Raw genomic sequence first — 57,105 nt, 5'->3', positions numbered from 1 at the left:
GGCGGCCCCCTCTGGGCAGGGCACACGTTGCGCTGACGATCGACAACGCCGACGGCGCCCTGCCGATCGAATACAGCGAAGTCACCATTTCCCGCACACTGTTCCGGACCGGCGGCTCCGAGTACGCCATCAACGGCGCGCCATGCCGCCTCCTGGACATCCAGGAACTTCTCTCCGATTCAGGGCTCGGCAGGGAAATGCATGTGATCGTGGGGCAGGGGCAGCTGGACCGTGTCCTGCACGCCACGCCCGAGGACCGCAGGGGATTCATTGAGGAAGCCGCCGGCATCCTCAAGCACCGGCGCCGCAAGGAAAAGACCGTCCGCAAGCTGGAGGCCATGCAGGCGAACCTGCAGCGCCTTGGCGACCTCACGGCGGAAATCCGCCGTCAACTGACGCCGCTGGGCAAACAGGCCGAAGTCGCCCGCCGCGCCCAGACCGTGCAGTTCGATGTCCGCGACGCAAAATCCAGGCTGTTGGCCGATGATCTTGTCCAGCTCACCCGGGCGCTGGAGAAGGACGTGGCCGACGAAGCTGCGTTGAAAGAGCGCCGCGAGGTAGTCGAATCGGAGCTCGGCGCAGGCCGCCAACGCCAGATCCGCCTTGAGCAACTCGCGGCTGAGGCCACACCCAGGCTCAACGCCGCCAGGGACAACTGGTACCAGCTGTCCGCTGCGAGGGACCGGCTTCGCGCCCTCGGATCACTCGCTACCGAACGCCGCCGCCTCCTCGGTGCCTCCGATGTTGCCCCGGATTCAGGCCGCGACCCGGACCACCTGGACCGGCAGGCAGCCCGGGTCCGGCAGGAACAGTCGGAGCTGGAGCACGACATCCTGGCGAAGCAAGCGGGGCTCCTCGAGGCCACGGCAGCCAAACAGGAAGCCGAGCACCTGGCCGCGGCCGAGGACAAACGCCTGACAGCAGTGCTGCGGGCGGCAGCCGATCGCCGTGAGGGCCTTGCGAAACTCGTCGGCCAGTTGGCTGCAGCACGCTCCCGGGCCGAAGCGGCCGAGGCTGAGCGGGGCAGGCTCAGGGACTCGCTGGCAGCCGGTGAAGAGCGGCGTCGCCACGCGCAAAGCGAGTTCACGGCCCTTGAGTCCCAAGTGGCCGGCGTTGAAGACGGCGAAGAAAGCCTCGACGCCGAATACGAGGACGCAAGCGCCCTTCTTGACGAAATCAACGCCGAGATCGAAGCGTTGAAAGCTGCCGAGCGCGACGAAGTCCGCGAACGCGATGCGCTCACCGCCCGCCGTGATGCATTGCAGCTTGGCCTCAACCGCAAGGATGGCTCTTCGCGTCTTCTGTCCTCGGACCACCCCGGCATCCTGGGTTCGCTTGCTTCCTTCGTGACGGTGGAGCCCGGGTACGAGACCGCCGTTGCCGCAGCGCTTGGCAGTGCTTCGGACGCGGTCGTGGTGGCCGACGGCCCGGGGGCCGTCGCCGCGATGCAGCTGTTGAAGGACGCCGACGCCGGGCGTGCGTCGCTTTTGGTGGCAGGCGCGGTAAGCGCCGCGGATACAGGGTCCGGCCAGCAGGAATTGCCGACGCTGCCCGACGGTGTGCGCTGGGCCGCCGAGCTGGTGGCGACGGACGCTACGGAAGCGGTTGGTGCGCTGACCCTCCTGGCGCGCACCGCCGTCGTCGAGGACTTGCGCGCGGCGGCAAGCCTCATTGCCGGCAACCCGGAGCTTACCGCGGTGACCCTCGAAGGCGACGTCTTCAGGGCCCTGACGGTGGACGGCGGATCGGCCACGGCGCCGTCCCTTCTTGAGGTCCAGGCCGCAGTGGACGACGCCGACACCCGGCTCCTGGAGCTCACCACCCGTCTTGAACGGGGCAGGTTCGCCCTGGCTGGAGCCGAAGCCCGCCGTGCCGATGCCCAGGAACGTGCGAACGCGGCGCTCGACAAACTTCACGATTCGGATGCCCGCCTGGCTGCCGTCGCGGAACGGCTTGGCCATTTGAATTCCCAATTACGCAGCGCCGTCGCGGAACGCGATCGAATGGCCGAGTCCCTGGCCAAGGCCGAACTGAACATCGCCGTGGCAGAGGAATCCCTTGAGCTTGCGGCCGAGCGGCTGGCCGCGGCACAAGAGGCCCCGCAGGAGGAAGAGCCTTCCACGGAGCACCGCGATGCCTTGGCCAGGGCCGCTAGTGATGCCCGGTCCCGGGAGATGGAAGTCAGGCTCGGGTTGCGGAGCGCCGAGGAACAGCTCGCCGCAACCAGCAACCGGGCTGCATCCCTCGAACGGGCTGCAGCGAGCGAACGGCGGGCTCGCGAGGAGGCGGCGCGCCGGGCAATGCGCCGCAAAGCGCAAGCCGAGCGGGCCTCTGCCGTCGCTTCCGCCGTCGAACAGGCCATACGGTTCGTTGACGTTTCAGTGGACCTGGCAGCCCGCGACCGCGATCTCGCCGAGGGCGTCCGGGAGCAGCTCGAAAAGGAACTCGTTGATGTCCGGAGCAGCAACGAGAAATTGGCCCAGGAACTGGCCGGGCTGACGGATTCGGTCCACCGCGACGAACTCGCCCGGGCCCAGCAAAGGCTCCGGATTGAAGCTTTGGAAACGCGCGCCATTGAGGAGCTCGGCCTGTCAGCGGAACAACTCGTGGCCGATTTCGGTCCGGAGCAGCCGGTTCCCGTGCCGGCGGCTTCGGTCGACAAGTGGGCCGAACTCCGGGCGCCCGTTGACGAGGACGGGAACGCCATCGTGGAGGGTGTTCCCTTTGTCCGTGCCGAGCAGGAGAAACGGCTCCGCAGGGCCGAACGGGACCTCGCAGCCCTTGGCAAGGTGAACCCGTTGGCGCTTGAGGAATTTGCGGCACTCGAGGAACGGCACCAATTCCTGAGCACGCAGTTGGAAGACCTCAAGTCGAGCCGCAAAGACCTCCTGGACATCATCAAGGAAGTGGACAACCGCGTCCAGCAGGTCTTCGCCGAGGCCTTCGCCGATACCTCCAAGCAGTTCGACCACGTCTTTGCCCGGCTCTTCCCCGGCGGGGAAGGCAAATTGGTGCTGACGGACCCCGACGACATGCTGACCACCGGCATCGAGGTGGAGGCACGGCCCGCGGGCAAGAAGATCAAGCGATTGTCCCTGCTTTCCGGCGGCGAACGGTCGCTGACAGCCGTCGCCTTGCTCGTGGCGATTTTCAAGGCGCGGCCTTCGCCTTTCTACGTCATGGACGAAGTGGAGGCCGCACTGGACGACACGAACCTGGGCAGGCTCATCACGATTTTCGAAGAGCTGCGGGAGTCCAGCCAGTTGATTGTCATTACGCACCAGAAGCGGACCATGGAAGTCGCGGACGCCCTCTACGGAGTGACAATGCGGGGCGACGGCGTGTCCACCGTCATCAGCCAGAGGCTCGGTGCCGAGGTCTAGCTTTGTGAGAAGCTAGGGGAGTGAACGATCTCCTCCCCATTATTTTGTCCATTGTCGCTGCCATCGTGGTGGTCGGAGGGCTGATTCCTGTCCTGCTCAAGGCGCGGAAGTCCTCCTCGACTTACGCTGGAACGCGCGACGCCAACGACCCCGCTGACAAGGCGGCGGCAGGCGGCGGAACGATCGTCGACGACGCCCCCGGGGCCGCGCCGGACCGCACGGCGCCCGCTCCCGTCGTCGAACCTGCCGACCTTGCCGTACCAGGGACCGACGTTCCGGACGACGCAGCCGGCCTGGAGCTTATCCAGGTGGAGACCCCCGCGCCTGTCGAGGGCCGCCTCAACCGGCTTCGCGCGCGACTGGTCAAATCCAACAGCATTCTCGGCAAGGGTCTCCTGGCCCTGCTTTCGAGCGACAAGATCGACGAAAACGTCTGGGACGAAGTCGAAGAAACACTGCTCCTCGCCGACCTCGGCACCGAGCCCACCATGCAGCTGGTCGATGCCCTCCGTGCACGGGTCAAGGTCCAGGGCACACGCAGCCCGGAGGACGTCAAGGCCCTCCTGCGCGAGGAACTCATCAAGCTGGTGGACCCCACGATGGACCGCAGTTTGAACGTGGAACGCAAGGGAGCCCACCCGGCCATCATGATCGTCGTCGGCGTCAACGGGGTGGGCAAGACCACCACCGTCGGCAAGCTGGCGCGTGTTCTCGTGGCCGAAGACAAGGACGTCCTGCTGGGCGCAGCGGATACCTTCCGCGCCGCGGCCGCGGAGCAGCTCGCCACGTGGGGCCAGCGGGTCGGCGTCGCAACCGTCAGGTCGCACGTCGTCGGCGCGGACCCGGCCTCCGTCGCCTACGAAGCCGTCAAGTCCGGCATCGAGCAGGAAGTCGACGTCGTGATGATCGACACCGCCGGTCGCTTGCAGAACAAGGTCGGCCTCATGGACGAGCTCAGCAAGGTCAAGCGCGTCATCGAGAAGCTGGCCGAAGTGGACGAAGTCCTTCTGGTACTGGACGCGACCACCGGCCAGAACGGACTGAACCAGGCCAAGGTCTTTTCCGAGGTAGTCAACATCACGGGAATCGTGCTCACGAAGCTCGACGGCACCGCGAAGGGCGGGATCGTCGTCGCGATCCAACGGGCCCTCGGCGTTCCGGTCAAGCTGGTCGGCCTCGGCGAGGGCCCGGACGACCTCGCGCCGTTCGAGCCCGAAGCCTTCGTCGACGCGCTGCTCAACTAGCCGCCTCCAGCCCAACTGACTAGCAGTTGATGTCGTTTTCAGGCCTGAAAACGACATCAACTGCTAGTCAGTTGGGTGAGCCGACGGGTTCCGGGGCGCGGGGCATCGGCTCGCGGGCCACGGACCAGCCGACCGCGGCCAGCAGGAGGATGCCGCCGGTGGCGCCGAACGCCCAGCCGTAGCCAAGTCCGTCCGCCAGGAGGCCAACCAGGACGGGGCCCACGATAGCTCCGGCGTCCGAAGCCATCTGGAAGACCGCCAGCACCTTGCCACCGGATCGGCCACGACCGATGATGTCCCCGACGGCGGCCTGCTGGGCCGGGCTTAGCAAGCCGGAGCCGAAGCCGGCCGCGGCAGACGCCGCGAAGAACGCGGGAAGGTTGCCGGTCAACCCGATGGTGGCGGTGGCCAGACCGGTGACCACCAAGCCCAACAGCATCATGGGCTTGCGGCCGAAATTGTCGGCCATACGGCCCGAGAAAGTCAGCGCCAGGGCGTTTCCCCACGCAAACACGGCCAGCGCCCAACCCGCGGAGGCCGATCCTCCGGCCAGCACGACCACCGCGAACAACGGCACCGTGGCCATGCGCACCCCGAGGGTAGCCCAGCCGTTGCCGAAACTGGAGAACAGGGCGGCCCGGTAGGCAGAATCGCCCAAGGCATCCTTCATGCGCATTGCCGGCCCCGCCGCACTGCCTTGCTTCGCTGCCCCTGAACTTCCCGTCAGCTGCGTGCGGACAACCAAAGCCGCCAGGACCAAGGCTGCCGCGTACGCGAGGAACGGTACGCGCAACCCGAACCCGGCCAGCAGTCCGCCGACCACCGGGCCCAGGACGCTGCCGATCAGGAAGGCCGAGGCATACGCGCCGGAGACCCGCCCGCGGCTTTCCGGAGGGGCGAGCCTGATCAACAGGCCCATGGCTGCAACCGTGAACATGACAGAACCGGCTCCGCCAAGTCCCCGGAAGACCAGCAGCTGCCAATAGCTCTGCGCGAAAGCGCACGCCGCCGTCGACGCCGCCACTATCAGCAACCCTGCGATGTACACAGGACGCTCGCCGAAGCGGCCCATCAGGGCGCCCCCGGCGGGAGCGAACACCAAACGCATGAAGGCGAAAATGCTGACGATCACCGCGGCTGCCGTTGCCCCGACGTCGAACGTGGTTGCGAACTGGGGAAGCACGGGCGCCACGAGTCCAAAACCCAGTGCAATCAGGAACGCCGCCGCCAACATCACCTTGATGTCCCGTGGCATTTCAGCCTTGGCGGCCCTCGCCCCTGGTTCGGCGGGGGATTCGGGGCTTGCGGTCATGGTGTCGGGGTCCTCTGGCTAGTCGGAACGCGGGGAAATGGAACTGACGAAACATATCCGTAACAAGGGTGATATGCACCATTTACGTTCGAGAAGTTCTTGTAACAGCCCTGCAATCTAAAACCTTCCCAGGTGAAACACTGCCCCGCAAAACTCTTATGTAGAACGCAAATGCGTTGGGACAGGCGGCTCAGCCCGCATCTAAAGCAGAGAGGACGCAGACATGGACTTCACCGCCGGTCTCGTTTGGCTCCTGGTCGCATCAGCATTCGTGCTGTTCATGACCCCGGGCCTGGCATTCTTCTATGGCGGCATGACCCGTGCCAAGGCCGCCCTGAACATGATGATGATGAGCTTCATCGCCATCGGCACAGTGACCCTCGTGTGGGTCCTCTGGGGCGCCTCGATGTCCACGAGCAACACGGACAACTTCTTCCAGATCTTCGCGAACCCGTTCAGCCACTTCGGCCTGCACAACTTCACCGATCCGGCAGACCTGCTCCACGTAGGGTACGCCGCAACCTTCGCGATCATCACTGTCGCCCTCATCTCCGGTGCCATCGCGGACCGCGCAAAGTTCTCGGCCTGGACGCTGTTCACCCCGATCTGGGCGACTCTCGTCTACGCCCCCTTGGCCTACATGGTCTGGGGCGGCGGTCTCTTCTCGGCAACCGGCTGGTTCGGCCAGACCTTCGCTCCCGTCATCGACTTCGCCGGCGGCACCGTGGTGCACATCAACGCCGGTGTGGCAGGCCTCATCCTCGTCCTGATCATCGGCAACCGCAAAGGCTTCGGCAAGGACCCGAACCACCGCCCGCACAACGTGCCCTTGGTCATGCTTGGCGCAGCTATCCTCTGGTTCGGCTGGTTTGGCTTCAACGCCGGTGCTGCGGCAACCGTGCAGCAGGCCGGACTGATCTGGATCAACACTCTCGTCGCGCCGGCAGCGGCCATGCTCGGCTGGCTTGTCGTGGAGCGCATCCGTGACGGCCACCCCACCTCGCTCGGCGCGGCTTCGGGCGTCGTTGCCGGCCTGGTTGCCATCACCCCGGCTTGTGCCAACGTTTCCCCGCTCGGCGCCATCGCCCTTGGTGTAGCAGCCGGTGTTGCTTCGGCCCTCGCGGTCGGCCTCAAGTTCAAGCTCGGCTACGACGACTCGCTCGACGTCGTCGGCGTGCACCTGGTGTCCGGCATCATCGGGACCGTGGCCATCGGCTTCCTCGCCACCCCCACCCAGGGTCCCGCGGGCCTTTTCTACGGCGGCGGCACCACCCAGTTGGTTGCGCAGTCCCTGGCGGCACTTTGCTCGATCGTCTTCACGGGCGTGATGACCTTCATCATCGCTTACCCGATCCACAAGCTCATGGGCTTCCGCATCTCCGAACGCCAGGAGATCGCCGGTGCAGACCTCAGCCTGCACGCCGAAACGGCATACGAGTTCGGCGTCGGCGGCCACGGCGGAAGCTTCCAGCCCCTTCACGACCTCATCACCGGAAAGTCCTCGGCCGAGCCCGAGGCAGCTGACGAAGCATCCGTATCAGGCAAGGAGAGTGTCCAGGCATGAAACTCATCACGGCGATCGTCCGCCCGGAGAAGCTCGACGCCATCCGCGAGGGGCTCGAAGCATACGGGGTACAGGGACTGACGGTCAGCGCGGCCAGCGGCTACGGCCGGCAGCGCGGTTACACAGAGGTGTACCGCGGAGCCGAGTACAACGTGGACCTGCTTCCCAAGATCCGCGTGGAGGTCCTGGCCACGGATGAGCAGGCAGACGACATCCTCGATGTGCTGATTGCTTCCTCCAACACGGGCCGTGCCGGCGACGGCAAAGTCTGGACAGTGGACGTCTATGAAGCAGTCCGTGTCCGCACGGGCGAGCGGGGCGCAGCGGCCATCTAAGGCACCAACGCAGAAGAGGGGCCGGGTACCTGGAAAGGTACCCGGCCCCACTTGCGTGTCCGCTTCCGCAGGAGCGCGGCCGCCTGCTTAGCCCCCGACGGCGGTGGGCCAGTCCGCGGGACCGGTGCCGCCGGCCTCATACTCTTCGAGCGGAACGGAATCCCTGGCCCAGGCCTTGATCACGGGCTCGATGATCCGCCAGCAGTCGACGGCGGTGTCGCCGCGGACCGAGAGCAGGGGATCGCCGGTAATGACACCCTCCAGCACTTCTCCGTAGGGCAGCAGATCGGACGCATTCAGTTCCGTATTGAGCGTCACGCGATTGAGCATGAAGATGTTTCCGGGACCGTTGACATCGACGTCGAGCTGCAGGGTGTCAGGACCGAAACCGATGCGCAGCTGGTTGGGGGAGTCCACGCCCTCGAATCCGGTCGGCAGGTGGGGGACGGGCCGGAAGGTGATGATCGCCTCTTTCCGGGCGGCACCCAACGCCTTTCCGGAGCGCAGGATGAAGGGGACGCCCTTCCAGCGCCAAGTGTCGATGCCCACTTCGACCTCCGCGAGCGTCTCCGTTTCCCGGGCAGGGTCCACGCCGTCCTCTGCTGCATAGTCCGGCACGTCCCGGTCACCGATCCGGCCGGCGGTGTAGCGCGCCCGTCGGGTGGACTTCTTGTACGGCGCGGCGATGCTGCTCGCACGCAGTACCGTCGAAATCGCGTCGCGGAGATCGCGCTCCCCGATGCTGGAAGGGGCATCGATGGCCAGCAGCGCCATGATGTGGAGCAAGTGGCTCTGGATCATATCCTTGAGGGCGCCTGCTCCGTCGTAGTAGCGAGCACGCCCTTCGAGGGCGAGGTCTTCGTCGAAGACGATCTCCACCTTCTCGATGTGTTCCCGGTTCCACACCGGCTCCAGGAACCTGTTGGCGAAGCGCAGGCCGAGGATGTTGAACACAGTGGCCTTGCCAAGGAAGTGGTCCACGCGGTGGATGTGGTCTTCCGGGACCAAGGCGGAGAGGGTCTTGTTGAGTTCCCGGGCGGATTCCGAACTGGATCCGAAGGGTTTCTCCATCACCAGGCTTGTTCCCGCGGGAAGCTCTTGGGCGGTGAGGACCTCACAGGCCTTCTGGCTGATGTGCGGTGGCAACGCGAAATAGACGGCGATTGGCGCTTCGAGCCCGGCCAGGAGCGTCGCGAGCTGGCCGTCCGCCGTGACATCCACTTGATGGTATTCGGTATTTTTCTCCAGGGCGGCGATTGCCTTCTTGCCTGCGGCACTTGCACCCTTGGCGGCATCTTCGAAGGCTCCGCCCACGCGTTTGGTCCACTGCTGGGACGTCCACGGGTCGGAACCGGCTCCGACAAGCTTCAGGCCGTCCGCGAGTCCGCTGGCCACGAGCCGGGCAAGGCCCGGTAACAGCAATCGGCCCGTCAGATCTCCGGAGGCGCCTAGGATGAGCAACGTATTTACTGTTGTTTTGCTGGTCACTGTGCCAGCATGCCATCTTGCGGGCGCGTCTTGGTACCCTAGATAGTCGAGTCCCTCAGTTGAGTCAGATTTGTTTGGGGCAGGAATCGTCAAGATATTGGTGCGTCGGAACGGCCGCCATTCGTAGACCATTGAAAGAAGTGCACGGCGCGTGTTCAATTCACTCTCTGACCGGTTGACAGCAACCTTCAAGAATCTCCGTGGCAAGGGCCGCCTCACCGAGGCCGACGTCGATGCCACCGTCCGGGAGATCCGGCGTGCCCTCTTGGACGCCGACGTTGCCGTGCCCGTAGTCCGCGAGTTCACAGCCCGCATCCGCGAACGCGCCCTGGGCGCGGAGGTGTCCGCTGCGCTGAACCCGAGCCAGCAGATCGTGAAGATCGTCAACGAGGAACTCCAGGAGATCCTCGGCGGCGAGACCCGTCGTATCCGCTTGGCGAAGACCGGGCCCACCATCATCATGCTCGCCGGCTTGCAGGGTGCTGGTAAGACCACCCTCGCCGGCAAGCTTGCCAAGTGGCTCAAGGCCCAAGGCCACAGCCCCGTACTCGTTGCTGCCGATCTCCAGCGTCCCAACGCCGTGACCCAGCTCCAGATCGTCGGTGAACGCGCCGGCGTTCCCGTCTTTGCGCCGCACCCCGGGACCACCTCGGATCTGGACGTTCCCACCGGCGATCCGGTCGCCGTCGCACGCGCCGGCGTCGACGAAGCCCGCCAGAAGCTGCACGACGTCGTGATCGTCGACACCGCGGGACGCCTCGGCGTCGACGCGGAAATGATGGACCAGGCGCGCCGCATCCGCCAGGCGATCATCCCGAACGAAGTGCTGTTCGTGATCGACTCCATGATCGGCCAGGACGCCGTCAACACGGCGGTTGCCTTCGATGAGGGCGTCAACTTCACGGGTGTCGTGCTGTCGAAGCTCGACGGCGACGCCCGCGGCGGTGCCGCTCTCTCGGTCGCGTCCGTCACCGGAAAGCCGGTCATGTTCGCGTCCACCGGCGAAGGCCTGGACGACTTCGAACTGTTCCACCCGGACCGCATGGCTTCCCGCATCCTCGATATGGGTGACGTTCTTACCCTGATCGAGCAGGCCGAGAAGAACTGGGACAAGGACGAGGCTGCCCGGATGGCGAAGAAGTTCGCCGACCAGGAAGACTTCACGCTGGACGACTTCCTCGCCCAGATGCAGCAGATCCGCAACATGGGCTCCATGAAGAAAATGCTCATGATGATGCCGGGTGCGCAGAACATCCGCCAGCAGCTGGAGCAGTTCGATGAGCGGGAAATCGATCGCGTGGAGGCCATTGTCCGCTCCATGACCCCGCACGAGCGCTTGGCTCCGAAGATCATCAACGGTTCCCGCCGCGCCCGCATCGCCCGTGGTTCCGGTGTGCACGTCTCCGAGGTCAACGGCCTCCTGGAGCGTTTCGCCCAGGCCCAGAAGATGATGAAGAAGCTGGCCCAGGGCGGCGGCATGCCAGGGATGCCCGGCATACCCGGCCTCGGTGGCGGTTCCCGCAAGGCGGGCAAGAACGCGCCCAAGAAGAAGGCCCGTTCCGGAAACCCCGCCAAGGCTGCCCAGGAACTGCGCGACGCCGAGAACAAGCGGGCGAAGGCCGTTCGCACCGGCGCGGCATTCGGTCAGCCTTCCGGCGACTTCGACCCCTCGCAGCTCAACCTGCCCAAGGGCTTCGACAAGTTCCTCGGCGGCAAGTAGCCGTCCCACCCAACTGACTGGCAATACATGTCGTTTTGAGGGCTCGGAACGACAACAAATGCCAGTTAGTTGGGTTGTCGGCCCCGTGCCATAGGCTGGGGGAATGCAAAAGCAGCGCGTTGTGTTCGTCCATGGAGCAGGCACATTCGGCGCTGCCGCGTGGCCGAAACAACATGGCATGGCGCTGCAGTACGATGCGCTCTTCCTGAAACGCCACGGCTTCGATGCGCAGGCCGAGCCTTTGGAATCCGACGTTGCCGCCGATGTGGACATCATCCTCGAGTGCCTTGGAGCGCGGGAGGCCGCGTCAGCCCCCGGGCCGGCGCGCGGCGGCCACGTCGTGGCGCATTCCCAAGGCGCGATTTCCGCGATGTTGGCCGCAGTGGAACGGCCGGACCTGGTCCGGTCGCTCGTGCTCGTGGAACCGGCTTGTCTCTCATTGACGGCCGAATTGCCGGCCACCGCGGCTTACCGGGCACTCATGGAGCCGTTGTTCCGGGTCCGGCACGAACTCAGCGATGACGATTACCAGCGCGAATTCGTCCGCCGCGCGTTTTCCTCGGAGGCGGCGGTTCTCAGCACCCCCGAGGCCCGGCGTACCGCCCGGCGGTTGCGGCTCCAGGCAGCGCCGTGGGAAGCGCCCCTGCACATCGTGCCGGGAGTCCCCACGCTTGTCCTGACAGGTGGTTGGGAGCCCCTGTACGAAGAGATCGCCGGCTACTTGCAGGAAACCGGCGCCCTCCACCGCGTTGCGGCTGGAGGACACCGGCCTCATGATTCAGTTGAAGGAGACCGGATGATCCGGTCCTTCATCGCGGATGTCAGCCGCGCCGGATCAGCGCAGGCTTCCTGACGTCACTCAACGTTTTCCTGCGGGAACCTCGAGCTCGGGCAAGTAGACCTTGCCGCCGGATGCCAGGAATTCCTCGCTCTTTTCCCGCATACCGCTGTACATCTCCGCGATGGCCGCCTGGGAATCCGCCGAGCCGTATTCGTCGCGGATGTCCTGGCTGATGCGCATGGAGCAGAATTTCGGTCCGCACATGGAGCAGAAATGCGCCGTCTTGGCCGGTTCCGCCGGGAGAGTCTCGTCGTGGAACGATTCGGCCGTGACCGGATCCAATGACAGCGCAAACTGGTCACGCCAGCGGAACTCGAAGCGGGCCTTGGACAGGGCATCGTCGCGTTCATGGGCGCCGGGGTGTCCCTTCGCAAGGTCAGCGGCGTGGGCGGCGATTTTGTACGTGATCACGCCGGTCTTGACGTCGTCCTTGTTCGGCAGGCCCAGGTGTTCCTTCGGGGTGACGTAGCAGAGCATCGCGGTTCCGTAGCGCGCGATCTCCGTGGCGCCGATGGCCGAGGTGATGTGGTCGTAGCCCGGGGCAACGTCGGTCACGAGCGGGCCGAGGGTGTAGAACGGTGCGCCGTCGCACAACTCCTGCTGCCGCTCGACGTTCTCGCGGACGAGGTGGAACGGGATGTGGCCGGGGCCTTCCACCATGACCTGCACGTCGTACTTCCACGCCCGCTTCGTGAGCTCTGCGAGCGTGTCAAGCTCGGCGAACTGCGCGGCGTCGTTGGCGTCCGCCGTCGCTCCCGGACGCAAGCCGTCGCCGAGCGAGAACGCGACATCGTACTTGGCAAAGATTTCGCAGAGTTCGTCGAAATGCGTGTAGAGGAAGTTTTCCTCGTGGTGCGCCAGGCACCAGCCCGCCATGATGGAACCGCCGCGGGAAACGATGCCAGTCACGCGGTTCGCCGTCAGCGGCACGTAGCGCAGCAACACGCCGGCGTGGATGGTCATGTAGTCGACGCCCTGCTCGCACTGTTCAATGACGGTGTCGCGGAAGATCTCCCAGGTGAGCTTGTTGGCTTCACCATTGACCTTCTCAAGGGCCTGGTAAATCGGCACGGTGCCGATCGGCACGGGGGAGTTGCGGATGATCCATTCGCGGGTGGTGTGGATGTCGTCGCCCGTGGACAGGTCCATGACGGTGTCGGCGCCCCATTGGGTGGCCCACTGCAACTTGTCCACTTCTTCGGCGATGGAGCTGGTGACGGCCGAGTTGCCGATGTTGGCATTGATCTTCACCAGGAACGCCTTGCCGATGATCATCGGTTCGGATTCGGGGTGGTTGATGTTGTTGGGGATGATGGCCCGGCCGGCGGCGACTTCACTGCGGACCAGTTCCACATCGCAGTTCTCGCGAAGCGCGACGAACTGCATTTCGGGCGTCACGATGCCCTGCTTGGCGTAATGCATCTGCGTGACGGTCTTGCCCTCGACGGCGCGGCGGGGCACCGGCTGTGCGCCCTTCCACTCCGCGGAGGCGGCGCCGCGGCGCACGGCAGACTTGCCGTCGTCGAGCAGGTTCCGTTCGCGGCCGCTGTAGGCCTCGGTGTCGCCGCGGGCTTCGATCCACTCGCTGCGGAACGGCTCGAGGCCAACCACGGGATCACTTCCCGGCCCCGCGGTGCGGTACACCTGGAAAGGCGCGTTGGCCTCGCCGTTGGGGGATGGCTCCAGGGCGATTTCCGTGACCGGAACCCGGATTCCCGTCTCAGTGTCTTCCAGGAACACGAGGGAATGCGACTTGAGGGACTGGGTCACTTCTTGAGCCGATTCGTTTTGGGTAGGGCTCAGCTGTGTTTCTTTGGTGCTCAAAGGATTACTCACTTCCTTCGCCGGCATTACCCGGACAGGTTCAACGGTCGCAGGCTGCGTCAGCCCGATCTCAGCCCTTGCAAGGGCCCCCGTGTGGTCGTAGACGAAGCTACCACAGCCGGGAGTCCTTGAGACAGATGTGACCAAGGACAGACGTCACTGCCCCGGCGACGGCGCCTGAGTCTAGGGTGGAATCATGGCGGAAATCATCGAATTCAGCGGCGCCGTCCTCAGCGGGCCGGACGAGGATCTGCGCGGCCTCTGGTCGGTCGACGGACGGCTGACCTTTGTCCGACCCCTCGCGAAGCCGGACGTCGTGCTGGACGGATGGGTGGTGCCCGGCTTGGTCGACGCGCATTGCCATGTTGGCTTGGGCAAGGGCGGAGCCGTCGACGAGGAGACTGCCCGCTTGCAGGCGACGGCGGACCGGAATGCCGGGACACTCTTGATCCGCGACGCCGGTACCGCGAGTGACACACGCTGGCTGCAGCGCCGGACGGACATGCCGAGGATCATCCGGGCAGGCAGGCACATCGCGAGGCATCGGCGGTACCTTCCCGGCCTGGCCGAGGAAGTCGAACCGGAGGATCTGGTGGAGGCGGTGCGCAAGCAGGCACGGTCCGGAGACGGCTGGGTCAAGATCGTCGGGGACTGGATCGACCGCTCCGCCGGGGATCTCGGCCCGTCTTTTCCGGCGGCCATCGTCAAGGACGCCGTCGCGGCGGCGCACGACGAGGGGGCCCGGGTGACCGCCCATTGCTTCGCCGAAGGGACGATCGACGACATGCTCGACGCCGGCATCGACTGTATCGAGCACGCGACTGGTCTCCTCCCGCACCATATTCCCCGGCTGCTGGACCAAGGCGTACCGATCGTCCCCACCCTCATCAACATTGCGACGTTCCCGGACATCGCGAAGCAGGCGGAAGCGAAGTTCCCCCGTTACGCCGCCCACATGATCGCGCTCTGGGAGCGTCGGCATGAGCGGGTCCTCGAGGCGTTCGACGCCGGAGTGCGGGTATATGCCGGAACCGACGCCGGCAGCGTCATCAAGCACGGCCGGATCGGCGAGGAGATCCTGGAACTGCACCAGGCGGGCCTGCCGCCGGCCGCCGCGCTCGACGCCGCCTGCTGGTCCGCCCGCGAGTGGCTGGGTGCCGACGGCATCAGCGAAGGCGCCAGTGCCGACGTCGTGCTCTACGCAAACGATCCCCGCGCGTCCCTTGAGGCGGTGCTGAAGCCGCAATGCACCGTGTTGCGGGGACACCTTTCCGGAAGTGCCGGGCATTAGGAATAAATTGAAGCTTCAAGTAATTTAGATGTATAGAGGTTGCCGAAGGGCGGCGCCACAAAAGCCGGGAGTTACACATGACCATCACCTCCAGCCAGGATCTCCTTCCTGCCGAACTCGCCATGGGCACCGTCATGCTCAAAGTGGGGGACATGAAGCTCATGGGCGACTACTACCAACGGGCGCTCGGCCTGGACATCGTCGCCGAGCAAGACGGCGGACTCTACTTCGGCCGGCTCGGCAAGCCGTTGGTGCACCTCGCTCCCGCCCCCGGGCTCCAGATCCCTGGCCGCGGAGAGGCCGGACTCTTCCACACGGCTCTGCTCTTCGCGGACCAGTCCTCGCTCGCCGCAACTGTTGCCTCCGCAGCGCAGTACGAGCCCCACGCCTTTGTCGGCAGCGCAGACCACCTGGTCAGCGAGGCCTTCTACTTCACAGACCCCGAGGGCAACGGAATCGAGCTCTACTACGACAAGCCCCGCGAAGGCTGGGAGTGGAACGGCGGTTCGGTCGTCATGGACAGCCTGCCGCTCCCGCCGCAGCGCTACCTCCAGCAGTACCTGAGCGAAACGGCGGTGGCCGGCCAGCATGAGGCGGGCGCCGGCGTCGGGCATGTCCACCTCCAAGTGGGGGACGTCAAGACCGCCCATGACTTCTACGTCGACACCTTGGGCTTCGAGCAGACGGCCGGCTGGCACGGGCAGGCACTGTTCGTCTCCGCCGGGGGCTACCACCACCACATGGCCATGAACGTCTGGAACAGCCGCGGCGCAGGTCCGCGCAAGGACACGCTCGGTCTCGGCGAGGTGGTCATTGAAGTGCCGTCAGGCGACGACGTCGGCGCGCTCGCCGACCGCCTCAAGGTTGCCGGCATCGCCTCCCACCACGCCGGCCAGGAGCTGCGCTTCGAGGACCCGTGGCGCAACCGGCTGCGCGTCGCCGTCCGCTACGCTTGATCCGACGGTGTGGCGCATTTCGGCCGCCGCGCCGCAGCTCCGTCGCCACGAATGAATGAGAGTAGTTTCCATGGGCTTTGCTGAAATCTTTGTTGCCACCCACGATGAAGCACTCAAGAGGGCCGCTGCCCTGGAGAAGGGCAGTGACGTATCCGGCGCCGCGGTCCGGATCCCCGGAATCAGCGATTTCGAAGTAGAACAACTTGGCGACCTCGCTGGCACGGCCGTACATGCGGCTGGCGCCGACTATGAGCTCGCTTTGGTGGACGTCACCAGTGACGCCTTGCTCGGCGTCCCCGAAGCCATGGTGCGTGCCCTGTCCGAGCTGCTCAGCTACGAGACCGAGGGAGAAGGAAGCATCCTCGACGACGTCGCCGAACGCTGGGCGGCCCAAGAGGACATGCCCTTCGATGCCCAACAGTCCCGGCTGTACGTCCAGCAATTGGCGGCGCTCGCGAGCGACGTCGAAAAGGCCGAACGTGCCGGCCTCTACGTCTGGTCCGCCGAGCAGTAGAGCCGCGTTAAACCCGCCGCACGGACCGCGCGTTCGAAATACTGTCTGCCATCTGGCACAATGGACAGGTACTCGATCTGCGCGGCCCCTCTCTCCGTGTGTGCATCTTGTCCTTTGGAACCCTCAAGTATGGCCCGCCCCACGGGTGCAGAACGACGGGCTCAACCCCGTTTCAGAAACAGGAGTGACCACAAAAGTGGCCGTAAAGATTCGCCTTAAGCGCTTCGGTAAGATGCGCGCACCGTACTACCGCATCGTCGTCATGGACTCCCGCGCCAAGCGCGATGGCCGTGCGATTGAAGAAATCGGCAAGTACCACCCCACCGAAGAGCCCTCGTACATCGAGGTTGTCTCCGAGCGTGCACAGTACTGGCTGTCCGTCGGCGCCCAGCCGACCGAGCAGGTCGCTGCGATCCTCAAGATCACCGGTGACTGGCAGAAGTTCAAGGGCCTCCCGGGCCAGGAAGGCACGCTGAAGACCAAGGTCGCCAAGCCTGCTTTCGTTGCACCGGAGAAGGGTTCCGTCATCATCCCGGAAGCCATCACCAAGAAGGCCAAGCAGTCGGAAGCAACTGAAGCTCCCGCTGACGCTGAAGCAGAGACCACCGAGGCTGAGTAAATTGCTGGCAGAAGCGCTCGAGCACTTGGTCCGCGGGATCGTTGACAGCCCTGAGGACGTCAAGGTCAGTGCCAAGAACAACCGCCGCGGGGAATCCCTCGAGGTGCGTGTTCACCAGGATGACCTCGGACGGGTGATCGGTCGCCAGGGTCGCACCGCACGCGCTTTGCGCACGGTGATTGCGGCACTGGCAGGCGGCGAGCAGGTCAGGGTCGACGTCGTCGACACCGACCGCCGCCGGTAACGCGCTCAGCAATACTTGTCTTAGATCCGGCCCCTTCACCAGATTATGGTGGAGGGGCCGGCTTGTTTTACGAGCAAATCCCCAGTCCTGGTCCACGTCGGCCCAGCGAAGAAACCAGAGGAACACATGCAGCTCCAGGTCGCCCGAATCGGCAAGCCCCACGGAATCCGCGGCGAAGTCACCGTCCAGGTGCTCACTGACGCCCCCGGCGATCGTTTCGTCCCTGGGACCGAATTCGTGGTGGAGCCCGCAAAGGCCGGTCCCTTGACCATCATCAGCGCCCGGTGGAACAAGGACATCCTGTTGCTCGGTTTCGAAGAGATCTCCACGCGCAACCAGGCGGAGGAAATCCGCGGCGCGAAGCTGTTCATCGAGACGGAAGAGCTGGAAGAGGACGACGACGAAGGCTGGTACGAGCATGAGCTCGTCGGCCTTGAGGTGCGGGTCGGCTCGCAGGCCGTAGGCAAAGTGACCGCACTCAACACCATGCCGGTCCAGGACCTGCTGGTCATTGAAGACGCGGACGGCAAGGAAATCCTGGTGCCTTTCGTCGAGGAAATCGTGCCCGAGGTCAACATCGAGGACGGCTACGTGTTGCTTACCCCGCCGCCGGGCCTCTTCGAACTGAATACCGAAGCTTCCGCCGGCGACGCGGAAGAGGACGATGCCGACACCAAGGATGACGCGTAGATGCGCATCGATGTCGTCAGTATCTTTCCCGAGTACCTGGCGCCGCTCGAGCTTTCCCTCATAGGCAAGGCACGTCAGGATGGGCTCCTGGAGCTCAATGTCCATGACTTGAGGACCTTCACCACGGACAAGCATCGCACGGTGGACGACACTCCGTATGGTGGCGGCGCGGGCATGGTCATGAAGCCCGAGCCCTGGGCCCAGGCCCTGGAATCCATCGCCGACGCGCGAAGTGCCGAGGCCGGAACTGCCGCAACTGAGCCCTCATCGGACGTACCGAAGAAAAAGCCGGTCCTGATTGTCCCGTCGCCCGCGGGGGAGCGCTTCAACCAGGCCCTCGCCTATGAGCTTGCCGAGGAAGATCAGCTCGTTTTCGCCTGCGGCCGCTATGAAGGCATTGACGAGCGCGTCATGGAATGGGCGGCAGGGCACTTCACCGTCCGTCCGGTCAGCTTGGGCGACTATGTCCTCAACGGCGGGGAGGTGGCAGTCCTGGCCATGGTCGAGGCCATCGGACGATTGCTTCCGGGTGTCGTCGGCAATCCCGAATCGTTGGTGGAGGAATCCCATTCGGACGGCTTGCTCGAGTACCCCGTCTACACGAAGCCCTCGTCCTGGCGCGATCGTGACGTGCCTGCGGTCCTTTTGAGCGGGAACCACGGCAGGATTGCCCAGTGGCGACGCCACGAACAATTCCGCCGCACGGCGGAACGCCGCCCGGACCTCCTCGCAGAGTTCGACGCCGGCCGCCTGACGCGCGCGGACCGCACGGCTTTCGGCGAACTCGGGTACGACGTCGTCGACGGCCGGCTGCGACGCCGCCCGGACAGTGAACTCCCGGCCTGAGCCTCCCGCCGTCGGGCAGCCTCATCCGCCAGCCGTCCGCGGGAACCGGGCCGCATTCGCGGGATTGGCCGGAACTCCCGCGGTGTGGCAGAATTAACCCTTGTGTCTACTGGGTTCGCACCTGCCACAGGGGGAGCGTCACCAACAGCCTGACAACCCGGAACCGCCAATCAGTGGTGGTATCGGACTTTGAAAATCTTCGGCGGTAATTTCCGGACGGTATTGCGCCCCGGGCTTGACCGCCGTGACCCAAAGTGGATGACCTGTGGCGTTCACCAGGAGTGGATTAATGCATATCCTCGATAGCGTAGATGCAGCTTCGCTGCGTAACGATGTTCCCGAGTTCCGCGCGGGTGACACCATCAAGGTTCACGTGAACATCATCGAAGGCAAGAACTCCCGTGTCCAGGTCTTCCAGGGCTTCGTCCTGGGCCGCCAGGGTGACGGCGTTCGCGAAACCTTCACGGTCCGCAAGGTTTCCTTCGGTGTCGGCGTGGAGCGTACCTTCCCGGTTCACTCCCCGATCATCGAGAAGATCGAGGTCGTCACCAAGGGTGACGTCCGCCGCGCCAAGCTCTACTACATGCGCGCACTGCGCGGCAAGGCTGCGAAGATCAAGGAAAAGCGCGACTTCGCCACCGGCAAGTAGGTCTTTCGACCAACAGCGGGTCCTGGATTCGTGTCCGGCCTGCGCCGGAGAAATCCGCAACGCAACAGGAAACGAATCATGGACCACGCAAAACGCCAGCCCCGGAAACAGGGCTGGCGTTTTGTTTTGCTCGCATTTGTCCTTGCCGTGGCTATCAGCGGGCTTGTCCGGTCTTTGTGGCTCGACGTCTACTTCATCCCCTCCGAGTCCATGGAGCCGATCCTGGGCACCGGGGACCGCATCCTTGTGTCCCGGACCGATTTCGGCGTGGACCCTATCCGCCGTGGAGACATAGTGGTCTTCGACGGCAGGGGAACCTTTGCCCCGCTGAACAGCGGCAAAGGAGCGTTTGCCGACGCCGTGGCCGCCACGGGCCATTGGCTGGGCCTGACGGGAAGCGACACGACATACGTCAAACGTGTCATCGGGCTCCCCGGAGACCACGTTGTTTGTTGTGGCGCTGGCGGCAAACTCACAGTCAATGGTCAGCCGCTTGAGGAACCCTATCTGTATCCCGGCGACGCGCCGAGCGAGCAGAGATTCGATGTCATAGTCCCCAGTGACCGATTGTGGCTCATGGGAGACCACCGTTCACGGTCGGCCGATTCGCGTGGGCTGCTGGGCGCACCCGGCGGAGGGATGGTGCCGCTGGAGCGTGTCATCGGGCGTCCGGTCCGGATTGTCTGGCCGCTTGATAGATTTGCAGAACTGCCTCGCCCTGCGCAGGCCGGTACAACCTCGAAGAACGGACAATAGATGCCCGAGACAACTCCCGGGAAGCCGGAACGGCACGACGACGACGCCCGGCTCCTTGACGGATCGTCCGCTTCCGCGATGGATCTTGCAGCCGACGACGCCGATCCGGCGGCGGACAGGGCGACTGGCTCGAGCGCGGCCGCTTCCGAGGAGCAGGAGTCTCCGCGCCGCGCTGCGCGACGGGGTTCGCGATCGGACACGGGCGATAGCGATCAGCCAGAAACTGCCGGCAAAAGCCACGGCAGTCCATTCCTCGGCTGGCTCAGGGAAATCGGCACCGTGGTGGTCATCGCCATCGTGTTGTCCTTCCTCATCAAGACTTTCCTGTTCCGGGCCTTCTTCATTCCTTCCGAGTCCATGGTCAACACCCTTGACGTGGACGACCGGATCTTCGTAAATCTGCTGGTCCCGCAACCTTTCGCGCTGCAGCGCGGCGACATCGTGGTCTTCAAGGACACGCAGGGATGGCTGCCGCCCACGCAGAAGGCAGCGCCCGGGCCATTCAAGTGGTTCCAGGACGGACTTGTCTTCGTCGGGCTGCTCCCTGACGAGACAAACCAACACCTCGTCAAGCGCGTGATCGGCCTGCCGGGGGACAGGGTCTCCTGTTGCGACAGTTCCGCCCGCGTCAGCGTCAACGGCACGGTCCTCAACGAGAGCTACATCAATCCTGCCCAGGTTCCGCTGGCCAAGCCTTTCGATGTGGTGGTCCCTGCGGGCAAAATTTGGGTTATGGGCGACAACCGCAACAACTCCGCCGACTCCCGCGAACACCAATCAGTCAACGGTGGTTTCATCGACATCTCCGACGTCGAAGGCCAAGCGACAGTCATTGCGTGGCCCATCAACCGTTGGCAGATCCTTGACAACCACTCCGATGTCTTCCGCAACGTCCCTGCGCCGTCTCCCCAGAACACGGCTTCACCCACGGCTCCAGCGGGCAAATGATGGTTCCGGCGGGAGCGGGTACTCCGGTTCGAACGCAGCGGAAACCCGCCGCGCGGACGAAGCACGCTCCTGAATTTCCGACCCTGGATGTCGAACGGGGTTTCCTGGCTCCGGGGGTCACCCTTCTGGCGGGTGTCGATGAAGTAGGCCGTGGAGCCCTCGCCGGGCCGGTGTCGGTGGGGATCGCCGTCGTTGACCTCGCGGACCACGGCTTGCTCGCCGGTGTCCGCGACAGCAAGCTCCTCAAACCGGAGGACCGCGAGCGGTTGGAACCGCTGGTTCGGGAATGGGCGGTTGGATCCGCGGTGGGCCACGCAAGTTCGGCGGAGATCGACGCGCTGGGAATTGTGGGCGCCCTGCGCCTTGCCGGCACACGCGCCTGGTTCGAGATTCTCGCCTCGGGCGTCCACCCGGACCTGGTCCTGCTGGATGGGAGCCACAACTGGCTATCGCCACAGAGCCAAGGTTCGTTGTTTGACGCGGAGCCCTCCGGACCCGCTTGCGAGGCGCCGGTCCACACCCGGGTGAAGGCGGACATGACCTGCCTCAGCGTCGCCGCCGCCAGTGTGCTTGCCAAGGTAGCGCGCGACCACATCATGCTTGGGCTGCACGAGGAATATCCGGCGTTCGGCTGGAACGAGAACAAGGGCTACGCCACGTCGTTCCACCGGGATGCGCTCAGATCATTGGGTCCTACGCCTTACCACCGGACCAGCTGGAACTTGCTCTAGCCCCCGCTTTTCCGCGTCCTTCACGGGGTCGGCCGGGCCGTGGCGGCGTGTGCCCGCTCTATGGTGCAAGATGGATCTATGAGTGCCGAGGATCTTGAGAACTACGAAACCGACATGGAGCTGCAGCTCTACCGCGAATACCGCGACGTCGTTGGTTTGTTCAGCTACGTTGTCGAGACCGAACGCCGGTTCTATCTGGCAAACCACGTTGACCTGCAGGCCCGCAGTGCCGACGGCGAGGTCTATTTCGACTTGACCCTCCAGGATGCCTGGGTGTGGGACGTCTACCGTTCGGCCCGATTCGTGAAGAATGTCCGGGTCATTACGTTCAAGGACGTCAACGTCGAGGAACTGCCGCGCAACGAGGAACTTTCCTTGCCGAAGGACGGCGACCTGGGGGATCTCGGCAACCTGGGCCACTAGCCCCTGGGCAACCAGGACGGCCCGCCCACTCTTCCTCCACACCGTCTGGCTGACGGAGTTTCCCACATAGCCGAACTGCCCCCTGTCTTTGGATTCTCCGCGCCTCCACGCTGGAAGCGGAGGTGGTCATGAAAGCCAAAGACTTGTTGGGCCGGCACGGTGAAGCGCTGGCCGTAGCTTTCCTTGAAACCCAGGGAATGCGAATCGTGGACCGCAATTGGAGGTGCTCCGAGGGCGAGATCGACATCGTGGCGCTCGACGGCGACACCCTGGTGATCGCCGAGGTCAAGACCCGGAAGAACCTGGCTTATGGGCATCCTTTCGAAGCGGTTGACGCAGCCAAACTCGCCCGGCTCCATCGCCTGGGCCTTTCCTGGTGCCGTGATCACGAACTGCGTGCCCCGCGCCGCCGGGTGGATGTCGTGGGAATCATCGACGACGGCGTGGGCGAGCCAAAGCTCGAACACCTCAGGGGCGTGGGCTAGATGGGCGTGGGTCGAAGCTATTCCGTGGCGCTGCTGGGCCTGAACGGATACATCGTGGAGGTCGAAGCAGATATCGGCCAGACCCTCCCCAATTTCGTGATCCTGGGACTGCCGGACGCTTCCCTGAACGAGGCCAAGGAGCGCATTCGTTCCGCGGCGCAGAATTCCGGCATCCCCCTGAGTCGCCGAAAGATCACCGCAAACCTGATTCCGGCTTCGCTGCCGAAGCGTGGCTCGGGGTTCGACCTCGCGATCACCATGGCAGTGTTGCGCGCTGCTGGTGATATCCGTTCTACCGAAGACACGGTCTTCATCTCGGAGTTGGGACTGGACGGCAGGTTGAGGCCGGTTCGCGGCATCCTGCCGGCAGTCATGGCGGCTGTTCAGGCAGGCCACCCCGAGATCGTGGTGGCGCACGCCAACGTCGCCGAGGCGGAGTTGGTTCCGGGCGCGGTGGTCCGCGGCTACAAGACCTTGGCGCGCCTTGCCTTTGATTTCGGTGCCGAACCGCAGGACCTGGCCTTGGATTATGACCCGGCCGACGGCGACGTTGCAGGAGATGCGGATGCCGGTGCCGGGGTTGTTCCGGACCTTTGTGATGTCTCCGGGCAGGGCGATGCCCGCCGTGCTTTGGAGGTTGCCGCAGCCGGGGCACATCATGTGCTGCTTTGCGGTCCGCCGGGCGCGGGCAAGACGATGCTTGCCGAGCGGCTCCCGGGGCTCTTGCCGGATTTAGGGGACCGGGAAGCCATGGAGGTCACGGCGATCCATTCGCTTTCGGCTGTGCATGTCGATTCGGTACAGCTGTTACGGCGGCCGCCTTTTGAGAATCCCCATCACAGCGCCACCGCGGCAGCAATCATCGGCGGTGGTTCCGGCCTGCCGCGGCCCGGGGCGGCATCACGGGCGCACCGCGGTGTGTTGTTCCTTGACGAGGCTCCGGAATATGAACGCCGGGTCCTGGACGCCCTGCGGCAGCCCCTGGAAAGCGGAGAGCTGGTCATCCATCGTTCCGCCGGTACCGCCGCGTATCCGGCCCGTTTCCAGCTGGTCCTGGCTGCGAATCCTTGCCCTTGCGGGAAGGCCACCGGCAAGGGAGTCGATTGCACGTGTACCCCGGTGATGCGGCGCCGCTACTTCGGGCGCATGTCCGGGCCGTTGCTGGACAGGGTGGACATCCAGCTCCAGGTGGAACGGGTGTCCCTCGCGGACTTTGGGCAGTCCGGCGCGGAGGAGGACACGGCTACTGTCGCCGGGAGGGTCCATGCCGCCCGGTCGCGGCAACGGGAACGGCTAGAGAGTTTCGGGATGGAAACCAATTCGCAGGTTCCCGGGCGCGTACTGCGCGGCGAACTGCGCCTGCCTTCCGCGACCACGAAGATTCTGGACACTTCCCTGGAGCGTGGAATTCTCACCGCGAGAGGATACGACCGCGTCCTGCGTCTCGCGTGGACCCTTGCGGATCTAGGCCACAGAGCCCAACCCCACAGCGACGACATCGGGCAGGCCCTCGGCTTGCGGCAGGCGGTTGCGGCCGCATGAAAGGACACACCATGAATGCACACGGCCAGCAGCTAACCGCTGACGCTCCGGACCGAAGCCGGGAGCGACTTGCCCGGGCAGCCCTTTCGCGGCTGATGGAACCACAAGATGCGGCAGGGCTCGCGCTGGTGCAGGCGGCGGGGGCCGTTGACGGTCTCAAGATAGCGAGCGGCGAGCTCAAGCCCGGGCCCGCGCTTGAGCAGGAAGTGGCTTCCTTGTTGGGTGAGAGCGGGGTTTCTTCTGCCGCGGCCGGCTTGGCCGCTGCCCTGCGACGATGGGCGCCACGGATCCCGGAGCTTGCTCCGGAACGCGACCTTGCCACCATGCAACGCCTGGGTGGTCGCATGATCATCCCCGGCGACCCGATGTGGCCCGCGCAGTTGGCAGACCTGGGCCTTCATGAGCCGTTGTGCTTGTGGTGGCGGGGACACGAATTGGAGTTCCCACCCGTTCGTCGGGTCGTGGCCCTTGTCGGCTCACGTGACAGCACAAGCTACGGGGCCTCCGTAACGGGTGATTTCGCTTATGGGCTCGGCCAGCGCGGCTGCACGGTTGTTTCCGGAGGGGCCTACGGCATCGACGCGCATGCGCACCGCGGGGCTTTGGCCGGGGGCACAAACGACATGCCGACGATCGCGGTGATGGCCGGGGGAGTGGATCGATACTATCCATCCGGAAACGAGGATCTCTTGCGTGCCGTGGCAAACCAAGGTGCGGTCATCGCGGAGGTTCCCCCCGGCTCGGCGCCCACCCGCTATAGGTTCCTTCAGCGGAACAGGATTATCGCCGCCTTGGCAGCCGTGACCGTGGTGGTCGAAGCGCGATGGCGTTCGGGTGCCTTGAATACAGCTCATCATGCTGAATCCATTGGCAGGGCGGTCGCCGCGGTCCCGGGGTCCATTCACAGCGCCAACTCTGCGGGCTGCCATCGGCTCCTCCGGGATGGCGGAGCTGTTTGCGTCACGGACGTCGGAGAGATCGCTGAACTGGCGGGGTCGAGCGGTGAGGGGCTCGTCGGGGACAAGGAAACGGCGGCCTCAGACCACGACGGGCTCACCCTCGAGGACCTGATTCTGCTCGACGCGTTGCCGGTCCGCTCGACGAGCTCGGTGGAGAAGCTCGCGGTCGTTGCGGGACTTAGCCCCGAGTCCGTCAGGGCCGGTCTTGGACGCCTTGGGCTGTTGGGTTTGGCGGTATCAGTGAGCGGGGCCTGGAAGAGGTCGGGTAAGCAGGGCTGATTTTGGGACCGGATGGCAGGCTGAGCCTGGTTCGGGGTCTCAAATTCGCAACTTAATCGACAGTCGACTATTAGTTAACTGAAAGTTGGCCTAGTCTCTAGGGGCGATATGGGGGACCGTCCTTCCATCGTTTCAGCAAAGGAGCCGAAGTGACTACGAAGTCAAGGGCGCAGCCCGCGAGGTTCGTGATTGGACAGCAAATCGGCCCCTTCTGATCGTGGGAGCGGTCCTGTTCGTCCAAGGCGGCCCTGGCCCGGTATGGCTTTGGGTTCTTTTCGCGGTCTGGCAGGGGTTGCTCGTGTGGCAGTACTACAGGATTTACAAGTCCATCGGTCAACGGTGAAGATGGCCGAACGTGGCGATGCCAACTACCGGGCCCCCCGGCTGGCACAGTGGAAGGGTGCAAGAGAAATCGCTCCCCGAAGCACTCGCCGGGTCCGTTCAGGACTTCCGTCGCTACCTCGAAAGCGAACGGGCCAGGTCCGCCCACACAGTAAGGGCATACATCGCCGACGTCGAGAGCCTGCTGCGCTTCGCTGCGGCGGAGGGCGTGGGGGAGCTTGCGGACCTGGAGCTCGGCACCCTCCGGCGTTGGCTGGGGGCACAAAGTGAATCCGGCCGGTCCAGGGCAACACTCGCCCGGCACGCCGCGACGGCCCGCGCGTTCACCTCCTGGGCCCTGCGGGAAGAACTCATCGCCTCGGACCCGGCTATTCGCCTCCAGGCCCCCAAGCGGGACCACACACTCCCTGGAGTTCTTCACCAGCAGCAGGTCTCCAGGATCTTCGAAAACCTGTCAGAGGCAGCCGCTGACGGCTCTGCGATGCCGTTGAGAAACCGCGCCGTCGTCGAATTGCTCTATGCCACGGGGATCCGCGTCGGCGAGCTTGCCGGCCTGGACATCGACGATCTCGATCAGGACCGCCGGACTCTTCGCGTGCTCGGTAAAGGAAACAAGGAACGGACGGTGCCCTATGGTGTGCCGGCTGCGCTCGCCGTCGACGACTGGCTTCGCCGCGGCCGTCCACGGCTCGCAACCGAGCGTAGCGGACCGGCGCTCTTTCTCAGTTCCAGGGGTAACCGCATCGATCAGCGCCAGGCCCGCAGTGTCGTCAATGACCTCCTTGCAGCCTTGGGGGATACCGCGGCAACCGGGCCCCACGCGCTGCGCCACACGGCCGCTACCCATCTGCTCGACGGCGGGGCGGACCTGCGTGCGGTGCAGGAAATTCTGGGACACAGCAGCCTCGCAACAACACAGATCTACACCCACGTCTCCGTGGACCGGCTTCGCAAGAGCTACCAACAAGCCCACCCTCGTGCCTAAGGACAAGAAACCGTGCAACGCTTCGAAGAGTCAAAAGGGAGAAAAACCGCCCGTCCGGGAATCGCACTGGCGTAATTCCGGTCCGTACGGCAAAATGAAAGCACTGTGGGGAAACTTTCAACCAAAACTTGAATGTTCTTCCGCTGCGGAAAAAATCATAGATAGGTAGGGAAACCGGAACAGCGCGGCACCCGCGCAACAAAATTTCATCCGAGCAGAGGTCGTTGGGGAAGACGTACCTACAGCTATGGAGGATGGAATGTCTGTTGCAATAACCCGCGGTGTCTTGTTTGTGCATTCGGCCCCTACCGCATTGTGCCCTCACGTTGAGTGGGCCATTGGATCGGTCGTTGACAAGCGGACCGATCTTGAGTGGACCCCTCAACCTGCCGCGCCCGGAATGTTCCGCGCCGAGCTCTCTTGGGCAGGAGTCCCTGGAACGGGTGCCCAATTGGCTTCGGCGCTGCGTGGGTGGGCACACCTACGCTACGAAGTCACCGAGGAGCCGAGCCAAGGCGTGGACGGCGCGCGTTGGTCGCACACTCCGGAGTTGGGTATTTTCCATGCCGTCACCGATGTCCACGGCAACATCATGGTGACCGAGGACCGCATCCGCTACGCCTACGAGTCGGGGGCGGGAGATCCTGCCGCCGTCTACCATGAGCTTTCCCTGGCGCTCGGCGAGGCCTGGGACGAGGAGCTCGAGCCCTTCCGGCATGCTGCCGAAGGCGCCCCTGTGCGCTGGCTCCACCAAGTCGGTTAGGGAACAAAGTACCGAGACCGTTTTTCCATAGCAAAGAGGAGGGCCCCACCACGGTGGGGCCCTCCTCTTGTGCCTGGCTTGCGCCTCGACCTGCAGCGACTGTCAGACGTTGCGGATGGCGATGACGGCGTTGTGGCCGCCGAAACCGAAGGAGTTGCTCAAAGCGACAATGTCACCGGCGGGCAAAGTGCGTGCCGAAGTGACGACGTCGAGCGGGATCTCCGGATCCTGGTTCTCAAGGTTGATGGTCAACGGAGCCTGGCGTTCGTAAACGGCAAGAACAGTCAGCACTGCTTCTACGGCCCCTGAAGCGCCCAACAGGTGGCCCATCTGCGACTTGGTGGCAGAGACTGCCACATTGTCGACGTGGGCGCCCAGTGCGGCACGGAGCGCCGTGTACTCGGGCTTGTCACCGACAGGGGTCGAGGTGGCGTGGGCGTTGACGTGAACGACATCCTCGGCCTGGATGCGGCCGTCGAACATGGCAGCCTTCAAGGCGCGGGTAGCGCCCAGGCCTTCCGGGTCCGGCGCCGTGATGTGGTAGGCGTCAGCCGTGACCGAGGTACCAGCGAGCTCAGCGTAGATGCGCGCGCCGCGGGCGATCGCGTGCTCCTCGGCTTCCAGGACCAGGGCGCCGGCGCCTTCACCCATGACGAAGCCGTCGCGGTCGCGGTCGTAAGGCCGCGAAGCATGCTCGGGATCGTCATTGCGGCGGGAGAGCGCCTGCATCGAGGAAAACGCGGCAAGCGGCATCGGGTGGATGGCGGCTTCGGCACCACCGCACACAACGACGTCGGCCTTGCCCGAGCGGATGAGATCCAGGCCGAGGTGCATGGCTTCGGTGCCGGAAGCGCACGCGGAAACCGGGGTGTGCGCACCGGCGCGGGCACCAAGGTCGAGGCTGACGGCCGCGGCGACGCCGTTCGGCATGAGCATCGGAACTGTCATGGGAAGGACACGGCGGGGACCCTTTTCCCTCAGAGTGTCCCAAGCGTCCAGAAGCGTCCAGACGCCGCCGATGCCCGTAGCGAAGGCCACGGCAAGGCGGTCGTGGTCGATTTCGGTGATACCGGAATCTGCCCAGGCCTCGCGTGCGGCGATGACACCGAACTGCGTGGAGGGGTCCATGCGTTTGGCTTCAACGCGGCTCAGGACCTCGAGGGCCGGCGTCGAGCACCGGGCGGCAAAGTGGACCGGAAGGTCATACTTGGCAACCCACTCGTCCTCGAGTGTGTGGGCACCGGAGACCCCTTTGAGCGCGTTCTTCCACATTGTGGGGACGTCGCCGCCGATGGGCGTTGTGGCGCCCAGACCGGTTATGACTACTTTGCGTGCCATGCGATCACTCTCTGTCGGATCAGCCAACCCATGTGCTGTTCTCACTGGGGAGGCAGGAAAAAACTTTGGGAGATATAGCAGCTGTGCCGGGCTTCGGATGCAACAGGTCGCACCCGAAGTCCGGCACAGTTGAGGCCAGGCTAGGCCTGTGCGTTCGAGATGAAGTTGACGGCGTCGCCGACGGTCTTGAGGTTCTTGACCTCTTCGTCCGGGATGCGGACGCCGAACTTCTCTTCAGCGTTGACGACGATGGTCATCATGGAGATGGAGTCGATGTCCAGGTCCTCGGTGAAGGACTTGTCCAGCTCCACGGCTTCGGTGGCGAGGCCGGTCTCTTCGTTCACGATTTCAGCCAGGCCGGCCAGGATTTCTTCGTTGCTAGCCATTGTTGGCTCCTTTTCTTGTTGTCCGGCTATTGCCGGAAATGGGGGCAAACCGCGGATACGGCTTGGGTTCCAAAGCACTATTCAATTGGAAGGCAGACGCCGCCAAAACTACGGAAGAACGATCACCTGGGCACCGAACACCAGACCGGCGCCGAAGCCGATCTGCAAGGCAAGGCCACCGCTGAGCCCAGGGTTCTCCTTCAGGAGCCGGTGCGTGGCCAGCGGAATGGAGGCGGCGGACGTGTTTCCCGCATCGGCGATGTCCCGTGCGACCACCACGGTCTCGGGAAGTTTGAGCTTCTTGACCATTTCGTCGATGATCCGCATGTTCGCCTGGTGGGGGACAAAGGCGGCGAGATCCGAGGCTTCGATTCCTGCGGCGTCGAGGGCTTGCTGAGCAACCTTCGCCATTTCCCATACGGCCCAACGGAAGACCGTCTGCCCGTCCTGGCGGAGCGTGGGCCAGACATCCTGCGCTGCGGAAATAATGGCCTGATCGTCGGATTCGTCCGAATGGCGGGCAGACTCGCCCAGGTTGCGGACTTCGTCGAGGGAATGCGTCATGCCGATCGCGTTCCACTTGCTGCCATCGGATCCCCAGACGGACGGGGCAATGCCGGGCGTGTCGGACGGGCCGATGATCACGGCGCCGGCACCGTCGCCGAGGAGGAAGGAAATGGTTCGCTCATGGTTGTCGATGACGTCCGAGAGCTTCTCGGCGCCGACCACCAGGACGTATTCAGCCGCGCCCGAGCGGACCAAGGCATCGCCCTGGGCAATGCCGTAGCAGTAGCCCGCACATGCCGCGGAGATGTCGAAGGCCGGTGCCGGCGTGGCGCCCAAGCGGTCGGTCAGGGCGGCAGCGGCGGACGGCGTCGCGTAGGGGTGCGTGACGGTGGAGACGATGACGGCACCCAGCTGGGAAGCCTCGATGCCGGCCTGCTTGAGCGCCTCGCGCGCCGCCCCTTCGGCCATGTCAATGACGCTGACATCGGCCGCGGCGCGATGGCGGGTGACGATGCCGGTGCGTTGGCGGATCCATTCATCCGAGGAATCGATCCACTGGCAGACGTCGTCGTTGGTGACGATGATGTCCGGGCGGTATGCCCCGATGCCCGCAATGCGTGAGAATTCTTTCGTCGGTGCCTGCTTGAGTACGGGGGCGGTCATGCGTCTCCCTCCAATTCCGCGAAGAGTGCAAGTGCAGCGGACAAATCGTCCGGTGACTTGACGGCAACGGTTTTCACGCCCGGCATGCCGCGCTTGGCGAGGCCCGCGAGGGTGCCGGCCGGTGCCAGTTCGATGAGGCCGGTGACCCCGCGCTGGACAAGGTTCTCCATGCAGAGGTCCCAACGCACCGGGCGCGAGACCTGGGCGATCAGGCTTTCGACGGCGGCGCCGCCGTCCGTGACTTCCCGGCCGTCGAAGTTCGAGAGCAACGGAACCGTGGGGGCCTGCGGCTTGAGCGAGGGACGGAGTGCTTCAAGCGCGCTCACGGCCGGAGCCATGTGGGAGGTGTGGAATGCTCCGGCGACCTTCAGCGGGATCACCCTGGCCTTCGCCGGGGGGTTGTCAGCCAGTGCCTGCAGCTGTTCGAACGTGCCCGCGGCTACGGTCTGGCCCGCGCCGTTGACGTTCGCAGGAGTTGCGCCGGCAGCCTCGATGGCGGAAAGCACCTCGGCCGGATCGCCTCCGACGACGGCACTCATCCCCGTGGGGGTGACGGCGGCGGCTGCGGCCATGCTGTTGGCACGCTCGCGGACAAACGTCATGGCTTCTTCTTCGCTCAGGACACCCGCCAGCGCCGAGGCCGTGATTTCGCCGACCGAGTGGCCGGCCAGGACGATCGGAAGGGTGCTGAGTTCGACGTCGAACAGTGATTTCGCTGCGACGAGGCCTGCGGCGACGATCAAGGGCTGCGCGACGGCAGTGTCCTTGATGGTTTCTTCATCGGAGGTGGTGCCGTGGGCTTTGAGGTCGATGCCTGCGATTTCGCTCAGGGAGGCCAAATGGCCTTCTACGGAAGGGAGCTCCAGCCAAGGGGCCAAAAATCCAGGGGTCTGGGAGCCCTGTCCAGGGCAGACGATTGCAAGCACGTAACCAGCTTTCCAAATTGCCGCGTGAACTACTGGTGTTTGCGTACACCAAGCTCACTGGGTCAGTTTGTAGGAAGTCTACAACGGTTCAACCCGCGGATCGGGTACCGTGACGCTCCGGCGTCGCCTTTGGCTGTGCCGAAAGCCGGCCCACGACCAACGCGGTTTGGAGCACGAAAGCCTCCCGGGGGAGGAGGGGGTCCCACCCCGTGACGTCGCAGACGCGCTTGAGACGATACCGCACGGTGTTCGCGTGGACGAACAGTTCGCGGGCAGTCGCTTCGAGGGAATGGCCGAGTTCCAAATAGGTGCCGAGGGTTTCGACCAGGCCGTTGGACGCGGCGAGCAGCGGCCGGTAGATGTTCTTGATAAGGGAGCGGCGGGCAGCGTCGTCGCCTGAGACGACGCGTTCCGGGAGAAGGTCGTCCGCGGCGACCGGTCGCGGAGCCGACGGCCAGGCTTTGGCGGCGGTCAGCCCTGCGAAGGCGGCCTGGGCGGAGCTGCTGGCTTCCAGGAGGGAGCCGGCCTCGGGTCCGTAGACCACCGCGCCCGGTGCGAACAGTTCGCTGAGTTTCAGGTACGCGGTGTCGCGGTCCTGCACGCCACCCAGAATCAGGATGAGGCGGTCGCCCTGGATGCCGACCAGGGCGTCCTCCGCGTAGCGTCCGGCGGTCCGTCGCAACTCGCTCACGTAGCTTGCGCTGGGTTCCGACGGCGAGTTTCCCACCATCACCGTGAAACGCTCCTGTGCCTTCCAGCCGAGGGCCGCGATCCGGGAACGAAGGGCATCGGTATTCTCGCCGCGGAGGATGGCGTCGACAATGAGCGCTTCGAGCCGGGTGTCCCAGGAACCGCGGGACTCGGCGGCGCGGGCATAGACATCCGCGGCGGCGAACGCAACTTCCCGCGAATAGCGCAGGACCGCTTCGCGCAAGGACGGTTGGTCGGCTTCGGGTGCGATCACCGGGACCTGGTCCTCGACCACTTCGACGACGATCCGGATCAACTGGAGGGCCTTTTGCAGGCTGATCGAGCGGGTCAGCTCGGTAGGAGCATTCCCAAAGACGTCCGTCAGGATCCATGACGGCGAGCTCGGCCGTTCGTACCACGTCACGAAAGCCGCGATTCCGTTTTGGGCAACCAGGCCCAAAGCTGAACGTTCGTCGGAGCTCAGCCGGCTGTACCACGGCAACGATTTCTCAAGCTTGCGCATGGTGGTGGTGGACAGTTGCCCCACGTTGGCACGGAGCCGCTTGAGGGTCTCCGCCTTTTCCGGAGTTACCGTGCGCGCAGCCGCTTTACGTTTCGCGGGGGTTTGAATCGGCTCTGCCATGCCTTGAGCATACGGCGCATCATCCACAAGCTCCATTTGTGCGAAGGCTACAACTGCGATTGGTACGCGTCACGCGCCGACTGCACCGAACGGCGCCACGGGCGCTTGCCGGCAAAAGCGTTAAAGCCCGACGGCGGCCCGCACCTTTCGGTGTGGACCGCCGTCGAGATGTCGCTTGGCTTGCTTCGCTGGAGACTTAGCTTTCGCCGCCCGCCCCGCCGGTGGTGCCGGCGTTGACATCGAGGAGGCTGTACTTCTCGATTGCCTGGGCCGGTGCCTGGGCGTCAACTTCGCCGCGGCGGGCGAGGAGTTGCAAGGCCTTGACGACGATGGAGTGGGTGTCGTTTTTGAAGAAGCGTCGTGCGGCTTGGCGGGTGTCGGAGAATCCGAAGCCGTCGGCGCCGAGGGAGGCGAATTCGTTGGGGATGAATTGGCGGATCTGGTCCGGGACGGCCTTCATGTAGTCGGTGACGGCGATGACCGGTCCGGTGGCGCCTGCGAGTTGCTGGGCGACGAACGGGGTGCGGGGTTCTTCGCCGGGGTTCAGGAAGGCGTGTTCTTCGGCGGCGAGTCCGTCGCGTCGGAGTTCGTTCCAGGAGGTCACGGACCAGACGTCGGCGGAGACTCCCCAGTCCTGGGCGAGGACTTTCTGGGCTTCCAGGGCCCAGGGGACCGAGACGCCGGAAGCCAGGAGCTGCGCGCGGGGCCCGTCGGTTTTCGCCGGGCTGAGCAGGTAGATGCCTTTGAGGACGCCGTTGACGTCGAGGTTCTCCGGTTCCGCGGGCTGGCTGATCGGTTCGTTGTACACGGTGAGGTAGTACATCACGTTCCGGTCGGCGGAGTTCTCTCCGTACATGCGTTCGAGGCCGTCGCGGATGATGTGTCCGATTTCGTAGCCGTAGGCGGGGTCGTAGGTGAGGACGGCGGGGTTGGTGGAGGCCAGGATGGGGGAGTGTCCGTCGGCGTGTTGGAGTCCTTCGCCGGTGAGGGTGGTCCGTCCTGCGGTGGCGCCGATGATGAAGCCGCGGGTCATTTGGTCCGCGGCGGCCCAGAACGCGTCGCCGGTGCGTTGGAAGCCGAACATGGAGTAGAACACGTAGATCGGCACGAGGGGTTCGCCGTGGGTGGCGTAGGCGGTGCCCGCGGCGGTGAAGGCCGCGACCGCGCCGGCTTCGTTGATGCCGGGGTGGATGAGCTGGCCCATGGGGGATTCCTTGTAGGCCAGGACGAGGTCCCGGTCCACGGAGAGGTAGTTCTGGCCCTTGGGGTTGTAGATCTTCGCGGTCGGGAAGAACGCGTCCATGCCGAAGGTCCGCGACTCGTCCGGGACGACCGGGACGAAGCGTTTGCCGAAGTTCTTGTCCCGCATGAGGTCCTTCAGGAGCCTCACGAAAGCCATGGTCGTGGCGGCCTGCTGCTTGCCGGAGCCGCGCTTGGCGACCTCGTAGGACTTGGCCTCGGGCAGGGTCACCGGGGTATGGGCGGAGCGGCGTTCGGGCACGGGCCCGCCCAGCGCTGCGCGGCGGTCCATCATGTACTGGATTTCCGGGGCGTCCATGCCGGGGTGGTAGTACGGCGGACGGTACAGATCGGTGTCGAGCTGCTCGTCGGTGATGGGGATGCGCAGGTGGTCACGGAAGGCCTTGAGGTCTTCCATGGTGAGTTTCTTCATTTGGTGGGTCGCGTTGCGGCCCTCGAAGTGGGGTCCGAGTCCGTAGCCCTTGACGGTCTTGGCCAGGATCACGGTGGGTTTGCCCTTGAACTCGACCGCGGCCTTGTACGCGGCGTAGACCTTGCGGTAGTCGTGGCCGCCGCGTTTGAGGTTCCAGATCTGGTTGTCGTCCAGGTCCGCGACCATGTCCTTGGTCGCCGGGGTTTTCCCGAAGAAGTGTTCCCGGACGAACCCGCCGGATTCGGCCTTGTAGGTCTGGTAGTCCCCGTCGACGGTTTCGTTCATGATCTTCACCAGGGACCCGTCGGTGTCGCGGGCCAGGAGGTCGTCCCATTCCCGGCCCCAGACGACCTTGATGACGTTCCAGCCCGCGCCGCGGAAGAACGCCTCCAGTTCCTGCATGATCTTCCCGTTGCCCCTCACCGGCCCGTCCAGGCGCTGGAGGTTGCAGTTGATCACGAAGTTCAGGTTGTCCAGGTTCTCGTTCGCGGCGAGCTGGAGCAGGCCGCGGGACTCGGGCTCGTCCATTTCCCCGTCGCCCAGGAACGCCCAGACCTGCTGATCGGAGGTGTCCTTGAGGCCGCGGTCGTGCAGGTAGCGGTTGGACTGGGCCTGGTAGATCGCGTTCATCGGGCCGATGCCCATGGACACGGTGGGGAATTCCCAGAACGAGGGCATCAGGCGCGGGTGCGGGTAGGAGGAGAGCGCGTGGCCCTGCTTGGACTTTTCCTGCCGGAACCCGTCCAGGTCCTCCTCCGAGAGCCGGCCTTCCATGAACGCCCTGGCGTACATGCCCGGGGACGCGTGTCCCTGGAAGAAGACCTGGTCCCCGCCGGAGGGGTGGTCCTTGCCGCGGAAGAAGTGGTTGAAGCCGACCTCGTACAAGGTCGCGGCCCCGGCATAGGTGGAGATGTGCCCGCCCACCCCGATGTCGGCCCGCTGCGCCCGGTGCACCATCACGGCCGCGTTCCAGCGCATGTACGCCCGGTACCGGCGCTCGAACTCCTCGTTGCCCGGGAATTCCGCTTCCTGGTCCGCCGGGATCGTGTTCACGTAATCGGTGGTGGTCACCATCGGCACCCCCACCGACTGGGACCCCGCCCGCTGAAGCAGGCTGCGCATGATGAACTGCGCCCGCTCCGTGCCCTGCTCCCTGATCAACGCATCCAAAGACTCAACCCACTCGGCAGTCTCTTCCGGATCACGATCAGGCAGCTGGGAAGTCAACCCGCTAAGGATGTGTGAGGTCTCTTCTCCTGCAGCCACGTCCAACCTCTCTTTTGGCGCATTCATCGTCGCCTCAGGTCCGGCAGGGTAACTGCCCGTCATGAACGCGGCGTGTGCGACATATCGGTTACAACAGCCCGGTCATGTGCGCCGGGCAGGTTCTCTTGAGCTTGAGCTGCGCTATTCGCGGCGGGCGGTTGCCCTGCAGCCAAAGTCTTCAATGGCCACTGTAGCTTTGTACGAGCCGCGATGCGTAGCCGCGCGGTCGTGAAGGCGTTGTATGTCACACTCAAGCTGTTACATCGTAGGCAGTTGTACCTGCAGCCATGGCTACAGCGCCGATCGTCGCCATGGCTTTAGCCGTGGCCGGGGCGCGGATTATGGTGGAACGCGGGACAATGGCTTGAAGCACACGCCCAAAGGGTGTTGGCTTGTAGTAATCGAAATCACTTCAAGAGGAGGAAACGTGAGCGAGGCCGACGCCGCCACATCGGTAAATGTGGCGGAAAGATTGGGTTTCAAAGATGGGGATCTAATTCAGGAACTCGGTTACGACGATGATGTCGATTTCGATTTGCGTGAAGACATTGAGGAACTCACAGGTTCCGAGCTGCTTGACGAAGACGATCACGAGGTAGTGGATGCGGTCATTTTCTGGTGGCGCGATGGTGATGGAGACCTTGTCGACGCACTGGTGGATTCACTGACCACCCTGGGTGAAGGTGGCGTGGTCTGGGTACTGACTCCCAAATCGGGCCGTGACAACTACGTCTCACCCTCGGATATCCAGGACGCGGCTCCCACTGCCGGTTTGCATTGCACCACCTCCGCAGGCGTCTCCAAGGACTGGAGCGCCACGCGGCTTGTAGCACGCAAGAAGAACAAGTGACCCACTCCAGGTTGAGCCCTCCCGGACTGCATCCGGGAGTTCCCGTTGTGGGACAGGAGGCCCCGGATTTTGAGCTCGTGAACCAGTTTGGTGAGCCGGTTCGCTTGTCTGGTCTCCGCGGCCGCAACGTTGTGGTGGTCTTCTATCCGTTCGCTTTCTCCGGAATCTGCACCGGGGAGCTGTGTGAGATCCGTGACAATCTGGGTATTTTCGAACAGGCCAACGCCACAGTCCTTGGAGTTTCGGTGGACAGCAAGTTCGCCTTGCGGGCGTACGCGGACAAGGAACGCTACGAGTTCGATCTCCTGGCGGACTTCTGGCCGCACGGACAAGTTGCCGAGAAGTATGGCGTGTTTGACGCCGCTACCGGAATGTCGTTGCGGGGCACATTCATCATTGATGCCGCGGGCATCGTCCGCTACGTCGTCGTCAATCCGCGCGGCCAGGCACGCGACTTAGCGGAATACCGCGAGGCATTGTCCGCGCTCGGCCAGGCCTAGCGTCGATGAGCGCCCCACGGCCCGGCGTCGGAATGACTGGCTTCGCCATACTTGCGCCGGCCCCCGCGGCTGAGTTGGATCCAGGCGAGATGGACCTTCTCGGCCAGGCCGCCGGGATTCTCGGGGGCAAGCGGCTTGCTGTTTTGACGGGAGCCGGCCTGAGCACGGACTCCGGCATCCCTGACTATCGCGGCCCAGGAGCGGCACCGCGGAATCCGATGACCTTCCAGGAATTCATCGGAAGCCCTGTGAACCGGCGCCGTTACTGGGCGAGGAATCACCTTGGATGGTCCCACCTCCGGCACGCGGACCCGAACGCCGGGCATGCCGCCGTCGCGCTCCTTGAGCGGCGCGGGCTGCTTACGGGACTCATCACGCAGAACGTGGACCGTCTGCACGAGGATGCCGGCAGCATCAACGTGGTGGACCTGCATGGCCGCTACGATCGTGTGATCTGCCTCGACGAGGGGCATGTCTTCACGCGGCGGCTCGTGGCATCCATTCTTGAGGAAATCAATCCCGGCTTCCTCGAAGCCGTCCAGGCTTCCGGAGTCGTGGAAATGGCACCGGACGCCGATGCCTCGGTGGAGGATCCCGAACTCATTCGATCGTTCGTCGTCGCTGTCTGTCCCGTATGCGGTGGAACGCTCAAGCCCGACTTCGTCTACTTCGGTGAAAATGTGCCCAAGGATCGGGTGCAACGCGCCTATTCCATGGTGGACGAAGCCGGGGCGCTGCTGGTGGCGGGGTCTTCGTTGACCGTCATGAGCGGGCTGAGGTTCGTGCGGCACGCAGCCAAACTCGGCAAGCCGGTAGTGATCATCAACCGGGGTCCGACCCGCGGCGACGGTTTCGCGGATCTCAAAGTGGAAGCAGGAGTCAGCGGCGCGCTGGCCTGGCTTGCCGCTGAGCTTCCCGATCTGCTCCCGTCCAAGCGAGTCGATTAGTGTTCCGGGCGATTGATCCGGTAGAGTACATGTTCGTTGGTTGAAGCGCCGAGGGTGCCGAAATCAGTGTTTTGGGTCTTTAGCTCAGCTGGTAGAGCGCCACGTTTACACCGTGGATGTCATCGGTTCGATCCCGGTAGGACCCACCAAGGAGAAGAGCCCCTGAACTTCGGAAACGAAGCTCAGGGGCTCTTTTTATTTGTTCCAGAGCCTTGGGGCCCCAATGGTTGTGGACGGTCGTTTGCCGGTTCAGAATGGCAGCATGACAGCGTCCGGAGATGCATCGCGCGACAAGAGGCTGGCGAAAATCGGTACGGCGGTGTTTGCCGTCGCCCCGGCTACCGCCGCCGGTCTGTTGCCATGGATGGTGACCCGTTGGAGAGTGCAACAGCCCGTACCCGGCGGATTGCCGGCCCAGTGCGCAGGCGTTCTGTTGATCGGCGCCGGCGCGGTCGTGATCACCAATTCTTTTGCGCGATTCGCCCTTGAAGGAATAGGCACGCCGGCACCCTTTGCGCCGCCGAAGAACCTTGTGGTCACCGGTTTCTATAGGTTCGTGCGGAACCCCATCTACGTGGGCATCGGCGCCGCGATCACCGGACAGGGCCTCTTGCTGGGACAGCCAAGGCTGTTCGGGCTGGCGGCGCTAGGCGCAGTTCCCGTGGTGGCTTTCGTGAGCCTGCATGAGGAGCCGACGCTTGCCCGCAAGTTCGGCGCCGAGTATGACGACTACCGGGCCAACGTTCCGCGTTGGCTGCCACGGCTCACCCCTTGGCGGCAGCAGGACTAGCTTTGCGCCTGATCCCTGCGGGGAATTGGAAAAGCTCTCCACCGCGACTATTGGGGGATGCCGCGGTGGAGAGCTCATAGATGAATATACAGAGAATTTCTGGATATGGAAAGGAAGCCATTCTCCGCCCGGCGAGTCTCATCCCGGCACCAAGCCACTATGATGGTGGTTGTTCAGTGGATTGAACAAGCGTGATTGCCGCGGATCGGAGTTCCGCTGCCCCCGGGTAGCGTTTCTGCTTGGCACGCGCCCACTCTGCGCCAGGCGCACGATTGCGAAGGAGAATCATGGCCGATTCCCGCACCCCCCGTTCCGCCGAAGGATTGGGGAGCTCCTCGCCGGCGCCTGCCGTGACCCGCGCTGCCGCGGTCCTGGATGCCTTGGCGGAGGCGCCTTCGGGCAGGCTGACCCTCAGTGATCTTTCAAGGGAGCTGGGGATTCCGAAATCTTCCACGTCAAACCTGTTGATGGCCCTTGAGGAAGCCCGGTTGATAACCCGCGAAGGTGCCGAGTTTTCGCTCGGCCGGAAGCTGGTTGAACTTGGTGCCGCCTACCTGAGCCGGCTCGACGAAGTCCAGGAGTTTTACAAGTTCTGCGAACAGGCGCCAACACTCTCCGGCGAAACAGTGCGGATTGCGATGATCGACGGCGATCACATCATCTACTTGGCGCGCTACGAAGGGCACCCGGCCGTCCGGCTCACGTCGAACATCGGCGACAAAATGCCGCTTTCCCTGAGCGCAGTCGGCAAGGTCCTCCTGGCCCAGCTTCACGATCATGACATCGAAGCAATGTTCCCGGACGACGTGGAACTCCCTGTCATGACCCCGAAGTCCCTCCGGAGCGCCGTTGAGCTCAAGGCCCAAGTGGCTGCGATCCGCAAGCAGGGCTACGCCTTGGAGGACGAGGAATCCACTCTCGGCGTGGTTTGCCTTGCCGTGCCCGTCCCGACCCACGGGGCACACGGCCCCAGCCTTGGTCTCTCGGTGACGGCCCTGAAAGCCACCTTTTCCGAGGAGCAGGCTGCCCTGATGGTCAAGGAACTCAAGGAGCTCGCCCACTCGCTGGGCAACCCGATGGGCTAACCGATCTGGCCGCCCGGCCAAGGTCATAATTAAATCTGATTACACCACTTGAAACTTGTACAACGTACTGTACTCTGTTCAATATAGTGATTCACGCCATGGCGGCTGACACTATCTCGCCAGGCCAACGGGGGTCTGGAGTGTTCTTGAGGGAGTGCTTGTGACAACTCGTACTAAGACAAAGCTTGCTGACACGGACGGCTCGGTAGTTGAGCCGGAACAGCTGCGAAGGGCAACACTTGCCAGCTCCGTAGGATCCGCTCTGGAGTACTACGACTTCTACATTTACGGTCTGGCTTCGGCCCTGATCTTCGGGCCGCTGTTCTTCAAGCCCTTGGGAGACAGCGGCGCGTTGATCGCGTCGTTCGCCACCTACGGCGTCGGATTCGCGGCGCGCCCCTTCGGTGGCGTCCTCTTCGGATTCATCGGAGACCGCTTCGGCCGCAAGATGGTCCTCCTGATGACCATCGGCATGATGGGCCTCGCAAGCTTCGCAATCGGCTTGCTCCCGACGTTCGATCAAGCGGGCATGCTTGGCGCCGTCCTGCTCGTGGCGCTTCGTATCGTCCAGGGCCTCGGCGCCGGAGCCGAGCAGGCGGGCGCAACAACCCTGATCTCCGAAGTGGCTCCGCCCAAGCGCCGTGGTTATTTCGCTTCGCTGCCCTTCGTCGGCATCCAGCTCGGAACCCTCCTTGGTGCCGGTACCTTCGCGCTGATTGGCATGGCCAACAAAAGCGTGCTTGAAGGCTGGCTGTGGCGTGTTCCGTTCCTTGCCAGCTTCGTCCTGATCGTCGTGGCTCTCTTCATCCGTCTGAGGCTGAAGGAGACCCCGGTGTTCCAGGAGCTGGAGAAGCACAAGAATGTGGTGAAGAACCCCGTTGGCGAACTTCTGAGGCACTCCAAGAAGAACGTGTTGATCGGCATCGGCCTCCGCATGGGCGAAAACGGCAACTCGTCCATCTACGGAACGCTTCTCATCTCCTTCATTTCCGTCAAGGAAGGCGTCTTTCCGGGCGACAAGTTCATTGGCCCGGTCGGCCTGCTGATCGCAGCAGGATTCGCCGCCGTCATGGTAGTGACGTTCGGCGCCTTGTCGGACCGGATTGGGCGAGTGAAGGTGTACCGCTACGGAGCCCTTTTCCAGGCTGTCTTCGCTATTCCTGCTTTCTACCTCGTGACTCTTGGCAACGTCACCCTTGTGTGGGCCGTCATGGTGGTTGGTATCGCCCTCGGTGTGCAGTCCATGCTTGGCCCACAGTGCCCGCTGCTGCCGGAATTGTTCGGTTCGCAGTATCGCTTCACCGGCGTGGCTTTGAGCCGTGAACTGTCTGCCGTTCTGGCCGGCGGCTTGGTTCCCGTCTTCGGTGCCATCCTGCTTGCCGCGACGGGCAACTCCTGGGTGGTTCTGGCGGTCTACTCGCTGGTGCTGGCCCTGATTTCATACGTCACCACGTTCTTCACCCCGGAAACTGCCGGCCGTGATCTCCTTTCCCTGGAGGACGCGAAGTAAGGATCCCCGTACCTGACGTACGCAGCGGCGGTCCCCTCCGAAGTTCGGAAGGGGCCGCCGCTTTTTCGTGCCCCGCCCCGCCAGCAAACCCACGCCGGCCGGCGAGCCCGCCACACACGGCAAAGCGGCCCCTCCGGAATACCGGAGGGGCCGCTTGGATGGAGCTGGGAAAGTCGGCGGTTTAGTAGAAGTGCACCGTGTCCACAAGGTGGGGGAGCTCCCCGCCGTCGAGGAACGTGCGCAAGTTGCTGGCGAAGCGCTCAGCGATGAGCCGGTTTTCCGCAGCGCTGAGTGCCGACGTGTGCGGGGAGACCATGACGTTCGTGTGGTTCCACAGCGGGCTGTCCTGGGGGAGCGGCTCGACGGCGAAGACGTCCAGGCAGGCGTAGGACACCTGGCCGTTGTCCAGGGCTTCGAGGAGCGCCTCTTCGTCAACCACGGTTCCACGCCCAACGTTGACGAAAACCGTGCCGGGCTTCATCGCCGAGAAGACGTCGTGGTTGAAGAGTTTCTCCGTGTAGGGCGTGCCGGGGAGCGTGTTGACGACGGCGTCGGCGCTGGCCAGGAGGCCCGGCAGGCCATCGTTGTCCGCGACCTCGTCGATTCCTTCGATCGCTTCGATGTTCCGCTTGGTTCCGCTCACCTTCATTCCAAGGGCGCGGGCGATGCGGGCGGTCTCGAGGCCGATTTCGCCGAGGCCCGTGATGACCAGCTTGGAGCCGTTCACAAGTTTGGTGGGGGTGCGCAGCTCGGGCCAGACCTTCGCAGCCTGGTCCTGGGCAAGTTCCCCGCTGCGCTTGAACCCGTTGAGGATGCCCAGGGCCGCGAATTCAGCCAGCGGAAGCGCATGCACGCCTGCGGACGTGGTGACCTTGAACTTCTGCAGGGTCTCGCTGTCGAGGCCGGAAGCCTTCACGGCGCCACCGGCACCTGCGGCCATGGCGTGGATCCACTGCAGGTGCGGGTTGCTTTGCGCGATGCGTGCCAGGCCGGCCGGATTCTCGTTGGGGAAGCCGTAGAGGATCTGGGCCTTGTTCAACATCGACCAGTAGCGTTCCTCTTGTTCGGGAGTCCGCTTGAAGTCCGGATCGCCTGAATGGTCGGCCGGGAAGCGTTCCGGAGGAAGCAGTTCGGGTTCGTAGAGCACCGTAATGCCCGGATCTACGGCGCGGATTCGCTCCACATGCTCAGCTTCGAGCGGGACAGCGATCGCGATGGTGAGTTCATCAGTCGTCATGGTGTTCATCATACTGAATTGAGGCTAGGATATTGAACAGTTTTTGAAAGATGAACCACAAAGAAGTGAGGTGTACGCCAAAGATGACCGCCAAGACCGCAGGTTTTGTGGGGCTAGGGCTCATGGGTTTCCCCATGGCTGCCAATCTGATCGGCAACGGCTGGGAGGTCACTGCGTGGAACCGCTCCTCCGAAGCGCTCGCCGAATTGGAGAAGCTCGGCGGAACGCGTTCGGAGTCGGTTGCCGGGCTCCGGGACCAACCCGTCATTATTTTCATGCTCCCGGATCTCTCCTACATCCAGGATGCCGCCGCGCCGCTCCTCGACTCCTGGCGCTCGGACGCACCGCTTCCCGGAACGACGATCGTCATCATGAGCAGCGTGTCCCCGACCGCCGTGCGGGAATTCGGCCGGACGGTCCATGGCGCAAGCGGCGGGAACGCCGTCGTCGTCGATGCCCCGGTCAGCGGGGGCACCAAAGGCGCGCAGGACGGCACGCTCGCCATCATGGTCGGAGCCACCGAAGAAGACTTCCAGCGATCGCTGCCCCTCCTCCAATCCATGGGAACCACTGTCCGCCGGATGGGCAAGCTGGGCGCCGGTTCGCTCGCGAAGGCCTGTAACCAATTGATCGTCGGGACCACGACGGCGGCGCTCGCGGAAGCCGCTGAACTCGCCGAGCGCTCGGGCATGGCTGCTTCTGCCCTCTTCGAGGTCCTGGCCGGCGGACTCGCCGGAAGCCGGGTCCTGGAGTTTGTCGGCCCGCGCCTCGCAGCCAAGGATTACGCGCCCACAGGTCCCGCGAAGTTCATGCACAAGGACCTCACGTTCGTCCTCCAAAGCGCTGAAGCGGCCGGCGCCGCCGTCCCGATGGCGACAGCCGGCGTCGAACTCTACCGCGAACTGATCGATCAGGGACTTGGCGACCAGGACCTCGCAGTTGTCCGCAAGGCCATCGCCAACCTCAGCGACACTTCCCTAAGTCCTTCGAACTAAGTAAGGAAACAACCATGAGTGGACTCTTCGATCTTACCGGGCGCGTTGCGCTCGTTACAGGATCCAGCCGCGGCATCGGCAACGCGCTGGCCCGCGGATTGGCCGACGCCGGTGCCACCGTTGTCCTCAACGGCATCAACACGGAACGGCTCAAGGACGCGGAAGCCGCCATGGCGGCGGACTTCGGGCCCGGGCGCATCCATAGCTGTGCGTTCGACGTCACGAGCGACACCGAAGCGGCCCGGGGTATCGCCTGGGTCGAGGAGAACGTCGGCCCGCTCGATATCCTCGTCAACAATGCGGGAATCCAGCACCGCGTGCCGATGCTGGACCTGGATGTGAAGGACTGGGAGCGGGTCATCACCACCGACCTGACCAGCGCCTTCCTCGTAGGACGCGAAGCCGCCCGCCACATGATCCCGCGGGGCCGCGGCAAGATCATCAACATCTGCTCGGTGCAGACCGACCTGGCACGCCCCACGATCGCCCCCTATGTCGCTGCCAAGGGCGGCCTGCGCAACCTGACACGCGCCATGACGGCCGAGTGGGCGGCCTCCGGCCTTCAGATCAACGGCATCGCACCGGGCTACATCCACACCGAGATGACCCAGAACCTCGTGGACGATCCCGACTTCAACTCCTGGATCCTTGGCCGGACGCCGGCCCACCGATGGGGCACCGTGGCGGATCTCGCCGGTCCGGCGGTATGGCTTGCCTCGGAGGCATCGAACTTCGTCAACGGCCAGACGATCTTTGTCGACGGCGGAATGACGGTGGTCGTCTAATGAGCGATTTCCAGCTTCCCCAGTCTTCACCCGCGGTGGTGGCCCACGCCGCCGGCGACCTTCGCATCGAGGACATAGCCCTCGTTGTTCCCACCCCTGACCAGGCCGTCGTCGAGATCGCCTACGGCGGCATCTGCGGCTCGGACCTGCACTACTGGCTCCATGGCGCCGCGGGGGAGTCAATCCTCAAGGCCCCGATGGTCCTGGGCCACGAAATCGTCGGCACAGTCGTCCAGCAGGCCGCCGATGGCAGCGGACCGGCGGCCGGAACCGCCGTCGCGGTGCACCCGGCGACTCCGGCCCCGGGTGCCGCCAAGTACCCGGAAGACCGGCCGAACCTCTCCCCGGGCTGCACCTACCTCGGAAGTGCCGCACGGTACCCGCACACGGACGGAGCCTTCAGCCGCTACGCCACCTTGCCCTCCCGCATGCTCCGGGCGCTTCCGGCCACGCTGGACTTGCGCACGGCGGCGCTTGTGGAGCCGGCCAGCGTTGCCTGGCATGCCGTCGCCCGCGCAGGGGAGGTGGCCGGCAAGACAGCCTTGGTGATCGGAAGTGGTCCGATCGGCGCGCTGGCAGTTGCCGTCCTCAAGCGCGCGGGTGCAACCCGGATCGTGGCCGTCGACATGCATGACAAGCCTCTTGAGATCGCGCGTGCGGTGGGCGCGGACGAGGTCCTCAAGGGCGACGATGCGGAGGCCATCGCCGCAGTGGAGGCCGACGTCGTCATCGAGTCCTCCGGCAGCCACTTCGGACTGGCCTCGGCCATCAAGGGTGCGGTACGCGGCGGGAAGGTGGTCATGGTCGGGTTGCTGCCCTCCGGACCGCAGCCGGTCTTCATTTCGCTGGCCATCACCCGCGAGCTCGAACTGCTCGGATCCTTCCGTTTCAACGACGAGATCGACGAGGTCATTGCGGCGCTCGCGGACGGTTCGCTCTATGTTGATCCGGTGGTCACCCACGAATTCACGCTGGACCGGGGCCTGGAGGCCTTCGAAGTGGCCAGGAACTCGGCCGAATCGGGGAAGGTCCTGCTGAACTTCCAGCCTGTGGCCTAGGTTCCCGGGCGGCGCGGACGTTCGGCCGTCAGCGCCGCTCGACTGGAACGAACACCCGTGGCTGGCCTTCCCAGCCCGGTGACAGGTCCGCGATGGTCTCCCGCATGATGTTGGAGGAGGCCTCGCGGGCCTTGTCGCCGTCTCCGTCCCGGATGCCCTGGGCTACATCCAGATGCCATTGCAGGGCCGTTTCCTTCGGATGTTCGGGCATGAGCCCGTGAACGGTCCGGCCGGTGAGGGTCTCGGTGACCTGGCCGATCAGGTTCGCGAACATTTCATTGCCGGAACCGGAGAGCACCAGCGCGTGAAAGCGGATGTCGAGGTCCAGGAAGGTGGGCATGTCGCCCGCGCGGCCCGCATCACGCATGGCCAGGGAAATGTCCAACAGCTCGCTGCGCAGGGACTCCGGAGCGTTTTCCGCGGCCAGTTCCGCGGCCACGGGCTCGACGGCGGAGCGGAGTTCGGCGAGGGAGCGCAACTGTGCGCCACGCCCTTCTCCGGCCAGCCGCCAGCGGATCACCAGCGGATCGAAGGGATTCCAGCGGTCCGCGGGGAGGACCCGGATGCCGACACGCTTGATGGTTTCCACCAGACCCAAAGACTGCAATACCCTGACGGCTTCCCGCACCACCGAGCGTGACACCTTGAGCTCCTCCTCAAGGTGCTCAGCCAGCATGACGTGGCCGGTGGGGAGCTTACCGCCGACGATCCGGGTACCCAGATGCTCGACAGCGCGGTAGTGGAGACTGGTTGACATAGTCGTAAGCATAGTGGCGGCGGGCACTCCGCCAGCGGAAGCCCGGGCCCGGGGAACTCCCCACAGCGCGGGCCAGCAACTCCCCACAGCGCGGGCCAGCAACATAGACTCTTTTGTGACGCGGACGTTTCCAAAACGTGGGCTCAACTTTCCCAGACGTGGTCCGAATACGTATGGTTTATTCCAGCTACTGCTCTAGAAAGCGTTTCCTCGCTCCTAGCAGGACTCGATGCACAAGAATGAATTGGAGTTTTGATGTCAGCACACATCGGTGTCACCGGCCTCGCGGTGATGGGCGCCAATCTGGCCCGCAACCTGGCCCGCAACGGCTTCACCGTTGCCCTGCACAACCGCTCCGTCGAAAAGACCGACGCCCTGCTGGCCAAGCACGGCACGGACGGCAACTTCATCCGCACGGAAACCCTCCAGGAACTCGTGGACTCCCTCGAGAAGCCCCGGCGTGTCCTGATCATGGTGAAGGCCGGCAAGCCGGTTGACGCCGTCATCGACCAGCTCGTTCCCTTGCTGGAACCCGGTGACATCGTGATCGACGCCGGCAACTCGCACTACGAGGACACCCGCCGCCGCGAATCCGCGCTGGCCGAGAAGGACCTGCACTTCGTGGGCGTCGGCGTATCCGGGGGCGAAGAGGGCGCCCTCAACGGCCCCTCCATCATGCCCGGCGGTTCCAAGGAGTCCTACGACGCCCTGGGCCCGCTGCTCGAAAAGATCTCCGCCAAGGTTGACGGCAAGCCGTGCTGCGCCTGGATAGGCACCGACGGTGCCGGCCACTTCGTCAAGATGGTCCACAACGGCATCGAATACGCCGACATGCAGGTCATCGGCGAAGCCTTCGATCTCCTCCGCTCCGGCGCCGGCATCGAGCCGGCCGAGCAGTCCAGGATCTTCACCGAATGGAACAAGGGCGAACTCGCTTCCTTCCTGATCGAAATCTCCGCAGAGGTCCTGGGCCACGTCGACGCCAAGACGGGCAAGCCGTTCGTCGACGTCGTCGTGGACGCTGCCGGCCAGAAGGGCACCGGCCGCTGGACGGTCATCTCCGCCCTCGAACTCGGTTCCCCGGTTTCGGGTATCGCAGAGTCCGTCTTCGCACGAGCGCTGTCTTCCCAGGCGGAGCAGCGCAAGCTCGGCCAGGAGCTGCTCGCCGGCGAGGAAATCGCCGTCGAAATCCCGGAGAACTTCGTCGAGGACGTCCGCCAGGCGCTCTACGCCTCCAAGCTGGTTTCCTACGCCCAGGGCCTGGACATGCTGACCTCGGCCGCGAAGGAATACGGCTGGGACCTCAAGCTCGACGAAATCGCTTCGCTGTGGCGCGGCGGCTGCATCATCCGCGCTGAGCTGCTCAAGGAAATCACCAACGCCTACGCAGCCGAGGAGAAGCCCGCCAACCTGCTGTTCGCCCCGGCCTTCACCAAGGCGATCGCCGGCGCGCTTCCAGCATGGCGCCGCGTGGTGGCCACGGCCGTCCAGCTGGGCATCCCGGTTCCCGTGTTCTCCTCCTCGCTGGCCTACTACGACGGGCTTCGCCGCAAGCGCCTCGCCGCAGCGGTCATCCAGGGACAGCGCGACCTCTTCGGGGCGCACACCTACGGCCGCGTTGACGCCGAAGGCACCTTCCATACCCTGTGGGGCGAAGACAAGTCCGAGGTCTCGGCAGTCGACACCCACTAAGGACCCTGCTGCCCCACAGATTGGGGCAGGCCCCGCTCGGTTCACGGCTAAGGCCGGCACTTCCCCGATACTGTGGAGGCGCCGGCCTTTGCCGTAGCCAGGTCCGGAAAGAAAACGCCACACGCAACACGAGGAGCAGTCCATGCCGCAACGCGTCGCATTTGTCACCGGTGCATCAACCGGGATCGGTTTCGAAGCCGCTATCAAGCTCAGCAAAGCAGGAATGGTCGTGTACGCGGGGGCGCGGCGGGTCGAAAAAATGGAGCCGCTGAAGGCCCACGGAATCAAGGTGTTGTCCCTCGACGTCACTGAGGAAGGCTCGATGAAGGCCGCCGTGGACCTCGTCATGGCCGAGCAGGGACGGATCGACGTGCTGGTCAACAACGCCGGATACGGGTCCTACGGTTCCTTGGAAGAGGTGCCGCTGGACGAAGGCCGGCGCCAGTTCGAAGTCAACGTCTTCGGTCTCGCCCGGATGTCGCAGCTGGTGATCCCCGCGATGCGGGCTGCGGGGTCCGGCAGGATCATCAATGTCTCCTCGATCGGCGGCAAAATGTACGAACCCCTCGGCGCCTGGTACCACGGAACGAAGTTCGCCGTCGAGGGCATGAGCGACTCCCTGCGCCTGGAACTGAAACCCCATGGCATTGATGTGGCAATCATCGAGCCTGCCGGCACGGACACGGAATGGGGAACCATCGCGGGGGAGAGCCTGCTGACGGTTTCGGGACATGGACCATATCGCGAGCAGGCCCGGATCGTGGCGGCCGCTTTGGCATCGACATCGGGAACCGCGCTGTCAACGCCCCCGCGTGTGGTGGCGGGCGCTATCCTTCACGCGGCAACGTCGCGCCGGCCCAGGACCCGATACCCGGTGGGCAGGGGAGCCTGGACCATCCTGGCCCTGCGCCGGGTGCTTCCCGACCGGGCCTTCGACAACGTTTTCTGGAACGCCTACAAGCGCTTTTCCGGCTAGATCCGGTACTCGATGTAGTACTCGGCGGGATCGACGGCGGGTTTGGTTTCGCTCTTGGCATCACGGTGCCGCCATGTTGCGGGAACGCCGGTGATGATCGACTCAGGCGGTGCGTCCTTGACCACGACGGCGTTGGCGCCAACGGCGCTGTCGGCGCCGATGGTGATGGGCCCAAGGACCTTCGCCCCGGCCCCGATCGTGACGCGGTCTCCGATGGTGGGGTGGCGCTTGACCTTGGCCAAGGAACGTCCACCCAGCGTCACACCGTGGTAGATCATGACGTCTTCGCCGATCTCGGCGGTCTCGCCGATGACCACCCCCATGCCGTGGTCAATGAAGAACCTGCGGCCGATGGTCGCGCCGGGGTGGATCTCGATGCCGGTCAGGAACCGGGCAAGCTGGGAAATAAGCCGTGCCGGGAACCGCAGCTCGGGGTTTTGCCACAATTTGTGCGTCAGGCGGTGTGCCCAGATGGCATGCAGGCCGGAGTAGGCAAAAAAGTTCTCAAAGGAACCTCGGGCCGCCGGGTCATGTGACCGGGCGGCCTCGAGGTCCTCCATAAGTCTTGCGAAGAAGCTCACAAAGACCTTTCTACAGGAAATGAAAGAAAGCGGTTGCGCGGGGTCCGCAATCAGCCGCGAATGTCGTCAAAAAGCACCGTGGAGATGTAACGTTCGCCGAAGTCGGGAACGATTGCCACGATGAGCTTGTCCTTGTTCTCCGGACGCTTCGCGAGCTCGAGCGCGCCCCACACGGCCGCACCGGCCGAGATGCCGCCCAGGATGCCTTCCTTGGTGCCGAGGGCACGCGCGGTGGCCACAGAGTCCTCGAGGGTTGCGTCGAGGACCTCATCGTAGACGTTGGTGTCCAGGATTTCCGGAATGAAGTTTGCGCCGAGGCCCTGGATCTTGTGCGGGCCGGCGGCGCCGCCGTTCAGAATGGGAGAGTCCTTGGGCTCAACGGCCACGATCTGGATTTCGGGCTTGCGCTCCTTCAGGACCTGCCCGACGCCGGTGATGGTGCCGCCCGTGCCGACGCCGCCGACGAAGATGTCCACTCCGCCTTCGGTGTCTGCCCAGATTTCCTCGGCCGTGGTGGCGCGGTGGATTGCCGGGTTTGCCTCGTTGGCGAACTGCTGGGCCCAGATGGAGTTCTCGGTGTTGGCGACGATCTCCTGTGCCTTCTCGACCGCGCCGCGCATGCCTTCGGAGCCCGGGGTCAGGACAATCTCGGCACCGTAGGCGCGCAGCATGACGCGGCGCTCGGTGGACATGGTTTCCGGCATGGTCAGGATGACTTTGTAACCGCGCGCCGCGCCGACCAGGGCCAGCGCGATGCCGGTGTTGCCCGACGTTCCTTCGACGATGGTGCCGCCCGGCTTCAGCGCACCGGATTTCTCGGCGGCGTCGACGATGGCGACGCCGATGCGGTCCTTGACGCTGTTGGCGGGGTTGTAGAACTCCAGCTTCACGGCAACCGTGGCGTCCAAGCCTTCGGTGAGCCTGTTCAAGCGGACCAGGGGGGTTCCGCCGATCAGCTGGGTGACGTCGTCGTAGATCCGTGCCATGTAATCATGCCTATTCTCTGAATTCGCTGAAATAGCTACTGCTGAGGTCAGCCTAACGAGCGGTGCTACACGCTGCTACGCGCGGAGCCACGAAGAGTAATATTTCCGGGCCTTGGCGAGCTTGGGGTTGATGATGACCTGGCAATAGCCCTGCTCGGGGAACTTGGCGTAATAGTCCTGGTGGATCGACTCGGCTTCGTAGAACTCCGACAGCCTGCTCACCTCGGTCACAATCGGCTTGGACCACAGTTCCTGGTTCCGGAGGATGGCCTCTTCGAAGAGGATCTTTTCTTCCGTGGTGGTGTAGAACATCGAGGAACGGTACTGGGTTCCGACGTCGTATCCCTGGCGGTTGAGTGTGGTGGGATCGTGCAGGGCGAAGAACATGTCCAGGATGATATCCGCCGGGATGATGTCCTCGTCGAAAGTCACGGCGACGACCTCCGCGTGGCCTGTCATCCCGGAGCAGACATCGTAATAGTCAGGGTTGCGGATGTGCCCGCCCGTGTAGCCGGAAACCACGGAACTGACGCCCTTGGTCTTCTGATAGACGGCGTCGAGGCACCAGAAGCAGCCTCCGCCAAGTACAAAAGTTTTCATGATCTCTTCAATGGCCGGGAGTCCTGGATGATTCCCGCACAACCTTACGGGACTGTGACGGCAGTGACCCGGCCGGTGGCAACAATCTCAAGCCGTCGGGTGGCCGCAAGCGCGACTTGGCCGCCGGATGCGCAAGAATGTAATGCATGGAAGCTGTGAACACCGCGGTTGCAGACACAGGATCCGGCGAAGAACCGGAGAATGGAGCGGCGGGGACGCCAGGTAGCCCAACACTCGGTCAGGTCCTCTTGGCAGTGGAGGAGCTTTGGCCGGAATCGCTTGCCGAGGAATGGGACGAGGTCGGACTGGTGGTCGGACGGCCAACCGCCACCGTCACCAAGGTCATGTTCGCTGTGGATCCGACCCTCGCCGCGATTGAAGAGGCCATCGAATGGGGAGCCGAGCTCCTCGTCGCGCACCACCCGTTGCTGCTCAAAGGCGTCACCTCCGTAGCTGCCACGAGCGCCAAGGGCCTGGCGGTCCATCGGCTTATTGAATCGGGTACCGGTCTGCTGACCGTGCACACCAACGGGGACTCCGCCGTCGGAGGCGTTTCGGATGTCCTCGCCGACGCCTTCGGACTGGACAACGTGGTTCCGCTGGCGCCTGCTGCCCATGGATTGCCGGAAGAGGGAATCGGCAGGGTCGGGGACCTGCCCGAACTCATGACGCTTGGAGATTTCGCCGCACGGGTGTTCGAGATCCTGCCCTCCGTGGCCGGAGGCGTGCGGGTCGCCGGAGACAAGGACGGGCTCGTGCGCCGCGTAGCCGTCTGCGGGGGTGCCGGCGACAGTCTCTTCGACGCCGTCCGCGCCAGCCAGGCGGACATCTACGTTACTGCGGATATGCGGCACCACCCGGCGTCCGAGGCCCGCGAAGCCGCCGTTGAGGGCCGGCCGTACCTCATTGACGTATCGCATTTCGCGAGCGAGTGGCTCTGGCTTCCCGCCGCGGCCGAAGCGCTCGGCAACGTACTCGCGGACCAGGGCCACGACGTCGAGATCCGTGTGGCAACCACCAACAGCGATCCGTGGGACTTCATTCTGACTCCCGGCTAAGCCGGGGGAGCACGCTACGCGATAGAGTCGAGACAAGCAGGCCCAAGGCCTGGCTGGGGCTGAAGACCAACCCCGGCACGATCAAGCGGAGGTAAGCGTGGCCAAGGCAGCACCGGCGGAACAGTTGAAATTGCTCGAACTGCAGGGGTTGGATGCGAAGCTCAAATCCTTGGCGAACCGCCGCCGCACGTTGGAGACGGACCCCCGCATCACCGATTTGCAGGACGCCCTCAGCGTGGCCAACGGGGCGCTCGGGGCCGCGAAGCTTGCCGTCCACGACGCCGAAGCCGAGCTCCGCAGGTCAGAGGCCGACGTCGAGCAAGTGGCCGGGCGCATTGAGCGGGATGAAGCCAGGTTGAACAGCGGCACCGGGCTCTCCAAGGACCTCGTCGCGCTGCAAAGCGATATCGCGTCACTGAACAAGCGCCGGTCGGACCTCGAGGATGTCGAGCTGGAAATCCTGGAACGCTTGGACGGACTCAGGGAGCGCCAAGCCGCGCAACAGCAGATCGTCGATGACATCCAGGGCTCGTTCTCCGGGATCCGTGCCGAGCTGGACGCCGCGATCGCCGAGATTGTTGCCGAAGAGGCCGACGTGCGCGCCCAGCGGTCCGGCTTCGCCGAAGGGCTCGACGCCGGGATGGTGGCCATCTACGAAAAGACCCTCGCCAGGCGTGGCGTGGGGGCCGCCAGGCTCTTCCACGGGAAGTCCGAAGGCTCGGGGATGACCCTCAGCCCCGGCGACCTTGCCGAGGTCAAGGCTGCGTCCGAGGACGAGATCGTGTTCTGTCCCGATTCCGGCTGCATCCTGGTGCGCTCCGCCGAATGGAACTAACCGCCTGTTCCGCACCCAACTGACCGGTCCGCCCGACTGACTCGCAGTTAATGTCGTTTTCAGGCGTCAAAACGACACTTGCTGCTAGCTAGTTGGGGAGGATGATGCTGAGGGTGTGCGGCTTGCGCGCCGTGCCTTCCGTCAACTCCGCCGTCCATTTTTCCGAGGCGGCCTTAAGCAACTGTCCGGGCGTTCCGGGCGCCTTGCCTCGACGGCTTAACAAGTGCCTGGCCAGTTCGCCGCGGGTGTGCTTGGCGAAGTGACTGACCACGGTGCGCTTTCCATAGGACTCGGAAAAGACGTTGACGGAGACCGTCTGCGCGGCAGGCGGGGCCCAAGCCGCGGCATAAGTGCTGGACCGGCAATCCACCAGCAGTTCGCCCTCCACGCGCGAGGCGAGGGCCTGCGTGAGCTGCGGCTTCCAGAACGACGCGAGGCGCCCGACGTCGGGCAGTGCCGTTCCCATGGACAAGCGGTAGGCGGGCACACGGTCGCCGAAGCCGATTGCGCCCCACAGGGCGGACACTACGAGGATCGACTCGACCGCTTTGCGGCGCTGCGCCGGTGCCAGGGTCTTGTAGCCGAGCGCGTCGTAGAGAACCCCGGAATACACCTGGTGGGCCGGGGCCGCGGGTTCGTCGTGGAGCCGGGTATTGCGTTCGACGTCGTCCTTCAACGAGGCGCCCACCCCCAGGAGGGCGAGGGCGTCCTCATGCGCGCTGACCAGGCCCAGCGCGTCGAGCACTTTGGCCCGGTAGCTGTTGAGTTCGGGAAAGCTCAGGGACTCCCATTCGACGGCGGAGCCCTTCTCAGCGGGGGTCTTGCCTTCGGAGGGCGGCAGCAGGATCAGCACCAGTCGATATTAGCTGCATTAAGCGGGCCATCTGTCAGACGTGCAGCCCAGGAGGGCCTTCCGGAAATACGGAGCGCCCGACGCCGGTAGACTGGACGGCGGATGGGTTGACCAGGCGGCCGCGCGCCACGTGAGTGGCTCGAGGAACGTCCGGGCTCCACAGGGCAGGGTGGTGGGTAACGCCCACTCGGGGTAACCCGCAGGCCAGTGCCACAGAGAACAGACCGCCCGCGCCTGCTTGTGCCAGCACGGGCAGGCAGCAGGTAAGGGTGAAACGGTGGTGTAAGAGACCACCAGCTCCTTGGGTGACCAGGGAGGCTAGGTAAACCCCACCCGGAGCAAGGCCAGACAGGGCACGATCGAGGGCTGCTCGCCCGAGTGCCCGGGTAGGCCGCTGGAGGGCGTCGGCAACGGCGTTCGTAGATGGATGGTCGCCACTCCTTCGCCGGCAACGGCGCGGGAGGACAGAACCCGGCGTATCGGTCAACCCATCCCTCAGCCTTGTGTGAGTGATTTCACGCAGTCCGGCGGCCAAGGCCTCCGGTGCCAGACCTTAGAATGGACAGTGAACGTAGAAGTTCCACCGCCGGTTCTGCGTTCGCAGCCGGCGGTTTTTCTTTGCAGCGTTCGAGGTGTCCGGGCAGACCGAAGTCCCGCCGATGCCAGTGCCGCAGGATTACTCCGGGCGGCCGCCATCTACGTACGAGGACGTATGTAGCTGACCCTAGGAAGGTAGTTCTGTGAGCCAGTCATCAGATTCTTGTCTTGATACGTGGATGGGCCGCGAAGCGCTGGCCGAGGCCATGATTCCGGTGATCGGCCGGCTGTACCGTGAGAACAACGTGGTGACGAGCATCCACGGGCGCAGCTTGATCAACAAGTCGTCGATGAACATCCTGAAAGCCCACCGGTTTGCGCGGCGGATGAGCAAGGACGAACTTCGTCTCGAAGAAACCGCGCCGCTGCTGAACATCCTCGCCGAACTTGACCTCGGGGCTGCTGCGATCGACATCGCCCGCCTGAACGAGAAGTACAAGGCCGAGGCTGCGGGAACGCCCTTGGAGGACTTCCTCCGCGCCGAACTTGCCGAGGTTGTCGGGCGCCGCGGCGCGGACGACCGGACCAGCACCGACGTCGTGCTCTACGGTTTCGGCCGCATCGGCCGCCTGCTGGCCCGCCTCCTGATCGAAAAGGCCGGCGGCGGGCACGGCCTGCGGCTGCGCGCGATCGTGGTCCGCAAGGGCGCGGAGAACGACCTCGTCAAGCGTGCCAGCCTGCTGCGCCGCGACTCCGTGCACGGTTCCTTCGAAGGCACCATCCGCGTGGACGAGGCCGCCAACACGATTACGGCCAACGGTGTCCAGGTGCAGGTCATCTACTCGGACAACCCCTCCACTGTCGACTACACGGCTTATGGCATCAAGGATGCCCTGGTGGTCGATAACACGGGCCGTTGGCGCGACGCCGAGGGCCTGTCCCAGCACCTGCAGAGCAAGGGTGTGGCCCGGGTGCTGCTCACGGCTCCGGGCAAGGGCGATCTGAAGAACATCGTCCACGGCATCAACCACACCTCCATCGAGGACACGGACACGATCGTCACCGCGGCGTCCTGCACCACGAACGCCATCACGCCCGTGCTCAAAGCGCTCAACGACAAGTTCGGCGTCATCCACGGCCACGTGGAAACGGTGCACTCGTTCACGAACGACCAGAACCTGATCGACAACTTCCACAAGGGCGACCGCCGCGGCCGCTCGGCCGCCTTGAACATGGTCATCACCGAAACGGGTGCGGCCAAGGCCGTGGCGAAGGCCCTCCCGGAACTGCAGGGCAAGTTGACCGGCAACGCGATCCGCGTTCCCACCCCGGACGTGTCGATGGCCATCCTGAACCTGAACCTTGAAAAGGGAACCACGAAGGAGGAAGTCAACAACTACCTCCGCGAGATGTCCCTGCACTCGGAGCTGCGGAAGCAGATCGACTTCATCGACTCACCCGAGGTCGTCTCCACGGACTTTGTGGGCTCCCGCCGGGCAGGCATCGTGGACGGTCTGGCCACCATCGCCACCGACAAGCACCTCGTGGTCTACGTCTGGTACGACAACGAATTCGGCTACTCCTGCCAGGTAGTGCGAGTCATGGAAGAAATGGCCGGCGTGAACCCGCCGTCGTTCCCGGCACGCGGCGTCGCTGTTGACCTTGAGCCCAAGGCAACATTGGAGCCCGCCGGCGTCTGAACGGCCTTGGCCGGGTCAGGAAAGACACAGGGTATTCCCGGCTGATGCGCTGGCATCAGCCGGGAAACCTGACAAGAATGGACGGCATGGACAGCGAAAAGATTCTGGAACACGAAACAACCTTGGAACACGCCCTGGACGTCGCGCGCGCCAACCTCAAGGAAGCCCAGCGGCTGCTCGACGAAGCCAAGGCGGCACACGCAGCGGGTGATATCACTGAGGACCGCGTCCTCCAGTTGGGGTCGCTTCTGGAGCTGGCGGCCGACGACTTGAAACGCGTCACCAAGGAGCAGTAAGCCGCGAGTTGTCCTCCACATTGGGGATATCGACGCCGGTGTCTGCGCCCTGATCTAGGCTCAAGGGAAGTATTCCTCCCCGAAAGGACGCAATCCCTTGAGCACCACCTGGGCCGCGTATCGGCGCGCCCGCCGTCAGTCCCGGCAGGCCTGGGTGTTGGTGATACTCATCGTCGCCGGTGGACTGGCCGGCATCGGATGGTTCTTCACCAAGGGCCAGTTCGACGTCGGCGAGGACCCGGGCAACGGACCCACGGAAGCTCCCGTCTTCGATCCGGGTTGGATGAAGCCGGTGGAGGCTGTTCAGCCTGTACCCGTCGGTCCAGCCGTTGATGCCCTTGAGGCGCTTGCCGTGAAGGGGCGTGCCGCCAAGGACAACTACGACCGCAACGAGTTCGGCCAGGCGTGGCTCGACGTCGACCGGAACGGCTGCGATACCAGGAACGACATCCTGAGGCGAGATCTGACGGCAACGGAGTTCACGGCAGGCTCGAAATGCAGGATCGCTTCCGGGGAACTACGTGAGCCATATATCGGGCAGGACATCCATTTCCGCAGGGGCTCCGAAAGCAGCTCGGCGGTACAGATCGACCATGTGGTGGCTCTCGGGGACGCCTGGCAGAAAGGCGCCCAGCAGCTCACTGCCAAACAGC

General features: G+C 64.4%; 54 protein-coding genes, 1 tRNA gene, 1 other RNA gene and 1 riboswitch (2 of these 57 running past the window's edge). Of the genes, 41 read left to right on the top strand and 15 right to left on the bottom strand.

All coding sequences use genetic code 11. From position 1 onward, the window contains the following. Positions 1-3,383: the 3' portion of a chromosome segregation protein SMC gene (smc, locus tag OIT41_RS12600; RefSeq protein ID WP_264636547.1), read on the top strand. 211 nt of this gene lie to the left of the window's left edge; 3,383 of the gene's 3,594 nt are visible here — the last part of the coding sequence; its start codon lies beyond the left edge, outside the window; its stop codon occupies positions 3,381-3,383. Positions 3,384-3,403: 20 nt separating this feature from the next. After that, positions 3,404-4,627 carry a signal recognition particle-docking protein FtsY gene (ftsY, locus tag OIT41_RS12595; RefSeq protein WP_264636546.1) on the top strand — a complete coding sequence of 408 codons (1,224 nt, stop codon included), beginning with the start codon at positions 3,404-3,406 and terminating at the stop codon, positions 4,625-4,627. A gap of 67 nt (positions 4,628-4,694) precedes the next feature. Here ftsY and OIT41_RS12590 read toward each other — a convergent pair whose 3' ends face one another. Then, on the bottom strand, positions 4,695-5,939 hold the full coding sequence (locus OIT41_RS12590) for an MFS transporter (protein ID WP_264636545.1): 1,245 nt from the start codon (positions 5,937-5,939) through the stop codon (positions 4,695-4,697). A gap of 223 nt (positions 5,940-6,162) precedes the next feature. On the opposite strand from OIT41_RS12590, the gene OIT41_RS12585 reads away from it, so the two are divergent. Both OIT41_RS12585 and OIT41_RS12580 read left to right on the top strand, forming a co-directional pair. Continuing rightward, positions 6,163-7,503: an ammonium transporter gene (locus OIT41_RS12585; RefSeq protein ID WP_078108602.1), complete on the top strand. Its 1,341-nt coding sequence runs from the start codon at positions 6,163-6,165 to the stop codon at positions 7,501-7,503. Beyond that, positions 7,500-7,838 carry a P-II family nitrogen regulator gene (locus tag OIT41_RS12580; protein WP_028264639.1) on the top strand — a complete coding sequence of 113 codons (339 nt, stop codon included), beginning with the start codon at positions 7,500-7,502 and terminating at the stop codon, positions 7,836-7,838. The genes OIT41_RS12585 and OIT41_RS12580 overlap by 4 nt, the downstream gene beginning before the upstream one ends. Before the next feature lie 87 nt (positions 7,839-7,925). Here OIT41_RS12580 and OIT41_RS12575 read toward each other — a convergent pair whose 3' ends face one another. Continuing rightward, a complete protein-coding gene (locus OIT41_RS12575; protein ID WP_264636544.1) occupies positions 7,926-9,326 on the bottom strand; it encodes a glucose-6-phosphate dehydrogenase in 1,401 nt (466 codons plus the stop codon). Positions 9,327-9,477: 151 nt separating this feature from the next. Between OIT41_RS12575 and ffh the strand changes: the two genes are divergently transcribed. Beyond that, entirely contained in the window at positions 9,478-11,046 is a 1,569-nt protein-coding gene (gene ffh, locus OIT41_RS12570; protein ID WP_264636543.1) for a signal recognition particle protein, read from the top strand. A gap of 103 nt (positions 11,047-11,149) precedes the next feature. Continuing rightward, positions 11,150-11,899: an alpha/beta fold hydrolase gene (locus OIT41_RS12565; protein ID WP_264636542.1), complete on the top strand. Its 750-nt coding sequence runs from the start codon at positions 11,150-11,152 to the stop codon at positions 11,897-11,899. Between the two features lie 6 nt (positions 11,900-11,905). Here the strand turns inward: OIT41_RS12565 and thiC are convergent, their stop codons facing one another. After that, complete coding sequence (gene thiC / locus OIT41_RS12560; RefSeq protein WP_242598470.1) at positions 11,906-13,711, bottom strand: phosphomethylpyrimidine synthase ThiC; 1,806 nt, start codon at positions 13,709-13,711, stop codon at positions 11,906-11,908. Next, positions 13,707-13,814, bottom strand: a riboswitch (TPP riboswitch). (Overlaps the previous gene by 5 nt.) 93 nt (positions 13,815-13,907) lie before the next feature. On the opposite strand from thiC, the gene OIT41_RS12555 reads away from it, so the two are divergent. From OIT41_RS12555 to OIT41_RS12475, 17 genes are all read left to right on the top strand, one after another. Continuing rightward, positions 13,908-15,002 carry an amidohydrolase family protein gene (locus OIT41_RS12555; protein ID WP_264636541.1) on the top strand — a complete coding sequence of 365 codons (1,095 nt, stop codon included), beginning with the start codon at positions 13,908-13,910 and terminating at the stop codon, positions 15,000-15,002. Between the two features lie 77 nt (positions 15,003-15,079). Beyond that, entirely contained in the window at positions 15,080-15,958 is an 879-nt protein-coding gene (locus tag OIT41_RS12550; protein WP_264636540.1) for a VOC family protein, read from the top strand. Positions 15,959-16,028: 70 nt separating this feature from the next. Continuing rightward, the gene (locus tag OIT41_RS12545) at positions 16,029-16,472 is read left to right on the top strand and encodes a hypothetical protein (RefSeq protein ID WP_171983558.1); all 444 of its coding nucleotides are present in this window, start codon (positions 16,029-16,031) and stop codon (positions 16,470-16,472) included. A gap of 196 nt (positions 16,473-16,668) precedes the next feature. After that, positions 16,669-17,091, top strand: a complete 423-nt coding sequence (gene rpsP, locus OIT41_RS12540; RefSeq protein ID WP_059387673.1) for a 30S ribosomal protein S16 — start codon at positions 16,669-16,671, stop codon at positions 17,089-17,091. 1 nt (position 17,092) lies between these two features. Then, positions 17,093-17,335 (top strand): RNA-binding protein, encoded by a 243-nt coding sequence (locus OIT41_RS12535; protein WP_028267532.1) that lies wholly within the window; start codon positions 17,093-17,095, stop codon positions 17,333-17,335. A gap of 126 nt (positions 17,336-17,461) precedes the next feature. Next, positions 17,462-18,025, top strand: a complete 564-nt coding sequence (rimM, locus tag OIT41_RS12530; RefSeq protein ID WP_241707498.1) for a ribosome maturation factor RimM — start codon at positions 17,462-17,464, stop codon at positions 18,023-18,025. Continuing rightward, positions 18,026-18,871: a tRNA (guanosine(37)-N1)-methyltransferase TrmD gene (gene trmD / locus OIT41_RS12525; RefSeq protein ID WP_241707499.1), complete on the top strand. Its 846-nt coding sequence runs from the start codon at positions 18,026-18,028 to the stop codon at positions 18,869-18,871. It abuts the gene before it with no gap. Positions 18,872-19,160: 289 nt separating this feature from the next. Next, entirely contained in the window at positions 19,161-19,520 is a 360-nt protein-coding gene (gene rplS, locus OIT41_RS12520; RefSeq protein ID WP_059387674.1) for a 50S ribosomal protein L19, read from the top strand. Positions 19,521-19,598: 78 nt separating this feature from the next. Next, positions 19,599-20,276: a signal peptidase I gene (lepB, locus tag OIT41_RS12515; RefSeq protein WP_264636539.1), complete on the top strand. Its 678-nt coding sequence runs from the start codon at positions 19,599-19,601 to the stop codon at positions 20,274-20,276. Then, positions 20,277-21,224, top strand: coding sequence for a signal peptidase I (gene lepB, locus OIT41_RS12510; protein ID WP_264636538.1), 948 nt, complete (start codon positions 20,277-20,279; stop codon positions 21,222-21,224). It abuts the gene before it with no gap. Then, complete coding sequence (locus tag OIT41_RS12505) at positions 21,221-21,955, top strand: ribonuclease HII (protein ID WP_264636537.1); 735 nt, start codon at positions 21,221-21,223, stop codon at positions 21,953-21,955. Before lepB (OIT41_RS12510) ends, OIT41_RS12505 begins: the two co-directional genes overlap by 4 nt. A gap of 78 nt (positions 21,956-22,033) precedes the next feature. Continuing rightward, the gene (locus tag OIT41_RS12500; protein WP_241707503.1) at positions 22,034-22,378 is read left to right on the top strand and encodes a DUF2469 domain-containing protein; all 345 of its coding nucleotides are present in this window, start codon (positions 22,034-22,036) and stop codon (positions 22,376-22,378) included. A 128-nt stretch (positions 22,379-22,506) separates the two neighbouring features. Continuing rightward, the gene (locus OIT41_RS12495) at positions 22,507-22,863 is read left to right on the top strand and encodes a YraN family protein (RefSeq protein WP_264636536.1); all 357 of its coding nucleotides are present in this window, start codon (positions 22,507-22,509) and stop codon (positions 22,861-22,863) included. Then, positions 22,864-24,405, top strand: coding sequence for a YifB family Mg chelatase-like AAA ATPase (locus OIT41_RS12490; RefSeq protein WP_264636535.1), 1,542 nt, complete (start codon positions 22,864-22,866; stop codon positions 24,403-24,405). 11 nt (positions 24,406-24,416) lie between these two features. After that, positions 24,417-25,643 (top strand): DNA-processing protein DprA, encoded by a 1,227-nt coding sequence (dprA, locus tag OIT41_RS12485; protein WP_264636534.1) that lies wholly within the window; start codon positions 24,417-24,419, stop codon positions 25,641-25,643. Positions 25,644-26,043: 400 nt separating this feature from the next. Further along, on the top strand, positions 26,044-26,970 hold the full coding sequence (locus OIT41_RS12480; RefSeq protein ID WP_264636533.1) for a tyrosine recombinase XerC: 927 nt from the start codon (positions 26,044-26,046) through the stop codon (positions 26,968-26,970). Positions 26,971-27,229: 259 nt separating this feature from the next. Beyond that, the gene (locus OIT41_RS12475; RefSeq protein WP_078108617.1) at positions 27,230-27,733 is read left to right on the top strand and encodes a DUF3145 domain-containing protein; all 504 of its coding nucleotides are present in this window, start codon (positions 27,230-27,232) and stop codon (positions 27,731-27,733) included. A gap of 102 nt (positions 27,734-27,835) precedes the next feature. Here OIT41_RS12475 and fabF read toward each other — a convergent pair whose 3' ends face one another. The 6 genes from fabF to aceE form a co-directional block, all read right to left on the bottom strand. Next, complete coding sequence (gene fabF, locus OIT41_RS12470; protein ID WP_241710849.1) at positions 27,836-29,071, bottom strand: beta-ketoacyl-ACP synthase II; 1,236 nt, start codon at positions 29,069-29,071, stop codon at positions 27,836-27,838. Between the two features lie 140 nt (positions 29,072-29,211). Continuing rightward, positions 29,212-29,457: an acyl carrier protein gene (locus tag OIT41_RS12465; protein WP_028267518.1), complete on the bottom strand. Its 246-nt coding sequence runs from the start codon at positions 29,455-29,457 to the stop codon at positions 29,212-29,214. A 108-nt stretch (positions 29,458-29,565) separates the two neighbouring features. After that, positions 29,566-30,627 (bottom strand): beta-ketoacyl-ACP synthase III, encoded by a 1,062-nt coding sequence (locus OIT41_RS12460; RefSeq protein WP_264636532.1) that lies wholly within the window; start codon positions 30,625-30,627, stop codon positions 29,566-29,568. After that, on the bottom strand, positions 30,624-31,553 hold the full coding sequence (locus OIT41_RS12455) for an ACP S-malonyltransferase (RefSeq protein WP_078108620.1): 930 nt from the start codon (positions 31,551-31,553) through the stop codon (positions 30,624-30,626). Before OIT41_RS12455 ends, OIT41_RS12460 begins: the two co-directional genes overlap by 4 nt. An 88-nt stretch (positions 31,554-31,641) precedes the next feature. Continuing rightward, positions 31,642-32,886, bottom strand: a complete 1,245-nt coding sequence (locus tag OIT41_RS12450; protein ID WP_078108621.1) for a PucR family transcriptional regulator — start codon at positions 32,884-32,886, stop codon at positions 31,642-31,644. 196 nt (positions 32,887-33,082) lie between these two features. Beyond that, on the bottom strand, positions 33,083-35,851 hold the full coding sequence (gene aceE, locus OIT41_RS12445) for a pyruvate dehydrogenase (acetyl-transferring), homodimeric type (RefSeq protein WP_264636531.1): 2,769 nt from the start codon (positions 35,849-35,851) through the stop codon (positions 33,083-33,085). 400 nt (positions 35,852-36,251) lie between these two features. On the opposite strand from aceE, the gene OIT41_RS12440 reads away from it, so the two are divergent. The 7 genes from OIT41_RS12440 to OIT41_RS12410 all read left to right on the top strand — a co-directional run bounded on the left by OIT41_RS12440 (position 36,252) and on the right by OIT41_RS12410 (position 41,506). Beyond that, on the top strand, positions 36,252-36,674 hold the full coding sequence (locus OIT41_RS12440) for a DUF3052 domain-containing protein (RefSeq protein ID WP_078108631.1): 423 nt from the start codon (positions 36,252-36,254) through the stop codon (positions 36,672-36,674). After that, a complete protein-coding gene (locus OIT41_RS12435) occupies positions 36,671-37,174 on the top strand; it encodes a peroxiredoxin (RefSeq protein WP_241709835.1) in 504 nt (167 codons plus the stop codon). The genes OIT41_RS12440 and OIT41_RS12435 overlap by 4 nt, the downstream gene beginning before the upstream one ends. A 5-nt stretch (positions 37,175-37,179) precedes the next feature. Further along, positions 37,180-38,121, top strand: coding sequence for a Sir2 family NAD-dependent protein deacetylase (locus OIT41_RS12430; protein ID WP_241709836.1), 942 nt, complete (start codon positions 37,180-37,182; stop codon positions 38,119-38,121). A 73-nt stretch (positions 38,122-38,194) separates the two neighbouring features. Beyond that, positions 38,195-38,270, top strand: a tRNA-Val gene (locus OIT41_RS12425). Between the two features lie 113 nt (positions 38,271-38,383). Then, positions 38,384-38,911 carry a methyltransferase family protein gene (locus OIT41_RS12420; RefSeq protein ID WP_264636530.1) on the top strand — a complete coding sequence of 176 codons (528 nt, stop codon included), beginning with the start codon at positions 38,384-38,386 and terminating at the stop codon, positions 38,909-38,911. A 287-nt stretch (positions 38,912-39,198) separates the two neighbouring features. Next, a complete protein-coding gene (locus OIT41_RS12415; protein WP_241709838.1) occupies positions 39,199-39,996 on the top strand; it encodes an IclR family transcriptional regulator in 798 nt (265 codons plus the stop codon). 154 nt (positions 39,997-40,150) lie between these two features. Then, positions 40,151-41,506, top strand: a complete 1,356-nt coding sequence (locus OIT41_RS12410) for an MFS transporter (protein ID WP_241709839.1) — start codon at positions 40,151-40,153, stop codon at positions 41,504-41,506. A 181-nt stretch (positions 41,507-41,687) separates the two neighbouring features. Here OIT41_RS12410 and OIT41_RS12405 read toward each other — a convergent pair whose 3' ends face one another. Continuing rightward, entirely contained in the window at positions 41,688-42,755 is a 1,068-nt protein-coding gene (locus tag OIT41_RS12405; RefSeq protein WP_264636529.1) for a D-2-hydroxyacid dehydrogenase, read from the bottom strand. A 71-nt stretch (positions 42,756-42,826) separates the two neighbouring features. Here OIT41_RS12405 and OIT41_RS12400 point away from each other — a divergent pair, with 71 nt between their 5' ends. From OIT41_RS12400 to OIT41_RS12390, 3 genes are read left to right on the top strand one after another with little or no spacing between them, the layout of a single operon-like run. Then, complete coding sequence (locus tag OIT41_RS12400; protein WP_264636528.1) at positions 42,827-43,738, top strand: NAD(P)-dependent oxidoreductase; 912 nt, start codon at positions 42,827-42,829, stop codon at positions 43,736-43,738. A gap of 14 nt (positions 43,739-43,752) precedes the next feature. After that, on the top strand, positions 43,753-44,523 hold the full coding sequence (locus OIT41_RS12395) for an SDR family oxidoreductase (RefSeq protein WP_078108638.1): 771 nt from the start codon (positions 43,753-43,755) through the stop codon (positions 44,521-44,523). Then, the gene (locus OIT41_RS12390; RefSeq protein WP_264636527.1) at positions 44,523-45,581 is read left to right on the top strand and encodes an L-idonate 5-dehydrogenase; all 1,059 of its coding nucleotides are present in this window, start codon (positions 44,523-44,525) and stop codon (positions 45,579-45,581) included. Before OIT41_RS12395 ends, OIT41_RS12390 begins: the two co-directional genes overlap by 1 nt. 28 nt (positions 45,582-45,609) lie before the next feature. Here the strand turns inward: OIT41_RS12390 and OIT41_RS12385 are convergent, their stop codons facing one another. After that, a complete protein-coding gene (locus OIT41_RS12385; protein WP_264636526.1) occupies positions 45,610-46,338 on the bottom strand; it encodes a FadR/GntR family transcriptional regulator in 729 nt (242 codons plus the stop codon). Between the two features lie 255 nt (positions 46,339-46,593). On the opposite strand from OIT41_RS12385, the gene gndA reads away from it, so the two are divergent. Further along, positions 46,594-48,030 (top strand): NADP-dependent phosphogluconate dehydrogenase, encoded by a 1,437-nt coding sequence (gndA, locus tag OIT41_RS12380; RefSeq protein ID WP_264636525.1) that lies wholly within the window; start codon positions 46,594-46,596, stop codon positions 48,028-48,030. 142 nt (positions 48,031-48,172) lie between these two features. Beyond that, the gene (locus OIT41_RS12375; RefSeq protein WP_241709841.1) at positions 48,173-49,006 is read left to right on the top strand and encodes an oxidoreductase; all 834 of its coding nucleotides are present in this window, start codon (positions 48,173-48,175) and stop codon (positions 49,004-49,006) included. Here OIT41_RS12375 and epsC read toward each other — a convergent pair. The 3 genes from epsC to msrA all read right to left on the bottom strand — a co-directional run bounded on the left by epsC (position 49,003) and on the right by msrA (position 51,173). Beyond that, complete coding sequence (gene epsC, locus OIT41_RS12370) at positions 49,003-49,587, bottom strand: serine O-acetyltransferase EpsC (RefSeq protein ID WP_078108643.1); 585 nt, start codon at positions 49,585-49,587, stop codon at positions 49,003-49,005. The two genes, OIT41_RS12375 and epsC, sit on opposite strands and share 4 nt — an antisense overlap. A gap of 50 nt (positions 49,588-49,637) precedes the next feature. Then, on the bottom strand, positions 49,638-50,573 hold the full coding sequence (gene cysK, locus OIT41_RS12365; RefSeq protein WP_078108644.1) for a cysteine synthase A: 936 nt from the start codon (positions 50,571-50,573) through the stop codon (positions 49,638-49,640). Between the two features lie 75 nt (positions 50,574-50,648). Continuing rightward, positions 50,649-51,173: a peptide-methionine (S)-S-oxide reductase MsrA gene (gene msrA / locus OIT41_RS12360; RefSeq protein ID WP_241709842.1), complete on the bottom strand. Its 525-nt coding sequence runs from the start codon at positions 51,171-51,173 to the stop codon at positions 50,649-50,651. 146 nt (positions 51,174-51,319) lie between these two features. Between msrA and OIT41_RS12355 the strand changes: the two genes are divergently transcribed. Then, the gene (locus OIT41_RS12355; protein WP_241709843.1) at positions 51,320-52,231 is read left to right on the top strand and encodes a Nif3-like dinuclear metal center hexameric protein; all 912 of its coding nucleotides are present in this window, start codon (positions 51,320-51,322) and stop codon (positions 52,229-52,231) included. A 97-nt stretch (positions 52,232-52,328) separates the two neighbouring features. Then, a complete protein-coding gene (locus OIT41_RS12350; RefSeq protein WP_241709844.1) occupies positions 52,329-53,066 on the top strand; it encodes a zinc ribbon domain-containing protein in 738 nt (245 codons plus the stop codon). 88 nt (positions 53,067-53,154) lie between these two features. Here OIT41_RS12350 and OIT41_RS12345 read toward each other — a convergent pair whose 3' ends face one another. Next, positions 53,155-53,919: a YaaA family protein gene (locus OIT41_RS12345; RefSeq protein ID WP_241709845.1), complete on the bottom strand. Its 765-nt coding sequence runs from the start codon at positions 53,917-53,919 to the stop codon at positions 53,155-53,157. Between the two features lie 103 nt (positions 53,920-54,022). On the opposite strand from OIT41_RS12345, the gene rnpB reads away from it, so the two are divergent. The 4 genes from rnpB to OIT41_RS12325 form a co-directional block, all read left to right on the top strand. After that, an RNA gene (gene rnpB, locus OIT41_RS12340) (RNase P RNA component class A) lies at positions 54,023-54,414 on the top strand. A gap of 281 nt (positions 54,415-54,695) precedes the next feature. Next, entirely contained in the window at positions 54,696-56,156 is a 1,461-nt protein-coding gene (locus OIT41_RS12335) for a glyceraldehyde-3-phosphate dehydrogenase (protein ID WP_241709881.1), read from the top strand. 86 nt (positions 56,157-56,242) lie between these two features. Continuing rightward, positions 56,243-56,452, top strand: coding sequence for a hypothetical protein (locus OIT41_RS12330; protein WP_241709846.1), 210 nt, complete (start codon positions 56,243-56,245; stop codon positions 56,450-56,452). A gap of 97 nt (positions 56,453-56,549) precedes the next feature. Further along, positions 56,550-57,105, top strand: the 5' portion of a protein-coding gene (locus OIT41_RS12325; RefSeq protein ID WP_241709847.1) for an HNH endonuclease family protein. It continues 242 nt past the right edge of the window; 556 of the gene's 798 nt are visible here — the first part of the coding sequence; its start codon is at positions 56,550-56,552; the stop codon falls past the right edge of the window.

This window comes from Arthrobacter sp. YA7-1, assembly GCF_025960325.1.
GTDB classification, from domain to species: Bacteria; Actinomycetota; Actinomycetes; order Actinomycetales; family Micrococcaceae; genus Arthrobacter; species Arthrobacter bambusae_A.
Note: the sequence above shows the minus strand (reverse complement) of the source record. Positions and strands in the feature narration are given on the sequence as shown.

Coding starts and splice junctions, on each gene's coding strand:
- OIT41_RS12590 (WP_264636545.1), bottom strand. CDS start 5,939: ATGACCGCAAGCCCCGAATCCCCCGCCGAACCAGGGGCGAGGGCCGCC.
- OIT41_RS12585 (WP_078108602.1), top strand. CDS start 6,163: ATGGACTTCACCGCCGGTCTCGTTTGGCTCCTGGTCGCATCAGCATTC.
- OIT41_RS12580 (WP_028264639.1), top strand. CDS start 7,500: ATGAAACTCATCACGGCGATCGTCCGCCCGGAGAAGCTCGACGCCATC.
- OIT41_RS12565 (WP_264636542.1), top strand. CDS start 11,150: ATGCAAAAGCAGCGCGTTGTGTTCGTCCATGGAGCAGGCACATTCGGC.
- OIT41_RS12555 (WP_264636541.1), top strand. CDS start 13,908: ATGGCGGAAATCATCGAATTCAGCGGCGCCGTCCTCAGCGGGCCGGAC.
- OIT41_RS12550 (WP_264636540.1), top strand. CDS start 15,080: ATGACCATCACCTCCAGCCAGGATCTCCTTCCTGCCGAACTCGCCATG.
- OIT41_RS12545 (WP_171983558.1), top strand. CDS start 16,029: ATGGGCTTTGCTGAAATCTTTGTTGCCACCCACGATGAAGCACTCAAG.
- rimM (WP_241707498.1), top strand. CDS start 17,462: ATGCAGCTCCAGGTCGCCCGAATCGGCAAGCCCCACGGAATCCGCGGC.
- trmD (WP_241707499.1), top strand. CDS start 18,026: ATGCGCATCGATGTCGTCAGTATCTTTCCCGAGTACCTGGCGCCGCTC.
- rplS (WP_059387674.1), top strand. CDS start 19,161: ATGCATATCCTCGATAGCGTAGATGCAGCTTCGCTGCGTAACGATGTT.
- lepB (WP_264636539.1), top strand. CDS start 19,599: ATGGACCACGCAAAACGCCAGCCCCGGAAACAGGGCTGGCGTTTTGTT.
- lepB (WP_264636538.1), top strand. CDS start 20,277: ATGCCCGAGACAACTCCCGGGAAGCCGGAACGGCACGACGACGACGCC.
- OIT41_RS12505 (WP_264636537.1), top strand. CDS start 21,221: ATGATGGTTCCGGCGGGAGCGGGTACTCCGGTTCGAACGCAGCGGAAA.
- OIT41_RS12500 (WP_241707503.1), top strand. CDS start 22,034: ATGAGTGCCGAGGATCTTGAGAACTACGAAACCGACATGGAGCTGCAG.
- OIT41_RS12495 (WP_264636536.1), top strand. CDS start 22,507: ATGAAAGCCAAAGACTTGTTGGGCCGGCACGGTGAAGCGCTGGCCGTA.
- OIT41_RS12490 (WP_264636535.1), top strand. CDS start 22,864: ATGGGCGTGGGTCGAAGCTATTCCGTGGCGCTGCTGGGCCTGAACGGA.
- dprA (WP_264636534.1), top strand. CDS start 24,417: ATGAATGCACACGGCCAGCAGCTAACCGCTGACGCTCCGGACCGAAGC.
- OIT41_RS12475 (WP_078108617.1), top strand. CDS start 27,230: ATGTCTGTTGCAATAACCCGCGGTGTCTTGTTTGTGCATTCGGCCCCT.
- fabF (WP_241710849.1), bottom strand. CDS start 29,071: ATGGCACGCAAAGTAGTCATAACCGGTCTGGGCGCCACAACGCCCATC.
- OIT41_RS12465 (WP_028267518.1), bottom strand. CDS start 29,457: ATGGCTAGCAACGAAGAAATCCTGGCCGGCCTGGCTGAAATCGTGAAC.
- OIT41_RS12460 (WP_264636532.1), bottom strand. CDS start 30,627: ATGACCGCCCCCGTACTCAAGCAGGCACCGACGAAAGAATTCTCACGC.
- OIT41_RS12450 (WP_078108621.1), bottom strand. CDS start 32,886: ATGGCAGAGCCGATTCAAACCCCCGCGAAACGTAAAGCGGCTGCGCGC.
- aceE (WP_264636531.1), bottom strand. CDS start 35,851: ATGAATGCGCCAAAAGAGAGGTTGGACGTGGCTGCAGGAGAAGAGACC.
- OIT41_RS12430 (WP_241709836.1), top strand. CDS start 37,180: ATGAGCGCCCCACGGCCCGGCGTCGGAATGACTGGCTTCGCCATACTT.
- OIT41_RS12420 (WP_264636530.1), top strand. CDS start 38,384: ATGACAGCGTCCGGAGATGCATCGCGCGACAAGAGGCTGGCGAAAATC.
- OIT41_RS12415 (WP_241709838.1), top strand. CDS start 39,199: ATGGCCGATTCCCGCACCCCCCGTTCCGCCGAAGGATTGGGGAGCTCC.
- OIT41_RS12405 (WP_264636529.1), bottom strand. CDS start 42,755: ATGATGAACACCATGACGACTGATGAACTCACCATCGCGATCGCTGTC.
- OIT41_RS12400 (WP_264636528.1), top strand. CDS start 42,827: ATGACCGCCAAGACCGCAGGTTTTGTGGGGCTAGGGCTCATGGGTTTC.
- OIT41_RS12395 (WP_078108638.1), top strand. CDS start 43,753: ATGAGTGGACTCTTCGATCTTACCGGGCGCGTTGCGCTCGTTACAGGA.
- OIT41_RS12390 (WP_264636527.1), top strand. CDS start 44,523: ATGAGCGATTTCCAGCTTCCCCAGTCTTCACCCGCGGTGGTGGCCCAC.
- OIT41_RS12385 (WP_264636526.1), bottom strand. CDS start 46,338: ATGTCAACCAGTCTCCACTACCGCGCTGTCGAGCATCTGGGTACCCGG.
- gndA (WP_264636525.1), top strand. CDS start 46,594: ATGTCAGCACACATCGGTGTCACCGGCCTCGCGGTGATGGGCGCCAAT.
- OIT41_RS12375 (WP_241709841.1), top strand. CDS start 48,173: ATGCCGCAACGCGTCGCATTTGTCACCGGTGCATCAACCGGGATCGGT.
- cysK (WP_078108644.1), bottom strand. CDS start 50,573: ATGGCACGGATCTACGACGACGTCACCCAGCTGATCGGCGGAACCCCC.
- msrA (WP_241709842.1), bottom strand. CDS start 51,173: ATGAAAACTTTTGTACTTGGCGGAGGCTGCTTCTGGTGCCTCGACGCC.
- OIT41_RS12355 (WP_241709843.1), top strand. CDS start 51,320: ATGGAAGCTGTGAACACCGCGGTTGCAGACACAGGATCCGGCGAAGAA.
- OIT41_RS12335 (WP_241709881.1), top strand. CDS start 54,696: ATGGGCCGCGAAGCGCTGGCCGAGGCCATGATTCCGGTGATCGGCCGG.
- OIT41_RS12330 (WP_241709846.1), top strand. CDS start 56,243: ATGGACAGCGAAAAGATTCTGGAACACGAAACAACCTTGGAACACGCC.